At 65.7% G+C, this 48,505-nt stretch carries 45 protein-coding genes and 1 rRNA gene (1 of these 46 cut by a window edge); 24 read left to right on the forward strand and 22 right to left on the reverse strand.

The genetic code is table 11. The annotated features are described in order from the left end of the window. Together BOO71_RS08210 and BOO71_RS08215 are read right to left on the reverse strand one after the other, a co-directional pair. Nucleotides 1–172, reverse strand: partial view of a polysaccharide deacetylase family protein gene (locus BOO71_RS08210; RefSeq protein WP_083653223.1) — the 5' end (the start) only. It extends 584 nt beyond the left edge of the window; only the first 172 of its 756 coding nucleotides appear in the window; its start codon is at nt 170–172; its stop codon lies beyond the left edge, outside the window. 5 nt (nt 173–177) lie between these two features. Then, complete coding sequence (locus BOO71_RS08215; protein WP_075831460.1) at nt 178–1,419, reverse strand: MFS transporter; 1,242 nt, start codon at nt 1,417–1,419, stop codon at nt 178–180. A 74-nt stretch (nt 1,420–1,493) separates the two neighbouring features. Here BOO71_RS08215 and BOO71_RS08220 point away from each other — a divergent pair, with 74 nt between their 5' ends. Beyond that, nucleotides 1,494–2,183 carry a glycosyltransferase gene (locus BOO71_RS08220; RefSeq protein WP_075831502.1) on the forward strand — a complete coding sequence of 230 codons (690 nt, stop codon included), beginning with the start codon at nt 1,494–1,496 and terminating at the stop codon, nt 2,181–2,183. Here BOO71_RS08220 and BOO71_RS08225 read toward each other — a convergent pair. After that, nucleotides 2,128–3,330 carry a glycosyltransferase gene (locus BOO71_RS08225; RefSeq protein ID WP_075831461.1) on the reverse strand — a complete coding sequence of 401 codons (1,203 nt, stop codon included), beginning with the start codon at nt 3,328–3,330 and terminating at the stop codon, nt 2,128–2,130. The two genes, BOO71_RS08220 and BOO71_RS08225, sit on opposite strands and share 56 nt — an antisense overlap. A gap of 227 nt (nt 3,331–3,557) precedes the next feature. Between BOO71_RS08225 and BOO71_RS08230 the strand changes: the two genes are divergently transcribed. From BOO71_RS08230 to BOO71_RS08245, 4 genes are all read left to right on the forward strand, one after another. Continuing rightward, complete coding sequence (locus tag BOO71_RS08230; protein WP_075831462.1) at nt 3,558–4,577, forward strand: YkoP family protein; 1,020 nt, start codon at nt 3,558–3,560, stop codon at nt 4,575–4,577. Nucleotides 4,578–4,634: 57 nt separating this feature from the next. Next, nucleotides 4,635–4,886, forward strand: coding sequence for a hypothetical protein (locus BOO71_RS08235; protein WP_075831463.1), 252 nt, complete (start codon nt 4,635–4,637; stop codon nt 4,884–4,886). After that, nucleotides 4,883–5,218 (forward strand): type II toxin-antitoxin system PemK/MazF family toxin, encoded by a 336-nt coding sequence (locus BOO71_RS08240; protein ID WP_075831464.1) that lies wholly within the window; start codon nt 4,883–4,885, stop codon nt 5,216–5,218. Before BOO71_RS08235 ends, BOO71_RS08240 begins: the two co-directional genes overlap by 4 nt. 82 nt (nt 5,219–5,300) lie before the next feature. Beyond that, nucleotides 5,301–6,113, forward strand: coding sequence for a nitroreductase family protein (locus BOO71_RS08245; RefSeq protein ID WP_075831465.1), 813 nt, complete (start codon nt 5,301–5,303; stop codon nt 6,111–6,113). Nucleotides 6,114–6,262: 149 nt separating this feature from the next. Here BOO71_RS08245 and BOO71_RS08250 read toward each other — a convergent pair whose 3' ends face one another. Beyond that, the gene (locus tag BOO71_RS08250; protein ID WP_217694866.1) at nt 6,263–6,910 is read right to left on the reverse strand and encodes a GNAT family N-acetyltransferase; all 648 of its coding nucleotides are present in this window, start codon (nt 6,908–6,910) and stop codon (nt 6,263–6,265) included. Between the two features lie 263 nt (nt 6,911–7,173). After that, nucleotides 7,174–10,065, reverse strand: coding sequence for a GAF domain-containing protein (locus BOO71_RS08255; protein ID WP_075831467.1), 2,892 nt, complete (start codon nt 10,063–10,065; stop codon nt 7,174–7,176). A gap of 273 nt (nt 10,066–10,338) precedes the next feature. Here BOO71_RS08255 and BOO71_RS08260 point away from each other — a divergent pair, with 273 nt between their 5' ends. From BOO71_RS08260 to BOO71_RS08275, 4 genes are all read left to right on the forward strand, one after another. After that, nucleotides 10,339–11,358, forward strand: a complete 1,020-nt coding sequence (locus BOO71_RS08260) for an aspartate-semialdehyde dehydrogenase (RefSeq protein ID WP_075831468.1) — start codon at nt 10,339–10,341, stop codon at nt 11,356–11,358. Between the two features lie 263 nt (nt 11,359–11,621). Further along, a complete protein-coding gene (locus tag BOO71_RS08265; RefSeq protein WP_075831469.1) occupies nt 11,622–12,563 on the forward strand; it encodes a dienelactone hydrolase family protein in 942 nt (313 codons plus the stop codon). A gap of 164 nt (nt 12,564–12,727) precedes the next feature. Continuing rightward, nucleotides 12,728–13,618 (forward strand): C39 family peptidase, encoded by an 891-nt coding sequence (locus tag BOO71_RS08270; protein WP_083653227.1) that lies wholly within the window; start codon nt 12,728–12,730, stop codon nt 13,616–13,618. Nucleotides 13,619–13,833: 215 nt separating this feature from the next. Beyond that, entirely contained in the window at nt 13,834–15,591 is a 1,758-nt protein-coding gene (locus tag BOO71_RS08275; RefSeq protein WP_075831471.1) for a proline--tRNA ligase, read from the forward strand. A gap of 10 nt (nt 15,592–15,601) precedes the next feature. Here the strand turns inward: BOO71_RS08275 and BOO71_RS08280 are convergent, their stop codons facing one another. Next, nucleotides 15,602–16,723 carry a GGDEF domain-containing protein gene (locus tag BOO71_RS08280; protein ID WP_075831472.1) on the reverse strand — a complete coding sequence of 374 codons (1,122 nt, stop codon included), beginning with the start codon at nt 16,721–16,723 and terminating at the stop codon, nt 15,602–15,604. A gap of 122 nt (nt 16,724–16,845) precedes the next feature. Between BOO71_RS08280 and BOO71_RS08285 the strand changes: the two genes are divergently transcribed. Continuing rightward, nucleotides 16,846–17,481 (forward strand): rhomboid family intramembrane serine protease, encoded by a 636-nt coding sequence (locus BOO71_RS08285; protein WP_083653229.1) that lies wholly within the window; start codon nt 16,846–16,848, stop codon nt 17,479–17,481. A 10-nt stretch (nt 17,482–17,491) separates the two neighbouring features. On the opposite strand, the gene BOO71_RS08290 is transcribed toward BOO71_RS08285, so the two are convergent. Then, nucleotides 17,492–18,109 (reverse strand): VOC family protein, encoded by a 618-nt coding sequence (locus BOO71_RS08290; RefSeq protein ID WP_075831473.1) that lies wholly within the window; start codon nt 18,107–18,109, stop codon nt 17,492–17,494. Nucleotides 18,110–18,567: 458 nt separating this feature from the next. On the opposite strand from BOO71_RS08290, the gene BOO71_RS08295 reads away from it, so the two are divergent. The 11 genes from BOO71_RS08295 (at nt 18,568) to BOO71_RS08345 (ending at nt 30,268) form a co-directional block, all read left to right on the forward strand. Beyond that, nucleotides 18,568–20,256, forward strand: coding sequence for a long-chain fatty acid--CoA ligase (locus tag BOO71_RS08295; RefSeq protein WP_075831474.1), 1,689 nt, complete (start codon nt 18,568–18,570; stop codon nt 20,254–20,256). Nucleotides 20,257–20,350: 94 nt separating this feature from the next. Next, on the forward strand, nt 20,351–21,109 hold the full coding sequence (locus tag BOO71_RS08300; protein ID WP_075831475.1) for a nucleotidyltransferase domain-containing protein: 759 nt from the start codon (nt 20,351–20,353) through the stop codon (nt 21,107–21,109). A 9-nt stretch (nt 21,110–21,118) separates the two neighbouring features. After that, nucleotides 21,119–21,343, forward strand: coding sequence for a DUF433 domain-containing protein (locus BOO71_RS08305; RefSeq protein ID WP_075831476.1), 225 nt, complete (start codon nt 21,119–21,121; stop codon nt 21,341–21,343). Beyond that, nucleotides 21,340–21,711 carry a DUF5615 family PIN-like protein gene (locus BOO71_RS08310; RefSeq protein WP_083653231.1) on the forward strand — a complete coding sequence of 124 codons (372 nt, stop codon included), beginning with the start codon at nt 21,340–21,342 and terminating at the stop codon, nt 21,709–21,711. The genes BOO71_RS08305 and BOO71_RS08310 overlap by 4 nt, the downstream gene beginning before the upstream one ends. Before the next feature lie 10 nt (nt 21,712–21,721). Next, on the forward strand, nt 21,722–22,729 hold the full coding sequence (locus BOO71_RS08315) for an alpha/beta hydrolase (protein ID WP_075831477.1): 1,008 nt from the start codon (nt 21,722–21,724) through the stop codon (nt 22,727–22,729). A 79-nt stretch (nt 22,730–22,808) separates the two neighbouring features. Next, a complete protein-coding gene (locus BOO71_RS08320; protein ID WP_075831478.1) occupies nt 22,809–23,105 on the forward strand; it encodes a type II toxin-antitoxin system Phd/YefM family antitoxin in 297 nt (98 codons plus the stop codon). A gap of 8 nt (nt 23,106–23,113) precedes the next feature. Continuing rightward, a complete protein-coding gene (locus BOO71_RS08325) occupies nt 23,114–23,482 on the forward strand; it encodes a PIN domain-containing protein (RefSeq protein WP_175607398.1) in 369 nt (122 codons plus the stop codon). A gap of 151 nt (nt 23,483–23,633) precedes the next feature. Next, a complete protein-coding gene (locus BOO71_RS08330) occupies nt 23,634–24,626 on the forward strand; it encodes a peptidase C39 family protein (protein WP_139322834.1) in 993 nt (330 codons plus the stop codon). Between the two features lie 110 nt (nt 24,627–24,736). Then, nucleotides 24,737–25,573 (forward strand): hypothetical protein, encoded by an 837-nt coding sequence (locus BOO71_RS08335; protein ID WP_075831480.1) that lies wholly within the window; start codon nt 24,737–24,739, stop codon nt 25,571–25,573. Between the two features lie 55 nt (nt 25,574–25,628). After that, on the forward strand, nt 25,629–27,329 hold the full coding sequence (locus BOO71_RS08340; RefSeq protein WP_075831481.1) for an adenine deaminase: 1,701 nt from the start codon (nt 25,629–25,631) through the stop codon (nt 27,327–27,329). An 815-nt stretch (nt 27,330–28,144) separates the two neighbouring features. Next, nucleotides 28,145–30,268, forward strand: coding sequence for an NPCBM/NEW2 domain-containing protein (locus BOO71_RS08345; RefSeq protein WP_075831482.1), 2,124 nt, complete (start codon nt 28,145–28,147; stop codon nt 30,266–30,268). A 403-nt stretch (nt 30,269–30,671) separates the two neighbouring features. Here the strand turns inward: BOO71_RS08345 and BOO71_RS08350 are convergent, their stop codons facing one another. The 5 genes from BOO71_RS08350 to BOO71_RS08370 all read right to left on the reverse strand — a co-directional run bounded on the left by BOO71_RS08350 (nt 30,672) and on the right by BOO71_RS08370 (nt 38,548). Continuing rightward, nucleotides 30,672–31,931 (reverse strand): glycosyltransferase family 4 protein, encoded by a 1,260-nt coding sequence (locus tag BOO71_RS08350; protein ID WP_075831483.1) that lies wholly within the window; start codon nt 31,929–31,931, stop codon nt 30,672–30,674. Then, a complete protein-coding gene (locus BOO71_RS08355) occupies nt 31,931–32,914 on the reverse strand; it encodes a UDP-glucuronic acid decarboxylase family protein (protein ID WP_254843086.1) in 984 nt (327 codons plus the stop codon). The genes BOO71_RS08350 and BOO71_RS08355 overlap by 1 nt, the downstream gene beginning before the upstream one ends. Continuing rightward, the gene (locus BOO71_RS08360) at nt 32,911–34,380 is read right to left on the reverse strand and encodes a UDP-glucose dehydrogenase family protein (protein WP_254843087.1); all 1,470 of its coding nucleotides are present in this window, start codon (nt 34,378–34,380) and stop codon (nt 32,911–32,913) included. Before BOO71_RS08360 ends, BOO71_RS08355 begins: the two co-directional genes overlap by 4 nt. 550 nt (nt 34,381–34,930) lie before the next feature. Then, nucleotides 34,931–35,890 carry a hypothetical protein gene (locus BOO71_RS08365; RefSeq protein ID WP_075831484.1) on the reverse strand — a complete coding sequence of 320 codons (960 nt, stop codon included), beginning with the start codon at nt 35,888–35,890 and terminating at the stop codon, nt 34,931–34,933. A 264-nt stretch (nt 35,891–36,154) separates the two neighbouring features. Next, nucleotides 36,155–38,548: an NPCBM/NEW2 domain-containing protein gene (locus BOO71_RS08370; RefSeq protein WP_175607399.1), complete on the reverse strand. Its 2,394-nt coding sequence runs from the start codon at nt 38,546–38,548 to the stop codon at nt 36,155–36,157. Between the two features lie 837 nt (nt 38,549–39,385). Here BOO71_RS08370 and BOO71_RS08375 point away from each other — a divergent pair. Next, entirely contained in the window at nt 39,386–40,657 is a 1,272-nt protein-coding gene (locus BOO71_RS08375) for a glycosyltransferase (protein WP_175607400.1), read from the forward strand. Then, nucleotides 40,654–42,141 (forward strand): lipopolysaccharide biosynthesis protein, encoded by a 1,488-nt coding sequence (locus BOO71_RS08380; RefSeq protein WP_075831487.1) that lies wholly within the window; start codon nt 40,654–40,656, stop codon nt 42,139–42,141. The genes BOO71_RS08375 and BOO71_RS08380 overlap by 4 nt, the downstream gene beginning before the upstream one ends. A 9-nt stretch (nt 42,142–42,150) precedes the next feature. On the opposite strand, the gene BOO71_RS08385 is transcribed toward BOO71_RS08380, so the two are convergent. The 3 genes from BOO71_RS08385 to BOO71_RS08395 are packed head-to-tail and all read right to left on the reverse strand — an operon-like array spanning nt 42,151 to nt 43,991. Then, on the reverse strand, nt 42,151–42,753 hold the full coding sequence (locus BOO71_RS08385; RefSeq protein WP_075831506.1) for an IMPACT family protein: 603 nt from the start codon (nt 42,751–42,753) through the stop codon (nt 42,151–42,153). Between the two features lie 5 nt (nt 42,754–42,758). Further along, the gene (locus BOO71_RS08390; protein WP_083653239.1) at nt 42,759–43,361 is read right to left on the reverse strand and encodes an NUDIX domain-containing protein; all 603 of its coding nucleotides are present in this window, start codon (nt 43,359–43,361) and stop codon (nt 42,759–42,761) included. A 9-nt stretch (nt 43,362–43,370) separates the two neighbouring features. Then, nucleotides 43,371–43,991 (reverse strand): DUF4403 family protein, encoded by a 621-nt coding sequence (locus BOO71_RS08395; RefSeq protein ID WP_075831488.1) that lies wholly within the window; start codon nt 43,989–43,991, stop codon nt 43,371–43,373. A gap of 73 nt (nt 43,992–44,064) precedes the next feature. Between BOO71_RS08395 and BOO71_RS08400 the strand changes: the two genes are divergently transcribed. Then, nucleotides 44,065–44,379, forward strand: coding sequence for a hypothetical protein (locus tag BOO71_RS08400; RefSeq protein ID WP_075831489.1), 315 nt, complete (start codon nt 44,065–44,067; stop codon nt 44,377–44,379). Nucleotides 44,380–44,549: 170 nt separating this feature from the next. On the opposite strand, the gene BOO71_RS08405 is transcribed toward BOO71_RS08400, so the two are convergent. The 7 genes from BOO71_RS08405 to BOO71_RS08435 all read right to left on the reverse strand — a co-directional run. Then, a complete protein-coding gene (locus tag BOO71_RS08405) occupies nt 44,550–45,041 on the reverse strand; it encodes a hypothetical protein (protein ID WP_075831490.1) in 492 nt (163 codons plus the stop codon). 55 nt (nt 45,042–45,096) lie between these two features. Further along, a complete protein-coding gene (gene folK / locus BOO71_RS08410; RefSeq protein ID WP_254843088.1) occupies nt 45,097–45,624 on the reverse strand; it encodes a 2-amino-4-hydroxy-6-hydroxymethyldihydropteridine diphosphokinase in 528 nt (175 codons plus the stop codon). Between the two features lie 11 nt (nt 45,625–45,635). After that, nucleotides 45,636–45,998 carry a dihydroneopterin aldolase gene (folB, locus tag BOO71_RS08415; RefSeq protein WP_075831491.1) on the reverse strand — a complete coding sequence of 121 codons (363 nt, stop codon included), beginning with the start codon at nt 45,996–45,998 and terminating at the stop codon, nt 45,636–45,638. A 22-nt stretch (nt 45,999–46,020) separates the two neighbouring features. Next, entirely contained in the window at nt 46,021–46,818 is a 798-nt protein-coding gene (gene folP, locus BOO71_RS08420) for a dihydropteroate synthase (RefSeq protein WP_368482870.1), read from the reverse strand. Nucleotides 46,819–46,886: 68 nt separating this feature from the next. Then, a complete protein-coding gene (locus tag BOO71_RS08425; protein ID WP_075831509.1) occupies nt 46,887–47,666 on the reverse strand; it encodes an ImmA/IrrE family metallo-endopeptidase in 780 nt (259 codons plus the stop codon). A gap of 92 nt (nt 47,667–47,758) precedes the next feature. Then, a complete protein-coding gene (locus BOO71_RS08430; protein ID WP_075831493.1) occupies nt 47,759–48,025 on the reverse strand; it encodes an acyl-CoA-binding protein in 267 nt (88 codons plus the stop codon). Between the two features lie 141 nt (nt 48,026–48,166). Continuing rightward, a 16S ribosomal RNA gene (locus BOO71_RS08435) occupies nt 48,167–48,505 on the reverse strand; the annotation flags it as partial.

Consider the following 48,505-nt stretch of genomic DNA (forward strand, 5'->3'; position numbering starts at 1 on the left):
CGTCATCAAAGGTCAGGGCCACCCGGCCCGAATGGCTTGGACCACGCCCCAGCGCGCCCCAGCCTGCCGCGCGGCCCAGGACATCGGCCAAGATTGCGGCGGCAAGAAGGCCGAGTGCGGGGAGGATCAGGAGGCGGACAGAAGATTTTCGGGGAGCGGAGGCGTCATTCACACGGTCTACGCCCCACCCTCCAGCCCCGTTTCCTGCCGCGTGGTCAGCATGCGGCGGAAGATCACGTAGCCCAGCGCGGTCAGCAGGGCCAGGGCCGCGCCCGTGATAAACGGTCCCGTCGGCCCCAGGGTGCGGTAGGCGAAGGCCCCCACCAGCGGCCCCAGCGAGGTGCCCACGTTTTCCACGGTCATCAGCGCGCCCCAGGCAGCGGGGCGCTCGGCTTCCGGCAGACGACCCGTGACCAGCGCGGCCCAGCCGGGCATGATAAAGGCGTAGCCCACGCCCACCACGGCGGCCAGCACATACAGCGCCCACAGCGGCGGCGTGGTAGCGATCCCGCCCAGACCCAGCGCCAGCAGCGCGAAGCCCAGGGTCACGGCCAGCCGGGCGCGGCCTCCATCGGCCACCTTGCCGGTCAGGGGCAGGCTGCCGAAGGCCACCGCGCCCCCGGTGCCCAGCAGCGCCACCATGCCCCAGTAGGTCAGGCCCAGATCGCGGTACAGCGTGAACAGCAGCGGCCCCAGCAGGGTCATGGTCAGGGTCTGCATAAAGGCCGCCGGGAACAGCGGGGCCAGCGCACCCACCGCCGTTTTCAGGCGGGCGCGGCGGTCCGGCTGGCTCTCAGCGGTAACGGCGCGGCGCAGGCGGTCCGGCACGAACAGGGCCGCCAGCAGGGCCACTGCCAGCACCACCAGGACGATGGTGAACACCAGCGCGCGGGGGCGTTCGGCCAGCGCCCCCAGCAGCAGAAAGCCCGCGCCGATCAGCGGCATCACGCCCAGGCTGATCAGGGTGACCGCGCGGCCCTTGTGGCTGTCCTTGGTGGCATCGGCGGTCAGGTTCATGGCCCCCGGCCACATGGCGCTGAAGCCCACGCCATGCAGCGCCGCCGCCAGCAGCAACACCCAGGCGGTGTGCGTTCCGGCCATCAGGCCCACCGCCAGCAGCGACAGGGCCGCGCCCGAGAGCATCACCGTCCGCACGCCAAAGCGGCTGATCAGCGCACCCGACGGCCCGCGCATCACGGTATCGCTGATGAAGTGGATGGTAAAGGCCGTGGCCGCCACCGCCACCGCGTCCGCCTTGGGCAGCCCCAGCAGCGTGCCGGTGGCCTGCGGTAAGTAGGCCGCGTACATGCCGCTGCGCACGAATTCCGAACAGACCAGCACCAGCGCGGCCATCAGCACGCCAGGCAGCGTGCCGGGCTTGACGGGCAGTCGTTCGCGCAGGGCGGAGGCGGCGCTCATGGCCCTCCCCCCCGCCCCCGCCATCTCGGCTTCCCCCCGGCGGAAAAATGGGCCGCGCCTGCTAGCCTGTGCCCGTGCCCGAGTTCTCCGTGATCATTCCAGCCCGCAACGAGGCGGCGTATCTGCCCCTGACCCTGCGGGCGCTGGAGGCGCAGCACAAGCCCCCCGCCGAGGTGATCGTGGTGGACAACGGCAGCACCGACGGCACGCCGGAGGTGGCGCGGGCCTGGGGCGCGCGGGTGCTGCACTGTGCCCAGCCCGGCGTAGCCCGCGCCCGCCAGTGTGGCCTGGAGGCCGCCCACAGCGACTGGATCGCCACCACTGACGCCGATTCGCTGCCCAGCCCGCAGTGGCTGGAATTGCTGGACGCCAGCGCGCCAGGCCGGGTGGGCCTCTATGGCCCGATGGGTTTTTGCGGGGTGGCTCCGCACTGGAGCTGGGCCTCGCAGGGGGCTTACAGCGCCTTTCTGCACGCCTGCCGGGTGGTGGGCAAACCCAATCTGGCCGGGGCCAACATGGCCTTCTCGCGGCAGGCCGCGCTGCTGGCCGGCGGCTACCCCGAAGTAGAAGCCTACGAGGACGTGATGCTGGGGCAGGCCATCGCGGCGCTGGGCACGGTGGCCTACGTGCCGGGCGCGCTGGTGCAGACCAGTGCCCGCCGCATGGACCGGGGCGCGCTGCCCTTCGCGTGGCAGCACCTGCGCAACATCACGGGTCATACGCGAGGATACTTTGACCAGAGGGAAGCGCAGCAGAAGCGCTGAGGCCGGGGTCTACGGGAAACGGCACCTCGCGCGGCATGCCCAGCGCGGCGGCGTACACGTCCAGCACCTGCGCCGCCACGCCCGCCGGGGTGGTCCCCGAGGCGAATTCGCGCGCCCCGGCGGAGAGGCGGCTCCACAGCGCCGGGTCCCCCAGAATGGCCCGGGAGTGGCGGATCATGGCGTTCACGTCCGCCGGGGCCACCAGATAGCCACTGCGCTCGTGGGCCACGCTGCTCAGGGTGCCGCGTGCGCCCACCGCCACCACCGGCACGCCCATCAGCTCGGCCTCCTGCAAGACCAGACCCTGCGTTTCGGTGTCGCTGGCAAACAGGAACAGCTCGGCCAGACGGTAATACGCGCCGATCTCGGTCCAGGGCTTGACGCCCAGGAAGCTCACACGGTCCTCGATGCCCAGACGGCGGGCGTGCGCTTCCAGATGCACGCGCTCCGGCCCCTCGCCCAGCAGCACCAGATGGGTGTCGGGCAACTGCGCCACGGTGTCCAGCACATGATCGAAGCGTTTCTCGCGGGCCAGCCGTCCCACACTCAGCAGGCGGCGTTTCCCGGCAGGCCAGGGGTTTTCAATGGGCGGCGCGGCGTGCAGCACCCGCGCGTCGATGCTGGTGGGAATCACCACCGGATTGCGAACATGCATGGCGTGCAGCACGTCCAGCACCCCGGCGGTGGGGGTGATCACGGCGTCGGCCCGCCCGTACAGCAGGCTCATGATGCGGGTCACGGCCCCGGTGTGCCGCTGCAACGCCGTGACGCCCGGCACGTAATGGGTGTACGCCTCGATGTGCGTGTGGTACGTCGCCACATGCGGCACGTTCCATTTGCGGGCCAGCCGCGCCCCCGCCAGCCCCAGTGTCAGCGGCGTGTGGGTATGCACGATGTCGTATTTCTGCGCGAAGTCCTTGCGGGTGGGCCACGCCAGCCTGTAGGTGGGCAAAAACATGTAGCTGAGGCTGGGCACGCGGCGCACATCGGTGCGGGTGTCCACGTTGTCCGGGAAATCAGGGGCCACCACTTCCACGTGATGGCCCAGCGCCCTTAATTCGTCGCTCAGCAGACCCACACTGGTCACGATGCCGTTCTGATCGGGCAGAAAGGTGTCGGTAAACAGGCCGATACGCAGCGGTTTCATGCGTGCCCACCAGCGGAGTTCCGTTCCGGGAGGGGCCGTCCTGCTGGGGAAGGGGGAGTCTGAGGCATCGCTAGACAGGAGAATACGACGCCGGACATGAGAGAGTCGTCCGCCTTTGGTCGCCTGCTGCGTGGTCTCATGGTTCGTGATCTCACGCTGCGGCCCTCCTGAGCGGGGGCAGGCCGGGCCACTTCGCCAGGGACGGCAAAAGCCGCTACAGTCCCTCCATGAGTGCCGCGCCCTCCCTCTTCCTTGCCGCCCAGCTCCGCGCCGGGGTCTACGGCGCGTGGGCAGGGGGCCACCCCGGCGCACCCGAAGTCGGCGTGACCGTGCCCGTTCAGACCGGGGCCGAACTTGAAAGCGTTCTGGCACAGGAAATGAGCGCAAAGGTCACTTTTCTCGTTCCCACATCCCTTGCCCGGAGCGCACCGGACGTTCTTTGCGCCGCCACGCAGGCCAGACACGAGATCGCCGGGACCGGGCAGCCTGAGCAGATCAGCATGCTGGAAGCCGCCTGCGCCCAGTCCATCCAGAGCTGGAACACGGACGGGTTGAGCCGCGCCAGCCTGCGCCTGCTGGCCGCACAGAGCATTCATCCGCTGCCCTTCCCGCTGGACACGCCGCAGCCGGGGCAAACGGTACGTGTGTTGCCGGGAGAACTGGAACAGAGGCTACCGGAGATGCGGGCGCTGGGGTACCGTCCCGTCCCCGTGCGCGACATTCCGGGCTTGCGGCAGGCCGGGCCGCGTGACCTGCTGCTGCACCTGTACACCCACACTGTAGAGGCCAATTTTGCCCGTGAACATGGCGTGATCGATCTGGCGCAGCGGGCCGACGCCGTGATGCGGGTGGCCGCATTGGACCACGCGCCCGCGCCGCTGCCGTTGCCGCACAGCACGCCCACCGCCGAGCTGCACCTGCACTCGCCGCGCATCGTGGGGCTGGCCGGGCGAAGTGCCCTGACCGCCTACCGCGCCTACCTCCGCAGCCTGCGGGACGTGGCCGCCGCCATGCAGACCCTGCCCGAATTGCAGGACGCGCGGGCCGTATTCGCCGTGACCCTGTTCCACACACAACTGGAGCAGGGCGGCTTCGAGCTGTTGCCCCTGCCGCCCGCCCGCGCCCGCATCTACGGCCTGGGCTTTCGCGTGCTGCGGATCGTTTACGGCACGGCCCGTCCTCCCAGCGAACCGCAACCGAAGATGGCCTGGATGACGCGTGAGGCGTTTCTGGCGAAGTATGGATGAAGTTGAGACACTCAGTGGTCATTTTTTAGCCCATAGATCGTGTGTTAAATTCTGAACATGACTCAGGCACATCGTAAACACGTCGTTTTTCCACCCGACACCCTGCGATTTCTGGAGGACTATCAGCGCAAGCACCAGCTTCCCTCCTTCAGCGCCACCATTGAAGCTGCCGCACTGGCCTTGCAGCACCAGGAGTTGCGTCAGGCATACGCGCAGTACGCCCAGGACTTTGCTCAGGACGCTCAGGCCCAGGCAGAGGCTGAAGAGTGGCTGGATTTCCCGATGGAAGCCCCGCAGGATCAGGAGTGAGGCGCGGCGACCTGTATCTGGTCAACTTTGAACCCAGTACACCCGGAGAACCTGCCCGCACCCGGCCCGCCGTGATTCTGACCAACAACATTGCCAACGAGACGCTGCCGCATCTGGTGGTGGCCCCCGTCACCAGCAATGTCAGCCGAGAATATCCCTTTGATGTTCCGCTCCCTGCTGGAAGTTGCGGGCTGACCGAGAGCAGCCGCGTGCAACTGAACTACATCCGGGGTCTGAACCGCAGCCGGATCGGGCGCTACCTGGGAAGCCTGACCACCGCGCAGATAAGCGAACTGGACGGCAAATTAAGGGTCCATCTGGGGCTGAGCTGAGGCAGTTGCTGGCCGTCACTCCACCCGTTCTCAGATACAGGCAGGCGACGTGTAGTCAGGCAAGCTCACTACAATTCCCACTATGAAAACCGTGGCCGAGACGCTGACCGCACACCGTTCCATCCGGCAGTTCAAACCCGATGAAATTCCTCAGAATGTCATTGACGAGGTGCTGCAAGAGGCCATCATGGGCACATCCTCGTCGGGCAACCTCAACAGTTTCTCGGTGATCTTGACCCGTGACCCGGTGCGAAAACGGCGGCTGTACGAATTGCACAGCGAACAGGACTTTGTTCTTCAGGCCCCGCTGGTCATCACCTTCTGCGCCGACTGGCACCGCACGCGGCAGTGGCTAAAGCTACGCGGGGCACGGGACAACTTCAACAACTTCCTGGGCTATCAGGTGGCCGCCAACGAGGCGATGCTGATCTCGCAGAGCGTGACGCTGGGCTTTGAGGCGCGGGGTTACGGCCTCTGCTACATGGGGACCACATTGCAGGCCATGCAGGAGATTGCCGACTACCTGAACCTCCCCGAAACCTGCCTGCCCATCACCACCATCGCTGTGGGGGTTCCCGACGAGCAGCCAGAACGGCGTGAGCGCCTGCCGATGCGGGCCTATATCCACGACGAAACGTACCAGGAGGCCAGCACGTCCAAACTGGAGGAGCTGTATCAGGCGCGCGAGATCAGCGGCTGGCAGCGGTACATGTCCATGCCGCATCTGAAGGCCATGTGCGAGGAGGGCAGCATTACCTCGCTGGCGCAGATGTACACCAGTCCCTACAAATATGACCCGGACGCCTACGCAGCCACGTCACTGCGGGTGCTGGAGGCGCTCAGGGGGCGGGGATTTCTGCCCGGTGGGTTGGAGGTTGGGCAGGATGAGCAATGAAGGTCAGGCGTTGCGCTCGCGCTGACCTGACTACCACTCAAAACTTCTGACCTGAAACAAAAAGTCTGCTCCCATAGGTTTTTTCTACGATGAAGCCCCTTTCCCAAAATCGACCTCCGTTTGAGAAGTGGTTAGCGTCATAGCTGTACTCACTTGATGTGTAAAACGTCTTTAACGCCGTTCATGCCGATCAACTCAATATCGCTCCGACGACTCAACTCCCAGTCATCACGCTTGAGACGCCAGCGATTCAACACGGCTGGCTCGCCCCGCCGCGTGGCCCAGTTGCTCCCGTTCGGTTGGTAGCCCATGCTCTCGGACACACGGTTAGATGGCAGATTGTCAAAAAAAGCCTCACTGGCCGCTTCAGCCGCCCCAAATCCTTCAAAAGCAAGGTGCAGGATAGCGGCACGCATCTCACGTCCCAGACCTTGTTGCCGGGCGCTCGGAGCCAGCCATGAAAAGCTGGTGACTGTCTGGCAAGTGTCGAAATCCACGCCGATCAAGTCCTGCATTCCCACGGCCTGCTCGCCCAGCATGACCACAAAGTACAGACGCCAGAAATCGGGGCGAACGTTGCCCCGCCCCCGCCAGATGGACTGAAGCCACTTCCTCTCGCGTATTGGATTGTCTTCATACAAAGACATGGGATCATCGAATGGGTAAGGTGGTTGCGCGCCCACACCGTCACGAACAATGGGAAGAAGCTGGGCCAGCAGTTCGTCCGTTGCTCCGTGAAGCGCCAGCTTGGGCGTGATGATTTTAAGGCTCAGTGGCGGATAGAGATCGGTGGACACTACCGTAAGAGAACACGGTTGACCCAGAGAATCCATATGCAAAACGGCTGATCAGGAATCGGCCCAGAGTTCGCGCAGAAACTTGCGCTAAGAAATTTCTCCTGCTGCAATTCCCCTTCCAGGCGCGAGTCTGCTCTCTTCTTTCCGTTCGTTAGTCGTCTGGCCGTTCCTCGTTTTGAAGGGTAGCCAGCGCGCTGACCTATGATCCTGCAAAAGCATCAATACAAGTAACTAAATTGAACATCTCTCGGGCCTGCTTAGCCCTATCCCGGCAAACTGAACCTCAACACCGTTCCCTGCCCCGGCCCACTGTCCACGTTCAATTCTCCCCCGGCCAGGGCAACGCGCTCGCGCAGGCCCGTGAGGCCCAAATGCCCGGCCTGGGCGCGGGCCTCGGCCTGCTGGGGCGTGAAGCCCTGGCCGTCGTCGCTGATGACCACGTTCACGCCATCCTCCTCAAAAATGACGCGGATGGCGGCGCTGCCCGCCCCGGCGTGCTTGTCCACGTTGTTCAGCGCCTCCTGCGCCAGCCGGAAGATAGTAAGCTCGGTGGCCGCGTTCAGGCGGCGGTCATGGCCGCCGACTTCCAGACGGGTGGGCGTCTGGGCCTGCCCCGCCAGCCATTCCAGCGCGGGCAACAGCCCCAGATCGTCCAGCACGCTGGGGCGCAGGTTGCGGGCAAAGCGGCGCACGCTGTCCAGCGCGGCGTTCAGATCGGCCAGAATATCGTCGGCGCGTTCGCGCTGCTCGCCGCTCAACTCGCGTGCCAGCCGGGCCACGCGGCGGCCAGAGGCGGTCAGCACCTGCGCGGTATCGTCGTGCAGCTCGCGGCTGATGCGTTTGCGCTCCTCCTCCTGCGCCTGGGTGAACAGGGAGAGGTAGGTTCTCAATTCGCTCTGGCGGGAGGTGGCGGCCTCCAGCGCCTGCCCGCGCCGGGTGATCTCGTCGGCCAGGGTCTGGAGTTCGGACAGGTCACGGGCGACGAGCAGCACGCCGGAATGGGTTTCACCGGGGCCAGCCTCCACCGCACTCAGGCGGACTTCCAGGCGGTACGGGCCAATCTGAATCTCGGCGCGGCCCCCCGAAAGGCGGGTGCGGGCAGCGTCCCAGGCGGCACGCAGGGCGTTACGGGTGGCCGGGGTAGGCAAGGAGAGCAACCTCTCTCCCACCAGCGGCCCGGTCAGCGGTTCCAGCAACCGGGAGGCGGCGGGGTTGGCGTAGGTCACGGTCCCGCCCGCATCCGCGCTGAGGATCAGGTCATGTGCGCCCTCGGCCAGTTGGCGGTAACGGGCTTCCTCACGCTCCAGGGCAGACAGCAGCCGCACACGGATCAGCGTCTGGGCCATCTGATCGGCCACGCTGCGGGCCAGTTGCAGAACGTGATCGCCGGGAGCTTCCGGGCCGGGATCGTCGGCGTACAGAAAGCCCAGCGGGTGGGCCTCGTCGCCCAGCGGAACGATCAGCCCGCTACCCGCCACGGGCAGACACGCGCGGCGGGGCAGGGGGCGGGGGCCACGTCCCAGTTGGGCTTTCAACGAGGCCAGTTCTTCCGGTGTGGGCGGATACAGGTTGAACGTGGCGCAACGCAGCACCTCGCCCGCATCGTCGGTCAGGGCGATCAGACCGCGTCCGGCGTTCAGGGCCAGGGTGGTCAGGCGCACGGCCCCGGCCAGCGCGGCGTCGTCCTGACTCTCGCCCAGCACGCGGCCCACGTTCAGCAGCACGGCGGCCTCGCGTTCGCGGCGCAGTTCTTCCTCGTACAGGCGGGCATTTTCCACGGCCAGGGATGCCTGCGCGGCGAAGACCCCAGCCAGCGCCAGATCGTCGTCGTCCAGTGGCAATGGGGCCTCCCAGTACAGCGTCAGGGTGCCAAAAACCCCGGCGCGGGTGATCAGCGGCAGGCCCAGCACGCCCTTGTACGGGTAGCGGTTCTGGGCCAGCAACTGGCGGGTATAGCGGCTGCCACCGCCGGAATTGGCGTTCGCCAGATCGTGCGCGGCCACCGGTTCGCGTCGCTGGGCCGCCCGTCCGGTCACGCCCGCACCCATCTTGGCGCGCACCCGCAACACGTATTCGCTGGGCAGGCCCACGGCGCTGCGGATGCTCAGGGTGCGCCCGTCCGGCTGTGCCTCGTAGATGGCGGCGGCGTCGGCGCGGAACAGGGACATGGCCCGCTCCATCACGCGTGCGAGGGTGTCTCCCAAGTGCAAACTGCCCGCCAGCGCCGCCCCGGCCTCGCGCAGCGCCTCGGCGGCCTCGCGTTTGCGGGTTTCTATGCCGTAGAGGCGGGCGTTGTCAATCGCCAGAGATGCCTGCTCGGCCAGCGCCAGCACCAGGCGCGCGTCATCGTCGGTGGCGGTTGCGCCGGGTCTGCGGCTGTCCACGTACAGCACGCCCAGCGGCTGCCCACGCGCACTCAGGGGAGCGATCACCGCCGCTTCGGGGTTCAATTCCAGGAGGCCCTGGGCCATCGGTGAATCGGCGTCCCTGGCGCGTTCAAAGCGGATCGCCTCGCCCCGGCGGATCAGCGTTTCCAGGCTGACCGGGCCGACACCAATGCCCCCGGTGAACGTCTCGTCAAAGCCGTGCGAGAACACGTCGCCCGTTCTGGCCCCACCCTCGCCAAATTCGTTGAACAGGGCCACGAAGGCGCGAGAAAAACCCAGCGCCTGGGCCGCGCTCTGGGCCGTGCGGGTCAGCACCTCGGCCAGATCCAGACTGCCCGCCAGACGGCGCACCAGGGCTTCCACCGTTTCGGCCACGCGCCCACGTCCGCGCCGGGCCTCGCGCGCTTGCACGCCTTCCAGCGCCAGCGTCAGCAGCGGCACCAGCGCCGAGAGTTCCGCCACGCCTTCCGAACTGGCTCCCACAAATTCCAGCACACCCCCACCCTGGGAGAAACTGCCAAAGGGCAGGCAGACCAGCATGCCTTCTTCTAGCAGGCTGCCATCATCCATCGCCCGCCGGGCCAGCGCACCGTCGCTGAGGCCCAGGCCGCGTCCCTCCTGCGCCAGGGGTTCCAGGCGTCCGGCCCCCTCGGCCACCCAGACCTGAACGCCGTGCGCCGCCGTGACCTGACAGGCGCACTCCGCCAGCGCCTCTGCAAAAGCGCGGGCAGTCTGGGCAGCGGCGAGGGAGGGGGGCAGGGGGGTCATGGGTGGGAGAGTGAGCTAAATGGGCCTGTAACGGAGAGACTTCGGCAACTTCATTCTCGCATCTACTCACCGCACAGAGGAGAACAGCGCTGCCGCCTCTACCCGGACCCCTACTCCGGCCTAGCCAGCCCGCTTGACCCGTCCGCCCTCAGCCTCTACCTTGCGTCTATGAGCCGCGCCGTTTTCACCACGATGACTCCGTAGCGGCGGCCTGACTTCACTCAGCCGCCCGCAGACCGCGTGGCGGATTTTTTATTTCCAGGGAGAATGTTTATGCGCGTAGCCATTGTGGGAGCCACCGGAGCCGTCGGACACGAGTTGATGAGCGTGCTGGAAAAGAGCAGCCTGAAGTTTGACGAACTGCTGCTGTTCGCCTCACCGCGTTCGGCAGGCAGCAAACTGACCTTCAAGGGCCAGGAACTGACCGTGCAGGCCACCCCGGAAGGCGCAATTGACGCCGACGTGATCCTGGCCTCGGCAGGCGGCGCGATCAGCAAGGAAAAGGCCCCAGCGTGGGTGGCCGGGGGCGCAGTGGTGATCGACAATTCCAGCGCCTTCCGCTATGACCCGCAGGTGCCGCTGGTGGTGCCGGAAGTGAACGGCGAGGCCGCGCTGCACCACAAAGGCATCATCGCCAACCCGAACTGCACCACCGCCGTCGCCGTGCTGGCCGTGGCTCCCATCCACCGCGAGTACGGCGTCAAGCGCATGATTGTCTCTACCTATCAGGCCACCAGCGGAGCGGGCCAGAAGGGCATGGACGAACTGCTGGAGCAGACCCGCGTGTCGCTGGACGGCCAGACTGCCTCAAACGACGTTTTCGCGCACCCGATTCCCTTCAACGTGATTCCGCACATCGACGCCTTTCAGGACAACGGCTACACCAAGGAAGAGATGAAGGTGGCCTGGGAAACCCGCAAGATCATCGGGGACGAGTCTTTGAAGATCAGTTGCACGGCGGTGCGGATTCCCACCCTGCGGACGCACAGCGAGGCGATCACGCTGGAACTGGAGCGGCCCGCCACCCCGGACGCCGTGCGCGAACTGCTGTCCCGCTCTGCCGGGGTGGAAGTGCGCGACAACCCAGGGGAAGGGCTGTACCCGATGCCTCTAACCGCCAGCGGCAAATACGACGTGGAAGTGGGCCGCATCCGCGCCAGTCTGGTGTTCGACGGCGGCATCGACCTGTTCGTGGCCGGGGATCAACTGCTCAAGGGCGCAGCCCTGAACGCCGTGCAGATCGCGGAGTATTTGCAGGAACATGGTGCATTGAAAGAAAAGCAGCGAGTTTAAGACAACCCCGCATTCCAAACCCCTTTCCACAGCGGAGAGGGGCTTTTCGTTGCATGACAGATGAGCGCCACGGTGCGCCCCAATCACCTGAACCCTGAAATCTGAGCGCCGCACACAGATCGAGGCTGGTCCGACATGTTAACTTCAGGTCAGATCGTTTAACATCACGGCTTTTCGCCCCCCGTCTGTCTGGTATGGACTGAGGGCGTTCTTTTACCCCCGCCCAGGGCTGCGGCCCGCCCCCTTTCAGGAGGTTGACCCCTATGGCACAAGACCGTCAGGACCTGTTCCGTTACGTTGTCGAGGAATTTGCAGAGGACTACCACGAGGGCGAGTTGCAGCGCCGCGAGTTCCTGCGCCGCATGACCCTGCTGGGCGGCGGCGTGGTGGGCGCGCGGGTGCTGCTGACCTCGCTGGGCATCGCGGAAATCACTTCCGCCGAGCTGGCGAGCGCCCAGACTGCGCCGCCCCAGCCTGACCCGGCCAAGGGTGCGGGCATGGTGGACCCGCGTGACCCGGCCATCTCGGTCAAACCCGTGACCTATGAAGCCAACGGCTTTACCAACCTAGCGTATCTGGCCCGCCCGGCGGGCAATGCTCCCGCACCCGGCGTCATCGTCATCCACGAGAACAAGGGGTTGCAGCCGCACATTCAGGACGTCGCGCGCCGACTGGCGAAGGCCGGATATATCGCGATGGCCCCGGATCTGGTGTCTAAAATTGGCGGCACCCAGCAGTACATCGACACCGCGCAGATTTCCAGCTATCTGGCACAGACCTCTGGCGACGAGCATGTGGCGAATCTGCAAGCGGCGCTGGCCGTTCTCAAGACGCAGCCGGGCGTGCAGAAGATTGGCGCGGTGGGCTTCTGCTTTGGCGGCGGCCTGACCTGGCGGCTGGCCACCGAAGCGCCGGAACTGGTGGCTGCCGTGCCCTTTTACGGTCCTGCCCCCGACGCCGCGAAGGTGCCGGACATCAAGGCCGCCGTACTGGGCATCTACGGCGGCACCGACACCCGCATCAACGCTGGGATTCCCGCCCTGGAAACGGCACTCAAGGCGGCAGGCACCACCCACGCCACCAAGATTTATGACGGCGCGGGCCACGCCTTCAACAACGACACGGGCGGCAGTTATGTCAAGGCCGCAGCCGACGACGCCTGGGCACAGACGCTGGCGTGGTTCGACAAGTACCTGAAAGCGTAAACCAACCTGTCTGGAGCTTGGGCCGGAAGCGTGGGCTTCCGGCCCATAGCTGTGTGGGAGACGCGGCATACGTTCAGTCGATTCGCAAGCATCGCTCAATATTGAATAAAGTCCGCTCATCTGATGAAACACCCGTCTGGTACGGTCTTCCACCACACTGGAGTATGTCGATGACCTTTCGCCTGCTGCTCCTGGCGGGCCTGATCCTGAACGCCAGCGCCGCCGCCGCCCCAGCCAACGCCAGTCTCAAAAACATCAGGCACGAGTACCAGGGGCCGGACAACTGTGCGCCCGTCACCGCCCTGACCGTGCTGGGTTATTACGGCACGCGCGTCACGCAGACGGCGGCGGCAACAGCCATGAAGGATTATCCCGGCGATCCGCAGGTCAGCAGTCTGGAACTGGCGGCCTACCTGGGGAGATTCGGCCTGCGAAGTGTCATCCGCTACGCGGGCACTCCCGAAGTGCTGCGTGAACTGGTGTCGCGTGGGTTCCCTGTGGTGGTGCAGCAACGCCTGAAACCCGGCAGCAATGTGGCGCACTTCCGCACAGTGTACGGGTACAGCGGCGGCTCGTTTCTCCTGAGCGATCCTCTGCGCGGCCCGTCCCTGCGCCTGAGCAGCGCGGAGATGACCGAGCTGTGGCGCTTTTACAACGGCGAGTATCTGGTGGCCTACCCCCCTGCCAGAGAGGCCGAGGTGCGGGCGGCGATGGGCGACGACTTCAACGCCACAGCCAACTGGCAAAATGCCCGGCGAACGGGCGAGCAGGCGGTGAAGGCGCGGCCCGGCGATCCCTACGCGTGGTGGGGGCTGGCGAAAGCCACCCTGCGCCTGGGCGACGCCGAGAAGGCGGCCTACCAGTTTGATCAGGCCGTGAATCTGGGCGTGCCGACCATCTATTACCTGTACCGCCAGGAAGCCTTCGAGGCGTGGACGCAGGCGGGCTGGTACACCAAAACGCTGCAAATCACCGGACGCGCGCTGGACGCCTTTCCCAGAAGCAAGGAGTTGCAGAAATTCAGTGCGCTGGCGGCACAGGCGCTGGGCGACTAAACCCACTTGACCCGCCCCTTCCCCGGCCTGTACCCTTTGGCCCATGAGCGAGCAGACGATCCCCCACATGCAGCGGTCCAGTGACCTGCTGCGTGTTGGTGCGGGCCTGCCCGTGCGCCCGCCGCCCTCTGGGGTGTAAAGACGTCATTTTTGCCGAGTGCGCGCATCTGTCGCGCCTGATCCGTCGTTTTTACAATTCAGAAGGGAGAACACAAATGCGCCTATCGCAAGGCTCCTTCGTCACGCGGCGGGAAACGCCGTCCGTGGCGGACACGCGCGGCACGGAAATGCTGCTGCGCGCCGGATTTATCCGTCAACTGGGCAGCGGCCTGTACGCCATGCTGCCGCCCATGACCCGCGTGCTGCACAGGCTGGAAGCACTTATTCGCCATGAGCTGGAAGTCGCGGCGCAGGAGGTCAGCTTTCCGCTGCTGCAACCCGCCGCGCTGTGGCGGCAGTCCGGGCGCTGGGACGCCTACACCCGCGCCGAGCAGATCATGTTCGCCGTAACAGACCGTGCAGGACGTGAACTGGCGCTGGCCCCCACCCACGAGGAAGCCGCCGTGGCCGTGGCCCGCGAGCTGGTGGGCAGTTACCGCGATCTTCCCCTGAGCATCTACCAGATCGGGCGCAAGTTCCGCGACGAGCTGCGGCCCCGCGCCGGATTGCTGCGGACGCGCGAATTTGTCATGAAGGATGCCTACAGCTTCCACGCCACGTCCGAGGATCTGGCCCGGACCTTCGAGGTCATGGGCGACGCCTACGCCCGCATCCTGACCCGGCTGGGCGCGGACTGGCGCGCGGCGCAGGCCGACAGCGGAATGATCGGTGGGACCGGGAGCCGCGAATACCTGATGCTGTCCGATGTGGGGGAAGACGAGGTGCTGTATACCGCCGACGGCCTGTACGCGGCCAATGCCGAACAGGCCGTCTCGCACGCCCACCCGGCCCCGGCCAGTCCGTTCACGACTTTCGAGCGCCGCCAGACGCCCGGCACGCCCACGGTGGCGAGCGCCTGCGCCGTGCTGGACTGCGAACCCGCACACATGATTAAAAACGTGCTGTATGAGGCCGAGTATCTGAACGGCGATCAGACCTCCACCCGGCCCATCCTGGTCAGCCTGCGCGGCGATCACAGCGTCAACGCGGTCAAGCTGTGGAACACCGTGTCCGCGCGGGTGGAGGGAACGCTGACCGCGCTGGAGGTGGCCGATACAGAGAAGTGGGCCACCAGTCTGCCGCTCGGCTACATCGCCCCTGATTTGCCGGACAGCGCAGACGGCCCATTCCTGCGCCTGTGCGACGAGGCAGCGGCGGGGTTGCGGAACTTCACCACGGGCGCGAACGAGACCGACTGGCATATGGTGGGCGCGAACTGGGACCAGCACTTCCCACTCCCCGAAGTCGCCGATCTGCGGCAGGCCCAGGCGGGCGAGGTGTCCACCCACGATCCGGCCCAGCCACTGCTGTCGGCGCGAGGCATCGAGGTAGGCCACATCTTTCAGCTCGGCACACGCTACACGGGGGCGCTGGGGATGACCTACGCGACGGCGGATGGCAGCTCGCAGACGCCCACGATGGGCTGCTACGGCCTGGGCGTGACCCGGCTGGCGGCGGCGCTGGCCGAGCAATGTGCAGACGAACGTGGTCTGGTCTGGCCCGCTGTCATCGCCCCGCACGAGGTCATCCTGACCGTGGTGGACATGAAAGACGCCGCCCAGGTCGAGGCCGCCGAAACCCTTTACGCCGAACTCCGGGCCGCTGGCATAGACGCCCTGCTCGATGACCGTCCCCTCCGGGCAGGCGTCAAATTCGCCGACGCGGACCTGACTGGCATTCCCTGGCGCGTAACGCTGGGGCGCGGAGTGGCCGGGGGCCGGGCGGAAGTCAGGGAGCGGCGTGGGGGCGAGGTTCAGGAGATCAATCTGGCAGAGATGGTCCAGTACGTCCGGGACCGTCTGGGCCAGCCCTAGCCACCCCGCATCAGCAGAGGGCGGACTCCTCCAGTTCCGCCTCACCCCGCACGACGGCCCGGTCCCGGCCCGAGGACTTGGCGGCGTACAGGGCGGCATCGGCGCGCGCCAGCAACCCGCTGAAGTCCTCGCCCACCCGGACACTGCTGGAGCCGATGCTGGCCGTCACCCCAAGGTGCTGCGGCCAGTTCCAGGCGCGGAATTCGGCCAGCAGTCGTTCGGCGCGGACCCCGGCACGCTCGGGTGGCGTGCCCGGCATCACCACGATAAATTCCTCGCCTCCCCAGCGGCCCACCGTGGGCGGCGGCGAACCTTTTTCAGTGGCGCAGTTTCGCAGCACCTGCGCCGCCGCCACCAGCACCTCGTCGCCGACGCCGTGGCCGTGGCGGTCATTGATGCGCTTGAAGTGGTCCAGATCGATCAGAAACAGCGAACCGGCCTGCCCCTGCGCCGCGTCCCGGAGCAGGGCCTCGACAGCCGGGTAGACGGCGTGGCGGTTGGGCAGGCCAGTCAGGGCGTCCGTGAAAGCCATCCGGCGCAGCAGTTCCTGGCTCTGGGTCTGGCTGGCGTACTGGGTGCGGAACCACGACAGACCCCACACCAGCAGAAACACCAGCAGGGCATTGAGCTGCACCCGCACCAGCCCGGAAGCGGAGGATGCGGCATAGGTGGTGGGCAGCAGCCACGGCAGCAGCAGGCAGAAGGACAGATAGGTCAGGTTGAAGGGAGTGGCGCGGCGCGGCGGCAGGGCCAGAAAGGCCAGCACGCAGACACTGATCACGGCCCAGTACGGCCCGCTGTTGGGATAGGCCCCCGGCAGCGCGGCGGCACCCAGACTGACCAGCACGATGTGGGCCATGCTCGCGGCGGCCAGCACCACGACGGAGGCCACCTCGGCGACGATCAGCGCCCGGCCTGACAGCAGCCACCACAGGTTCAGGGCACTCAGCCCCAGCAGCGACGGGGCGACGTATTGCAGGTACGGCTCGGGCAGATTCAGCGTTCGTTGCATGACGACGCCGAACAGCAGCAGCGCCATGCCGCAGACCACCGCGCCGATGTACAGCCGCCGCCGGACCGTCTCGCCGTAGGGGTCACGGCTCGGCAGGTGAAGGGCGGCTTGCGGGTCCATGCTGCCCCAGGATAGTCAATTCGCTCTTGCCGCCACCTGACAGCCCAGGGATTGGGCCAGCAAAATCTGTTTGCCGATTCCGCTCCACCGCACCTCATGCGCCCGTCCCGCAGACTGGGGGGATGAGACCGTCCCCGCCCCCGGTTCGCCCCAGGAAGTCCCCGCTTGCGCCGGGGCGTCCGCAGATCGGCCCCGCGCTGTGGACCACTGCCGCACTGATCGCGCTGATCTGGGTGCAGGAAATCGTCGATCTGTTCGGCTTCGGCGGGCGGCTGGACTATTACGGCATCGAGCCGCGCGTGCCCGGCACCTTCTGGCATGTGCTGACCGCGCCGTTCCTGCACTACGGCTTTCCACACCTGATCGCCAACACCGTGCCACTGGCGGTCCTGGCCTTCATGAGCGCGGTGCGCGGCGTGGGGCGCTTTCTGGCGGTCACGCTGGTGGTGGCGGTGGTGGGCGGCGGGCTGGTGTGGCTGCTGGGGCGCGGCGGCAGCGTGCATCTGGGGGCCAGCGAACTGATCTTCGGCTATCTGGCCTATCTGCTGGGCGTGGGCTGGTGGGAGCGCACCCCCGCCGCGATTGGCGTGGCGGTGGTGGCCGCCGTGCTGTACGGCAGCATCATCTGGGGCGTGCTGCCGGGCAATCCGGCGGTGTCCTGGGAGTCGCACCTGTTCGGTTTTCTGGCGGGTTTGCTGGCGGCGGCGCTGCTGCATGGGCGCAGGCCAGGGAAGGCGGCTGGGCAAAAACGAGGATAAGTTTCTCGCCTCACCACTCGCCCAGAGTTACCAGTCCATTCGGCGTTTCCAGCACCGCGCGCAGTTCGGCCTGCGGGGCTTCGTAGACCTCCACCTCGCCCACGAAATCAAGGGCATCCAGAACGGCGCGCAGGGTGTCGGGCTTGGGCGTGCCCAGTCGCAACTTTCCCAGCCGCACGCCCACATCGGTCAACCGTGTGGGGGGCGGGGGCGTGTGCCACACGATGCGGGAGGGAGCAACGCCGTGCATCGGTAGCCCGCCGTCTTCAGGCACAGTCAGCGCCCAGCGGTTCTCGCCGCGCCTGAGTTCCAGCACCTCCGGCCCAGGCGTCAGCGTTTCCACCGCCGCCACCCAGTGGATCAGCGCGGGGCCGTCCTTCAGGCGCTCTTTCAGCTCCGGCGTGTCCAGCCCGAACCAGCGCGGGCGAGTGGGGGCGGGGGCGTCCGGGTCGATGGCGATCACTTCCAGATACAGGTCTGGCCCCAGCGAGAGCAGCGCGTTATGGGTGCCGAAATTCTCGTGTTTTCCGCCGTCCTGCATGGGCAGGTCCAGACGGCCTTCGAGCCACGCGCGGCCCTCCGGCAAGGTGCGGGCGGCGATGACCAGATGATCCAGGGTGGCGGGCATGGGCGCAGCATACGCAAATCGTGATTTTCAGTCTTGAATGGTGGCCCCACCCACGCGCACGCTGGGGCATGAATCTGCTGCGCTGGCTTTCAGGGGTGTTTCGCCGGGACACGCAAAGCCCCACTCCGCCGCGTGACGATCAGGATGACGGCGTGGGTGTGCTGGTCCCCGCCGGGCCACGTCCGCTGCGGGGTGGGGCGCATGCGAAGCCGCCTGTGCCGGAGAGGGAGCGGCATGACAGGCCGCGCCGATAAGCCCTCCAGGCAGCAAGCCCGCCGTCTGTGGCGGGTTTTTTCGTCTCTCTACGCCTGCCTGCCAGAAGAACGCACGCGAAAATACGTCTCCCGCGCCCGGCAATCTCTATACTCGGCCCAAACATCAAAGATTCCAGACCGGGTGGCCGCCAGACGCCGCCGCCGTTTTTCTTCTTTTTTCCAACTCTCCACGGAGGCACGACTATGCAAGGCAACATGATGGACGTTCAACTGACGGTTCCCACCATTCTGGAGCGGATTCGCGGGCAGTACAAAACCCGTGAGGTGGTCAGTCTGCTGGCGGCGGGCCGCGACGAGGCGGGCAATCCGGTTGCCAAGAAGCACCGCATCAGTTACGGCGAGGTGGCGGACCGCTCCCTGCGCCTAGCGAACGGTCTGCTGGGCCTGGGCTTGCAGAAGGGAGACCGGGTGGCGACGCTGGCCGTCAACTCCTTCCGGCATCTGGAGGCGTATCTGGGCGTGCCCAGCGCGGGTCTGGTGCTGCACACCGTCAACATCCGGCTGCACCCCGAACAGGTGGCCTGGATCCTGAACGATGCCGAGGACCGCGTACTGATGATCGAGAACGTCTTCGCGGCCATGATCCCGGCCCTGAAAGATGCCTGCCCCAAACTGGAACACGTCATCGTGATGGGGCCGCTGCCGCAGGCGATGCCCGGCGTGCAGGACTACGACACCTTCGTGACGGAGGCAGAGCCGTTGCCCCGTTACCCGCGCCTGGACGAGAACGACGCGGCGGCCATGTGCTACACCTCCGGCACCACGGGGAACCCCAAGGGCGTGGTCTACACGCACCGCTCCACCGTGCTGCACTCGCTGGTCAGCGCCCCCAAGGACGCCCTGAACGTGGGCGAGGCCGACAGCGTGCTGCCCATCGTGCCGATGTTCCACGTCAACGCCTGGGGCCTGCCCTACACCTGCGCCATGTACGGCGCGAAACAGGTCTTCGCCGGGGTCTTCAGCGACGGTAAGAGCATCGCCACGCTGCTTCAGGATGAGGGAGTGACCGTCACGGCGGGCGTGCCCACCATCTGGATGGGCCTGCTAGGCGAGCTGGACCGCGCGAAAGAGGCTGGAGAGCCGTACAAACTGGCGGGGCTGGAACGCCTGATCGTGGGCGGCAGCGCCGCGCCGGAATCCATGATCCGCGCCTTCCAGACGCGCCATGACCTGACCATGCTGCAAGCCTGGGGCATGACCGAAACGCACCCGCTGGGCACGGCCAGCAGCCTGCCCTTCGATGTGGACGCCAACAGCGACGAGGGCTTCAAGCTGCGTGCCAAGCAGGGCCGCACCGTGCCGCTGATCACGCTGGATATCGTGGACGCGGGGCGCAAACGTCTGCCCCACGACGGCAAGACGATGGGCAACCTGATCGCGCGCGGCCCGTGGGTGGCCAACAGCTACTACAAGGGCGCGGGCCAGGACAACTTCTTTGAGCTGGACGGCGAGCTGTGGTTTGACACCGGGGACATCTCCACGCTGGACGAGCGCGGCTACATGCACATCCAGGACCGCAGCAAGGACCTGATCAAGTCGGGCGGCGAGTGGATCAGCAGCGTGGACCTGGAAAACGCCATCATGGCGCACCCCGCCGTGGCGCAGTGCGCCGTCATTGCGATGGACGATCCCAAGTGGGACGAGCGCCCGCTGGCGGTGGTGGTCCCGCGCCCCGGTCAGAGCGTGACCCATCAGCAGTTGATTGAATTGCTGGAACCTCATTTCGCCAAGTTCTGGCTGCCCGACGCCACCGTGCTGACCGACAGCATTCCCATCGGCGCAACTGGCAAGTTCCTGAAGCGCGAACTGCGCGAGGAATACCGGGGCTACTCGGCAGGCAACTCGCCGGAGCGGACCGAGCAGCCCGGATAACCCACTCAACATTTCAGCGCCGCCTTCCAGCCTAGGGGCGGCGCTGAGCTTTTTGGCCCATGTCGGGAAGAGGGCAGCATGTCAAGCTCTGGTCATGTCTTTTGAAACGGTGCTAAGCGGGGTCCTGCCCGAACTCCAGCAGGAGCAAGGCATACAGGCCATCTTCCTGACTGGCAGCGTGGCGCGCGGCACGGCGGACGGGTTCAGCGATCTGGACATCAGCGTGCTGGTGGCCTCCGACAGCTTCGTTCGTAACACCGTGAGCTACCGCGATGGCGTGCTGCTCAGCATTGAACGCTCCACCGCCGCGCAGCGGGCCAGGGCTTTCGCGGAACCGGAAACGGCGTTGTGGAACCTCGTCTCGCTGCAAACGGGTCAGCCGCTGCACGATCCGCACGGCATTTTTGCTGATCTACAAGCGCGGGCGCGGGCCGTGCAATGGGCCGATCTGGCCGCCAGAGCCGACGCGCGGGCTGCCGAACTGCTGGCCGACAACGCCGAGGAACTGCACAAGGTCATGGGCGGCCTGCACAGCGGCGACGACGCGAAGGTGGCCTATGCCTGCCTGCTCCTGACGTTCTCGCTGGGCAAAGTGGCGCTGCTGGTGGCCGGAACGCCGCTGCCCAGCGAAAACGTCTTTCTCAGCCGGGCGCGGGATGCCTGGGCCGATGCGGAGTGGACCAGGGCCTACGGCGTGCTGGCGGGGCTGGAAGAGGGCAACGTTCAAGTGAAAGGTTTTGCAGCTCTGAGTGCTTACTGCCGCGCGGTGGCGCTGATTCGCTGGACGGAGGGGCCGGAGCGGGAGCTGGCGCGTGGGGCAGCGGCGCGGGCGGCGGCTTTTCAGGCGCGGTAGACTGAGGCCATGTCCCAGCGCATCATGATTGACCCAATGGTCTGCAATGGCCGCCCAGTGGTGCGCGGCACCCGGATCACGGCGCAGACCATCGTGGAATTTCTGGCGGCGGGCGACAGTATTGAGGACGTGCTGGAGGAATACCCAGTCCTGACCCGCGAGGACGTGCTGGCGTGCCTGACGTACTCCTCGCAGGTGATGGGCCACCGCTTTGCCGTGGACCGCATGGCTTGAACCCGCACGGGTATCTGCTTGACGAGAACCTCTCGCCGCGTCTGCGCCTGGGATTCGCCGAAGAATGGAGAGTCGTCCATGCACGCGAACTGGGCGATCAACCCACCGATCTGGCCCTCTGGGAATACGCCCGCGCCGAACGTCTTGTTCTGGTGACCAAAGATGCTGATTTTACCGACATGGCCCTGCTGCAAGGGCACCCGCCGCCCTGGGTGGTGCGCCTCCACTGCGGCAACCTGCGGGCGCGGGACATGCGGCTTTTTCTGGAAGCGCACTGGCAGACCGTGGAGGCCAGATTGCCAGAGTGCGGCGTAATCAACGTTTACCCAGACCGTGTGGAAGGACTGATCCTGGCGGCTGGACCGTAGAATCCCCCCTATGGCCGTCTCCGTCTCCGGGCAACTCGTGACCTTCAGCCCCCCACCCGGCGCAGTGGCCCTGGTGGGGGATTTTACCGACTGGCGCAAGCAGGAGCCTTTGCCCGTGCTAGCGGGGCAGCCCATCACCCTGAGCCTGCCGCGCGGCGCGTGGGTGGAATACGCCTGGCTGGACGCGGCGGGCGTGGCGTTTGCGGACCCCGACAATGCCCAGAAATCCCTGAATCCGTGGTGGCCCTACCCGCGCGCGGCGGTGGTGGGCGAGTACGCGCGCCATCCGCTGTGGCTGGCCCCGGAAGCCACGCGGAAGGGGACCGCCCAGCGCCTGACCTGGGAGGGCACCGTCTTTCCCGGCACCCGCCGCGCCATCGTCTACACCCCGCACGGCTACACGGCTGGTACGCCGATTCCGGTGTATTACGTGCAGGACGGCGTGGCCTTCTACCGCACCGGCAAACTGGGCGAGGTGATGGACCGCGCGGTGGAGGCGGGGCTGGCAGCGGGCGCAGCGCTGGTGTTCGTGGAGCCAGGGGACCGCAACGAAGAGTATTACCTCAATGACCGTTACCTGGACTTTCTGACGCAGGAGGTTTTTCCGCGTGTGGAGGGCGAACTGGTCACGGTTCAGGCGCGTGGTCTGTGGGGCGCGAGCCTGGGCGGGCTGATCTCGCTGTATCTGGGGGGGCAGCACCCGGAACTGTTCAGCCGCGTCGTGAGCCACAGCGGAGCCTTCATCGCCAGACCTGGGGCAAAGGACCCAGCAGGCGTGATTGACACCACCGGGGCTGGGGAATGGCTGCTGGAGGAGTTGCGCCAGACTCCGCCCACGCACCTGAAAACCAGTCTGGATACCGGGGTGCTGGAATGGCTGACCGGGCCAAATCGCCGCATGGCGGGCCTGTTCGCGGATCTGGCCCTGCCGCACCAGTACCGCGAATACCCCAGCGGCCATAACTGGGTGACGTGGCGCGAGGCGCTGCCAGAGGCGTTTTTATACATGCAGGGCTAGGAAGCGTCTGAAGGCCAGAAGTCAATCGCCACTGCTTCTTTGTGTACACATCGCGTACACTCTGAAGAGGAGGCCCCACATGACTGACTCTCCCAAAATTGCCAAATTTCCCGGCAGCCTGACCCGTATGGGCGTGCGGCAGTACCGACAGGACATCCCGCGTGTGATCCGTGCAGGGCAGGCCATCGTGATTGAGCGGCATGGGCAGCCGGTGGGCATTTACATTCCCATCAAGCAGCGTGACCGTGAAAAGGAAGCGCGGTTGATGGCGGAGCTGGCCGACTCGCTCAAGGAACTGCGAGAAGAGACTGGGCTGTCGGAGGAAGAGTTGGCTCAATTGATTGAAGAAGAGCTGCGGACGCCGCTGGACCCGTGAGACTGGCCGTGGATACCAACACCCTGGTAGGTGAGTTGTTGAGAACCAGGGGACGCGACTACATGCTGCAAGCACCGCACACCTATTTTCTCAGTGAGCGGGTTCTCAGTGAGACCCATTATGAATTGCCGCGCCGGGCCACTCGAATGATTGCCGGGGGTGCCGTTGGGCCAAGAATACAGGCCAATCTGGCCCTGGCCCTGCGAATCGTGGCTGAGCAAACCACCGTCATCTCCACTGCCCTCCTGCGCCCCTACGAGCAGGAAGCCCGGCTACGGATTCCCCGCGATCCTGACGACTGGGAACTGGTGGCCGTGGCCTTGCTGACCGGGGCAGACATCTGGACCAATGATGCAGTCTGGGTTGTGGGCTGGTGACCTGGGCCACCGACGTGTTGCACGTCCTGCATCCGCCGCCGTCCTCACCACCGCCCAAACCAGACGCGGCATAGTCGCCCCATTCATGCGGAATTGTTTTAACGGTTTTCTTCTGGCTCTTGCACTCAGCGGCGGCGCGGGGGCGCTTACCATGACCTATCCGGGCAGCACCACCACCATCCACGAGCGGGCCGCCGACTGGGCAGGCGCGGAAGTTCAGGGCGCGCAGATTCACGCGGAGGCCGTCTCGCTGGCTCCCGGCGTCACGAATGGCACGCTGATCTCTGCCCCACAAAACGTTGCGGCCTTTGATGAACTGGTGCCGTCGTGGAACGCCCTCACGCCGGGCGCGGGCAGCGTGAGTGTGGAGGTCCGGGCGCAGACGGGAACGGTCTGGTCCCGCTGGTACTCGTTTGGAACGTGGAGCAGCGCGGAAGGCCGCAGCAGCCAGAACGGCCAGAAGGACAGCGCCGGGCAGATCATGACCGACACCCTGCGCCTGACCAGAAAGGCCACGGCCTACCAGTACCGCGTGACCCTGCGCGGCGAGGGAACCACATTGCGCCTGTTGGCCTTCAACACCTCGGACAGCGCCCGCCGGAGCGCGGGGCTGGGGACGGTCAGTGACAGGGCGGCGTGGGGCAAGATCAACACCGTGCCGCAGCGTTCCCAGATGATCTACTCGGACGGCGGCGAGGTCTGGTGCAGCCCCACCAGCGTCTCCATGATCCTGGCCGCGCGTGGCGTGGATGTCACCGTGCCGCAGGCCGCCAAAGCCACCTATGACCGCGCCTACGACGGCACCGGCAACTGGTCCTTCAATGCCGCCTACGCCGGGGCGCTGGGCCTGCGGGCCTATGTGACCCGCCTGCCCAGTCTGGCCGCCGCCGAGAAATTCACGGGCGCGGGTGTGCCGATTGCTGTCAGCCTGGGCTGGAAGAAAGGCGAATTGCCCGGCGCGGCGATTGCCACCAGCAGTGGGCACCTGATGGTCTTGATTGGTTTTGATAAGGCAGGCAATCCGGTGCTGAACGATCCTGCCGCACCGAACAACGAAACCGTACGCCGCACCTACCCCCGCGCCGCCTTTGAAAAGCTATGGCTCTCGCACAGCGGGGGGCTAAGCTACGTAATTGGGGAGTAACGCCTACGGCGTGGTCTGAGAGTCAAGGGTGTAAGCGTCTAAGGCTGGGGCGAACTCTGAGCTTGACCCTTAGACGCTTAGACCTTTAGACCCCTACACTCAACCCACGCATGGACTTTCCCACCACCTGCCCCACCTGTGGCCGCGAGAACCGCGCCGAGTACGCCGACAGCAGCGTGCATGACCTGAGCTGCGCGCACTGCGGGGCCGCCTACTGCGTGCTGGTGCGAAAGCAGAAGTTCGAGGTGCTGTTCGACCTGGGCACCCGCGCCCTGATGGACGGTTACGCCCGCGAGGCGGTGGCCAGTTTCGCAGCGGCGCTGGAACGCTTTTTCGAGTTCTACGTGCGTTCGTATGCCCTGGAACGTGCCTCGGATACGGCATCGGATTTTGGCGCAGCGACGGCGGCCCTGACGGCCACCTGGCGGCACGTCGCCAGCCAGTCCGAGCGGCAACTGGGCATGTTCGCGCTGGCCTACCTGCTACGGGAGGGCAAGGAGCCGGACTTCCTGACCCCCGCCGCTCTGGGCGCGGACTTCCGCAACCGCGTGATTCACCGGGGCGAGTTGCCCGCCCGCGCCGATGTGGAGGCGTACGCCGCACAGGTCTTCGCACTGATCGACCGCCTGCTGACCGAGCTGGGAGACGGCGCGAAACAGGCCGAACTGGCGCAGGAACAGGCGTTCGCCTTGCACATTGCTGGGCTGCCAGACGGGGTGACCGCCGTGTTCGAGGAACATCCCGGCATGTTCCGCGCCCGCCGTTTCGGAACACTTGCACCCATGCCCAAGCCCGGCAAGACGGCCACGCAACCCGCCCCGAAAAGTGGCATGAACAGCAGTGGGATGAACAGCGCCCGCGCCTATCAGCAGGCGCAGCAGCAGGCCCTGTTTCAGCGGGCGCTGGAGGAACGCGGGAAGTTGCTCAAGGGGTTCAAGGGCGGGTAGCGCCAGAAGGCGGCGGCGGTTGGACGCCTGAACCCCTGCGCCCCTAGACTGCCCCATGCAGTTTGAAAGTGATCGGCAGGGGGACCGGAGGCGACTGGTCCGGGTGGCGCGGGGCGAGGAGGCGGGCGATCTGCTGATTCGCGGCGCACAGGTGGTCCAGCCCGCCACGCGCGAGATTTTTGAGGCCGATGTGCTGGTAGCGGACGGGCGGGTGGCCGCGCTGGGCGGCGCTGGCATGAATTTCAAGGCCGCGCGGGTGGTCGAGGCGCGCGGCGCGTTCCTGGCCCCAGGCTTCATCGACGGCCACATCCATATCGAGTCCAGCCTGTTGACTCCGGCAGGTTTTGCGCGGGCCGTGTTGCCGCGTGGTACGACGGGCGTGGTGGCCGAGCCGCACGAGGTGGTCAACGTGCTGGGCGTGCGTGGTCTGGAATGGATGCTGGAGGCCGGGCGCACATCGGGCCTGCGCGTGTGGGCCTCTGCGCCGTCGTGCGTGCCTGCCAGCGAATTCGAGGACGGCGGCGCACATGTCACAGCGGCGGAAACGGCCCGGATGCTGCGCGTCCCCGGTGTGCTGGGGCTGGCCGAGATGATGAATTACCCCGGCGTGCTGGGCGGCGACGCGGGCGTGTGGGACATTCTGGAGGCCGGACGAGCGGCGGGCGGGCGCATGGACGGTCACGCCGCCGGGGTGCGGGGCCGTGACCTGATGGCCTACGCGGCGGCTGGAATGCACTCGGACCATGAGGCCGCCACGCCCCAGGAAGCCCGTGAACGCCTGCGCGCGGGCCTGTGGCTGATGGTCCGCGAGGGTTCGGCGGCCCGCAATCTGGACGCCCTGCTGCCGGTGCTGCTGGAGCGCCCGCGCCGCGCCATGCTGGTCAGCGACGACGTGAGCGTGGACGAGTTGCTGGAACTGGGCCATCTGGACCGCCTGCTGCGAACCTGCGTGGCGGGCGGCCTGCACCCGGCGGACGCGGTGGCACTCGTGACCTGCAACCCGGCGGAATACTGGGGCCTATACGACTGCGGCCTGGTCGCCCCCGGTTATCACGCCGACATGGTGCTGCTGCGCGATTTAAAGAATTTTGAAGTGCTGGAAACGTTCATCGGCGGCACAGAAGCCCGGCCCGGCGAGGTCACCCCGCCCCTGGACGGCGGCGGCGTGGACCTGGGAGCCGACTGGGATACGGCCACGTTTGACGTTCCCGCCCACTGGCCAGTGATGCAGGTCAGCCCGGATCAGATCACGACACACAGAGGCGCACCCGGCAGCGCCAATTCAGAGAGTGGAGGGGCGCGCATGGTGGTGGCGGACCGCTACGGGCGCGGCCACCGGGCTGCCTGCTGGACCTCCGGCACGGGCATGGGCAGCCGGGGAACGCTGGGCATCAGCATCCTGCACGACGCCCACAACGCCGCATTTTTGGGCGGTAACGACGACGACGTGCGGGCGGCAGGCCACGCCCTGCGCGAGATGGGCGGCGGCGTGGTGGTGGTCTCGGGCGGCGCGGTTCAGGCCAGTCTGCCCCTGCCCTACGCGGGCCTGATGACCGATCTGCCCCCGCAGCAGGCCGCCGCCCGACTGGGCGAGGTCACCGCTGCTGCCCGCGCCCTAGGTTGCGTGCTGCCGTACCCGGTCACCACCCTCAGCTTCCTGGGCCTGAGCGTGATCCCATCCCTGAAACTGACCCCACGCGGCCTGCTGGACGTGGAGGCCTGGAAGTTGCTGGCACCCACACCCGATCCTTTCTAGAACACGTATCCCGGAAGAGGGCACCCTGGCTTGCAAATCTCCGCTGGAGAGTGCAGCCAGGGGTTCCAGTTCTGTCACTGATGATCCCCCGGTCTTCGCCCAGTATGCCAACGCTTTCGGCGCATCTGGCAACTTCATCAGGTGACGGAGGTGCATGCCGTCGGGTGGTGCAGCGGAACCGCACAGAGCAGTACAGAGCAACCCTCCAAGTGCGGGTTCCGTCTCAAGCCATCTGCTCCCCAATTCCAGTGGTGGAGCGTCTTCGCGCGCCTCACTTTAATCTCATATCTCATTAAAAACACATAAAAAGGGAAATAGATTCTAAATCCTTGACGCCAATTCCAATTTTTTATACGGCATCTAGAATATTGAAAATATAATATATATTATTAAAATGACTTTAAATTTTTAAAATTGATTTTACCGCTTGTTTTTCTACTTTATCTATTTGAAATGGGCTAATTTATTCTTACATTTTCCTTACCCAGAGAAAAATAAAGAAATTTATGCGAAGGGCGGCAGCTTTGCGCCAATCTTCAAATTTTTCTTACAGACCTCATACCAGATGGCCTTTAAAGGGAATGACCCTCCCCCTATACACCCGTTAAAAAGACGTTAAATCTGAATTTCTGTTAAAAATTGAGCAAAACGAGGCTTTTTGCTATGGATATTTCATAGATGAAGGTCTGGCCAAATCTGTAGCGTGATGGCAGCCGAGAAGAACACCCCATCCCCCGGCGACCCACACGCCATTTTTATAGATCCTCCGAATCTGCCCCTTCCGTCGACGACGCGCCTTTCCCAGGAGAACCCACATGTCCCCCATCCACTCCACTGCTCCGCTGTCCCCGCTCGCCAGAACCGCCCGTCCCCTGCGCTGGCTGGTGTGGTGTGCGCCCCTGATCCTGGCAGCCTGCTCGGGTCCCAGCGTGCCCCAGGAGCCGGTGGCCACGGTCACCACGCCGCCCGTCCAGGAAAGCGTGGCGCAGGACAGCGTGTATGACGGCACGGACCGCTCCTGGACCGACACGGAAGCGGGCACCCGGCTGACCCAGGAGTCGCTGGGGACGGGCAACAACATGCTGAGCAACTCGCCCTGGACGGCGGCCAGCAACGGTTGGGGACCCATCGAGCGCAACATCAGCAACGGTGAGTCCGGGGCCAAAGACGGGCGCATGATGAGCGTGAACGGCAAGAAGTACGACAGCGGTTTCGGGACGCACTCCAATTCCTCGATGACCTTCAATATCGGCGGGGTGTGCAACCGCTTCATCAGCGACGTGGGCATCGATGATGAGGTCGGCGACCAGGGCAGCGCGGTCTTCCAGGTGTACGCCGACGGCGTCAAACTGTTCGACAGCGGGAAGATGACTGGCAAAGACGCCTCCAAGACCGTCAACATCGACATCGCGGGTCGCAAGGAACTCAAGCTGATGGTCACCGACGCGGGCGACAACAACTACTACGATCACGCCGACTGGGGCGGGGCCATTCTGGTGAACTGCAATATGGCTGCGCCTGCCCCTGCACCTGCCCCTGCAACTTGGACCAGGATCGCCGGCGAGGGTGAGTCTTTCTCTGTCAGCGGAACGCAGAGTGTCAGATACGGCGCTGGCACCGCGTGGATCGTAAAAGACGTCACCTCCAGTGGCCAATGCACCAACGGGTTCTTCGGCAACGATCCGGCCTATGGCACGACGAAATCTTGCGAGATCAATGCACCAGCACCTGCACCCGCTCCAGTCCCTGCGCCCATTCCCGCTCCAATCCCTGCGCCCATTCCCGTACCTGTTCCTGCGCCCATTCCCGTACCTGTCCCTGCTCCGGTGCCTGCCCCCATTCCCGTGCCCGTCGTCAATGGGCCGCTGGTGATCACCAAGGGCGGTACCTACAGCGGCGAGTACCTCAGCAACGATCCTTCGGTTCCGGCCATCCAGATCAAGACCTCCGAGCCGGTCATCCTGGAAAACTGCACGCTGCGTGGACGGGGCAACCTGATCGACGCCTCATGGACCTCGGCCAACCTGACGGTCCGCAACTGCAAGGGCTACGGCCTGAACCCCAATGACCGTACCCGTTACCCGGGCCGTTTCCTCCAGGCCGAGGGCGTCGTCTCGCTGCTGATCGAGAACAACTTCATGGAAAAGACCAGCGGCATCTATATCAACAAATGGCAGGGCAACAAGGGCCTGCCCGTGACCATCGTCATCCGCAACAACCTGGTCCGCAATATCGAGGGCCGCTACAGCGACGGCAACGGCGGCTTCCAGGACAAGTTCTACCGGGTCCAGTTCGTGCAGTTCAACGGCATGCGTGACATCAGCGGGGCCGAGATCGCCTGGAACCGCGTGGAGAACACGGCCCGCCAGAGCCATGTCGAGGACGTGATCAACATCTACGATTCCAATGGCACGGCCAGCAGCCCGATCCGCATTCACGACAACCTGATCAACGGTGCGTTCTCGGGCCGCCCCGACGACTCTTACAGCGGCGGCGGCATCATGATGGGCGACGGCTGCAACTCCGGGTACACCGAGGCCACAGGCAACACCGTTCTGGAAACCAGCAACTACGGCATCGCCGTGGCGGGCGGCCACCACCAGAAGATCAGCGGCAACACCATGCTAGCGCTGGGCAAACTGAGCGACGGCACCCTGCTGGACGCAGACAGCGACTCCGGTTTCTACCTGCGCAACTACTGCCAGGCCCCCAACGACGCCAGCACCGTGATCGCCGAAGGCAACACCGTGGGCTGGGGCACCCCGACCGCCAGCAACCCCGACGCCCGCTGGGACTGGTCCGTGACTGCCGGTGTGGAACGCAACAACACCAGCATCCAGGCCGCCAACCGCGCCGTCAACCCGCAGCTCCTGGCGCAGGCCGTCACCGCCTGGGAAAGCCGCGCCAAGGCCGCCGGAATGATTGCTGGCCCGCGCTGATCCTTACCGCCCGACCCAGGTCCCTCTCCGTTCGGAGGGGGGCTTTTTTCTGGTGCCTGCCTGCTGGTCTGCTACGGATTCGGTTTGTCACGCGCCCAGACCAGAACAACGCGCGTTCAGGACACCGTCGCGAATAGAGGCCCATGAAGAAGACTCTCTGCGGCGCAGCTCTGCAAGTCCCACTCGGAGTTCCAGATATGCGCGACACCTTATCAACCGGAGTCCGTCGCATAGCAAGCGAAGAGAGGAACGCCTCGTGGCTGTTCAGCAGACGCTTCAGCCTGGCTCCACGGAACATGGCCCTCTGCTGATGAAATCCTCTCCGAATGGTGCCAGGAATCAAAAAACCCCCTGCACGAGCAGAGGGTGGAAAGATGTTCTTTGCCTGGAGTTGAGGCGAGTCTTAGCCTTCCGCCTGGCCCAGATAGCTTTGCAGCACGGCGTCCACGAACGCCTGGGGGGAGTGGTCCTTCTGAAACCGGGCAGTTTCAGGGGCAAAAGCGGACACGTCGAAGTCCTGCACGCAGCGGGCCAGCGCCACCGGGTCTTCCGGTGCAAACAGTGCGCCCAGACTGTACGTTTCCACCATCTCGGCCAGCACGCCCACGTCGGCAGCCAGCACGGGCAGACCCAGCGACGCGGCGATGATCAGCGGCCCGCTCTGGCCCGCGAAATAGCGCCGGTACGGCAGCAGGCAGGCGTCGGCGGCCAGAAAATAGCCCTCCACAGCCTCGTCGGCGATGTATTCGAGGTGCAGGTGCAGCCGGTCCGCGAGGCCCAGCCGCTCTCCCCGCTCACGGAACGCCTCGGCATCGAAGGCGTACGCGGAACCCGCCACCAGCAGATGAACATGGGGGGGAAGCAGGGCCAGGGCCTCCAGCGCAAGATCACTGCCCTTATCGTGCCGGGTCCCGCCGAAGGCCAGCAGCACTGTGGCCTGGGGCGGAATATTCATCTGCTGGCGCACCGCCTGCCCGACCTGCTCACGTTCCTCTAGCTGAAATTGCAGCGGATGGGCGGGATGCGGCACGGCGTCCAGCTCTCCGGCCTGGACGCCCCTGATCAGCGCCCTGGAGTGCATCATCACGCGCAGGCCCAGAGCGCCCAGCGTCCGCAGCAGCAGGCGGTGGACCGGCTGGCTGAAACGGCGTGCCTCGAACTCTTCCAGGAAATAGGCCCAGTGCAGCGTCCCCCGCACCGCCATTGCGCGGTTTTTTCGGCCTGCCAGCGCCGCCACCAGCGGGGGTAAAAAGCTGTCCAGCCACAGCAGGTGCGCCGTATCTGCGCCCAGACCGCCAGCCATCCGCAGCGCCGCGCGCAGAAACCGCAGGTTCACACGGTCCCTTGCCACGCGGTTCAGGCGGTAATACGCCGGGCCGCTGTCCGGGCCGCTGTCCGGCCCACTGCCCGGAAATAGCGGCAGAACGTGGCCTGTGGCCTGTGGCACGGCCCGGCAGACCTCCTCCACGAAGGGTGCAGGTCCGATGATATGAACCTGGATGCCCTGATCCGTCAGGCCCTGGGCCAGCGTGACCGCGTAACCGCCGTGATGCCCTCCCCACAGGGGATCGATCAGTGCCACCACGCGCACGGCCCGGCGGAGTGCCGCTTCCCCACCCGCTGGTTTCTCAGGTTCCGCTGGTTTCTCAGATTCCGCTGGCATCACGCCTGCAACACCTGCTGGCGGAAGCTCTCCACCGTGCGCGTCAGGCCCGCGCGCAGGTCTACCCCCGGTGCCCAGCCCAGCAACTCGCGGGCGCGGGAAATATCGGGCTTGCGCTGGCGGGGATCGTCGGCGGGCAGCGGTTCGTGGATGATCTCCAGGCCCGGCTCGATCAACTCGCGGATCACCTGCGCGAACTCCAGAATGGTGTACTCGTCGGGGTTGCCCAGATTGACCGGGCCGTGGACCGCCTCACTCTCGGGCAAGCCCATCAGGGCCACGATGCCGCCCACCAGATCGGTCACGTACTGGAAGCTGCGGGTCTGCTGGCCGTCACCGTAGACCGTCAGCGGTCCCCCGGCCAGCGCCTGCATCACCAGATTGGTGACCACGCGCCCGTCGTCGGGGCGCATACGCGGGCCGTAAGTGTTGAAGATACGGATGACGCGGGTGTCCACGCCGTGGTGCCGATGGTACGCGAAGGTGATGGCCTCGGCGTAGCGCTTGGCCTCGTCGTAGCAGCTCCGCAGGCCGTTGGGGTTGACGTGGCCCCAGTAGCTCTCGGGCTGTGGATGCACCTGCGGATCGCCGTAGACCTCGGAGGTGGAGGCCAGCAGAAAGGTGGCCCCATGTGCGTGGGCCAGTTCCAGCGCGTTCTGGGTGCCCTGCGCGCCCACCATCAGGGTTTTGATGGGAAACTGCTGGTAGTGCGGCGGGCTGGCCGGGCTGGCAAAGTGCAGCACGAAGTCCAGCGTCTGGCCATCGAACGCGGCGGCCTTGTACGGAATGCCCTCGCTGACATCCGCCTGGATGAATTTGAAGTTCGGGTGATTCGCAAACAGCGCCGTGTTGGCGGGCTGCCCGGAGATGTAATTGTCCACGCCGATGACCGTGTGGCCGTCGGCAAGAAACCGCTCGGTCAGGTGACTGCCCACGAATCCGGCGCTGCCCGTGAGCAGGATGTTCTTGGGAGCCACGGTCACTTTTTCGCCTGAGGCGCGACCTGCTCGGAGCTGACCTGGCTAGGGCTGACCTGGCTGGAGCTGATCTGATGCTGGCTGACCTGGCTCTGGCCGCGCCGTCCGATCTGCTCCAGCGTGGCGGTGGGGATGGCGCAGCGCAGGGCATTGCGGGTGTCGATCACCAGCGGCTGGCGCATGGTCCGCACGGCCCCGTTCCAGTCCAGCTCGGTGTAGTCCTTCCACTCGGTCATCAGCAGCACGGCGTCCGCGCCGATCAGGGCGGCTGCGGCAGAACTGGCCTCGGTGTAATTCAGGTGGCCCCACTCGCGGCGGGCGCGTGGCATCGCCACCGGGTCATGCGCCACCACCGTCGCGCCCAGCTCGTTCAGGCGGGCAATGGCGTCGTGCGCCGGGGCGTCACGCAGATCGTCTGTGTTGGGCTTAAAGGCCATGCCCAATACCGCCACGCGCTTGCCCTGAAGCCGATGCAGGTGCTTTTGCAGCTTGGCAATCACCAGTTGCCGCTGGCTCTGGTTGACCGCCACAGCGGCGCGCAGAATGGGCATGTCGTAGCCGTATTCCTCACCAGTGCTGATCAGGGCGGAGGTGTCCTTGCCGAAGCACGAGCCGCCCCAACCTGCCCCAGCCGACAGAAACTGCCGCCCGATGCGCGCGTCGCTGCCGATGCCGCGCGCCACTTCCTCGATATCGGCGTCCACGCGCTCGCACAGCCCGGCGATCTCGTTGGCGAAACTGATCTTGAGGGCCAGAAAGGAGTTGGCAGCGTACTTGATCATCTCGGCGCTGCTCAGGCTGGTGGCCACCACTTCCGGGCGGGTGTAGCCCTGGGGCCGGGGCACATGCGCCGGGGCCTGAAAGTCCTGCTCGATCAGCGGGGCGTACAGTTCCAGCAGGCGCGCCACGCCGGCACCGTCATTGCCGCCCAGCACCAGCCGGTCCGGGTACAGGCTGTCGAATAGCGCCGTGCCCTCGCGCAGAAACTCGGGGTTGCTGACCACGTTGTACTGGTGCTGCTTGTAATCCGGGGCATTTTCCTCGATGATCCGCGCCACCCAGTCCCCTGTGCCCACCGGCACCGTACTCTTGTTGACCACCACCTGCATCTTGCCGTTCAGGTGCCGCGCCACGTCCTGCGCCGCCGCCGCCAGATAGCGCAGGTCCGGCTGTCCGCCCGGCAGCGGCGGCGTGCCGACGCAGATAAAGATCACGTCCGCATCTGGAATGGCCGCCGAATAGTCGGTGGTCCAGTGCAAGCGGTCCCCGCACTCGGCCATCAGCTCGCCCAGCCCCGGCTCGTAGATCGGCAGTTCGCCGCGCACAAGCATATCCACCTTGTCCTGATCGATGTCCAGTCCCATCACCTGATGGCCAAAATAGGCGAGCAGGGCGGTAGTGCCCAGGCCGACATAGCCCGTGCCCACGACGGCGACTTTCATGGGGGTGCGCAAGGTAGGGGTATATGGCATGTTCAGAAATCTCCTCGGAGGGTGGGGGGAAAGCACGGAGGGCGCGGGGAAACGGCGGCAGTGAGAACAATTGGATCGACACAGGAGCGGTCTTCAGATGATGGAACAGACCAGATGGGGAATGCATCTCCCAGAGTCTGGAGGCGGAAGCCACCCGTGGCGCGGGCCTTAGGTCCTGAGCATAAGGCCAGATCCATGTGACCGATTCCCACATGTTGAACTTAATCGATTGGGCGCTAACGAGAAGTAAATTGTCCCGACCAGTCCGGCAATGCTGGCAACCCGTTTCAAAGGACCAGTCTCTCCGGTGGCCTATTGGGAGAAAGCAGCGCCCCACAGCCTTTCTCTGCTCTGAACCTACCCCCTCAATGCTTGCTTTTCCCTGTTCTGACATCTTCATGAAGAGAGAGGCCACACGGAGAAAGTATGGGAACCTGCTCCCCGAAGCGTTTTCGTCTAGACAGCAGCTCTAGTCTTCACGAGACTGCCCGCCAGAAAAGAGCCGCCAAAAGCACTGGCCTTCGGCGACACTCAGGGAAACGCTCTGGCGCTAGCGGTGTGGCACGGTAGAGGTCACGTTGCGGCTCTCGCTGGCCTCGTGCCGGTACAGGGAGGGGGTACCTTCGGGCGTGCTGTCCCAGTCCAGCACCTCGGACTCCGTGGGCTGGCGGCGGCTGCCCAGCAGCACTGCGCCGCCGCCCGCGAACAACAGCGTCAGCAGGGCGGCCAGCGCTCCTGTACGCAGGGGCCGGGGGGTCAGGGGCCTGGCGGGATCGACGGCCTCGGCGATCACGTCCAGGGTGCCGGCCACGCTCTGGCGCGAGGAGGTAATGACAGCCAGATCACGCACGATGGACGCGCGGGCCTGCCTGTTGACGTCGTCGGTGCTGAGGCCGCCGGTCTGCGCGGTACGGTCCAGCACGTCCAGTTGCAGCTTCAGGGCGGCGCGGGCCTGCTCCGAACGCTTCTGGGCGCGCTGGATGTCCCACAGTTGCAGCGCGGCAACCGTGGAGTCGGCCAGCACGCGGGCCAGTTCGGGGGTGTTGGCCTGAGCGCTCAGGATATAGACGACGCCGCTGTTTGAATTGCTGGGGCTGTTCTTGTCGGGAACGATCTGCAACTTCTTGAAATTGCCGGTACTCAGCTCGGTTTCAAGGTCATTCCTTATCTTGGCCACCGCCACGGGCGCGATGCTGGCGGCCCGCAACCGGTTGATGACCAGCTTGACCACTGCCGGGCTGTGCAGGGCCTGCTCCAGCCCACCACGCGGCAGGGGCGAGGGCCGCAGCAGACTGTCGTTCAGCGCGCTGCTGCCGTCCTGCTCGGTGAACATGCTGCTGGTGGCCTCGTAGACCTTGGGTTGCAGACCGGACAGCAGAAACGCGCCCACCCCCGCCAGCACCGTGACGCCCAGAATGGGCACGGCGGCGCGGCGCAGCAGACGGACCACCTGTGGAAATTCGAGATCGGGGCGGGTGACAGCAGGGCGGGGTGAGGGGCTTTGCATCATGGGTTTTCCTTTTGAAAGAGCGGGGCTTTAAGAATCAGGGCCGATGGCAACTAGAAGCGTGTGGTGATCAGGGCAGGACACAGGCGCAGACTCGGAAAGCGTGGCAGCAGCGATAGCGTCAAGGCTGTGTGGGAAACGCGCCTGCTCCGTGGCTCCCACCGCGTTCCTCCAGAAGCAGGCAGATCGCTGGGGCTGTTCCACTGCTCTGTCCATTGCGCCGCCTCCTGTCTCAGAACACCCGCCCTGCTCCCGGTCACATGGTCCTCAGCGCACGATCTCGATGCCTGCAATGGAAGGGTAGTCCACCGAGGCGCTCAGGGTCAGGTTCAGCGCGCCGCCCGTGACCTGCACGTTCACGGTCTTGACCAGCGCGGTGTTGCCGTTCCCGGCCTGCTGCACGATATCCAGATTGGGCAGCACGTTCTGACCCTCGGCCACCACGTCGAAGACCCGTTTGCCAGCGGTGGTGTGCGCCAGATCGGCGAAATGCAGCCGGAGCGTCTGCGGGCCGTTTTCCAGCGGAATATCAAAGTTGATGGCGCGCGGCGTCAGGCTGCCCACGTTGCCCCGGTAAGTGCGGTACAGCGTGTCGTTGGTGGTGCCCAGAATGTCGAGGGCCGTATTGGGACCGCCGTCCGGCTCGTTCTTGGCCGTGTTCGGCGTGAACAGCGCGTAATTGTTGCGGTCCCGGTCCGAGAACCACACGTTGCCCTGCGGATCGGTGAACTGCCCCCCGGCAGGCGTGAGACCCACATCGATCAGGATGGAGGCGGGCTTGAGGTTGCCGATCAGGTAGACGTTGTCGTTGTAGTCGTAGTTGATCCCCGAGTAGTCCATGATCAGCAGGTAGGTGCCGGGCATGATCTGGCCCGCCCGGTCCCTGGCTTTAAAGAAACGCACATGCTGACCGCAGGGGTCCACGCACCCGTTGCCACGGTCCGCGTTCTGATCGTTCAGTGTGGCGTCGCTGTTCTCGCTGTCCACCCTGAACCCAAAGGTGGTGGCTGGCGAGAAGGTGGCCACCGCCGGATCGTTCGTGCCGTTCTTGCGGGGCAACACCGACTGACCGTCGATGCCCGCCTGGGTTAGGATGGCGGGACCGTCAGTGTCGCCCTTGGTAAACCATTTCAGGGTGGCCGCGTCGCCCTGGGTGTGGTAGGCGGCCAGTTGCTGAACGGTCACGGGCGCGGCGGCATCGATGCGCTGCCAGTACGGCGCGATCACCTCGTCGCCCTGCGGGGCCACCCGGCCCTCCTGATTGACATCGCCGCCTGGCGCGAACTTCGTCTGGAACCCGAAGCCGCCTTCCACGATCTCTTCCAGCGACGGCTCCTGGCCGCTCTCGGACTGGCCCTGCCACACGCCCGCGAGCTGAATGACCTGTTTGGGGGCTGCCGCGTCGCTGGATTCCACGGTCAGGGTGCCGCTGTGGACCTTGCCGACTGGCGAAGTGCCCTGCGCCTTGAAAACCACCTGCACGTCCTGGGTCTTGCCCGGGGCGAGGTCCAGCGGCAGGGTCAGTTTGGGGTCCACCTCCCAGGCCCCCGTGATGGGCAGACCCGTGACCTGCAAGGCACCGCTGCCCGTATTGGTGATCCGCAGCGTGGCGCGGTCATGTACGCCGTTGCTGGGTGGGCTGACCAGCGAGCCGATGCGGCTGAAGACCAGCCGGTCCGCAAAGGGGCCACCGTCCAGACTTTGCAGCTTGGCGCGGCCCAGCGACGTGTTGGGCTGGGGCCGGGTGGCGCTGGCGCTGCTGGGGGCCGAGGCGTTGCCGCTCTTGTCCACCGCCACCACCTGATAGTACGAGGGCACGCCCTGCGGCGCGGCAGCGTCGGTGTAGGCGGAGACCGTCAGCAGAGTGGTGGTCAGCACAGTGAATGTTCCACCGACGCTGGTCGAACGCGACACGCGGTAGCCCGCCAGATCGGCTTCGGAGTTGTCTGCCCAATCCAGAGCAATGCCCCCGCTGCTGGCTGTGGCGGTCAGGCTTTTCGGGGCCACCGGCGGCGTGACGTCGGCCCCCGGAAGCACCTCGCAGCTCACCTGCGCGTCGGCCCAGTCGGCGTGGTCATACGCGATGCCGTCCCCGGCGTCCGTGACCACCAGCTTCAGTTCCTTGACGCCCTTGACGGAGACCGAGAACACCTTGGCCGCACTGACGCCCGTCATCGTTCCGCTTGCAGCCAGCAGTGTGTCGTCGCCGTAGACCTGAAAGACCACGCTGCCCCGCGCTCCCACCTCTGCGTCTATACCCACCGTGGCGCTGAAAGTGGAGCAGTTGCCGTTCAGGGTGTAGGTCAGCGTGCTGCCCGCATGCACGCCGATGCCCTTGGCGAAGGTCTGGGTGCCGATCTTGAGGGCCTGACCGTCGCCGGGCAATTGACTGCCGTTACTTTTATCCAGCTCGATAGGCCCCCAGGCGTTGCTGGCCGAGCTGTAGCTCAGATCGGACAGGTAATTCCGGCCCTGGGTCAGGGGTCTGGGGGAGGCATCTGCCTTGCCCGTCCAGGGATAGGACTGGCCACCCGCGTAGGGGTCCGTGGGTTTGGGAGGATCGGACGGCTTGCAGCCGATCAGCAGTCCTGTTCCCAGCAGCGCCAGCGCCATTCCTCTGGCCCATCTGGCCGGCCTCTTGTCCTGTCTTCCCTTCCTCATGGTCTCCCCTTTCCTTCCCTGTCCTGTCTGCACTTCAGTCCTGCCCTTGCCTTCGGTTCCGTCTCGCCTTTCTGCCCACCCACCATGCCCCATGCGCGGCAGGCCGGGTGCCTCAGAACTCCTCTTTAAAGGTTCATGTCATCGATATTTGCTGGACCACACTGACGTGACCCATCCGAAAGCCAGAATGCGGTCTGGGGCGTAAATGTTTCGTTGCGCGCCTGTTCCACCCGATCCGTCTGCACCGCATGGCCCGGAAGGCGGTAGACCGCCCCAGCCCCATTACGGGAGAACACCTGTCCTCCAGGCAGACCGTCGGCCCCCTTTGCGCCCGCAACCATTCTGCCCCTGTCCTGGGATTCAAGACTTCCGCGTTCCTTTCCAGACTGCTCTGCTTCCCCCAGCCCAGCCGAGGAGGGCTTGCTGCACAGCCTGTTTGATACGGACTCCGATGGGCAGGCCATCCACACAGAACCTCCGCCCCAGGCTGGATGATGCAGACATCCCACTCATAAAAATGATGATGCCGCTAAACACGGCGTTTTTGGCTCCTCCCTCCTTGCGGGGGACTGGTACAGCTCGCACCGCGAGAGGCTGGGAGGGGGGAACCGCAAACGCCGTCCCAGCGCAGCCAGAGAAAAAAGACATCTTGCGAAAATCAGCGCAAAGCCAAACATGAGAAACTTGTCCGCATCACCCAGCCGCCCCAGGCTCTGCGGACCTGGGGTTTACTTTCGGGTAACGCGCACGCGCCTATGCTGGCCCGCAGATGATGGTCCCTCCCCTCCGCCGCCCTGCTCGACCTACCCGCCTCCACCGGCCCATCACCCGATGAAGGTGCTGCACCTGAGTACCAGTGACGGCGGCGGCGGCGCGGCGCGGGGCGCGTTCTGGCTGCATCAGGCGCTGAACGCGCACCTGGATTCGGCCATGCTGGTGCAGAACAAGGTCACGGATGATCCGAAGGTGACGCAAGCCCGCCCAGCACTGGCCTCGAAGCTGGCGCGGCGGGCCGAGCGCGTGGTGCGCGAGCGCCTGGGGCCGCTGGAATATTTCTCGCCCGCCGCCCTGAACCTGCCGCTGCACCATCAGATCAACGCCCTGCGGCCCGACGTGGTCAACCTGCACTGGATCAACGACGGCTTCCTGAGTCCCGAGAGCCTGGCGGGGATTCACGCGCCAGTGGTGTGGACCCTGCGAGACCTGTGGCCCATGACCGGCGGCTGCCACTACGCCCAGGACTGCACGCGCTTTGAAGCCGAGTGCGGCCATTGCCCGGCGCTGGGGTCCACGCGCCCGGACGACTATTCGCGCACGCTGCACCGCCGCAAGTCGCGGTCCTGGAACCGCCGCCCGCTCACGCTGGTGGCCCTGAGCCACTGGCTGGCCGACGAGGCGCGGCGCAGTTCGCTGTTCGCCGGACGCCGCACGGTGGTCATTCCCAACGCCCTGGACACGGCGGTTTTCCGGCCCCTGGGGCGGCAGGCGGCCCGCGCAGCCCCTGGCCTGCTGGCGGGGCTGGGCGCGGCGGCAGACCGCCGACTGATCCTGTTTGGGGCCATGAATCCACTGAGCGACACCCGCAAGGGCTTTGCAGAACTGCGCCGCGCCGCCGAGATCCTGGCCCGGCGGCCCGATGCCCACACCCTTGAACTGGTGGTCTTCGGGCCGCTGTACGGTCAGACCCCGCCGCCCATGCCCCTGAAGACCCATTTTCTGGGTTCCGTGGACGATGACCACGCCCTGGCCACCCTGTACGCGGGCGCGGACCTGACCGTGATGCCCTCTCTGGAGGAAGCCTTCGGCAAGGTGGCGATGGAATCGATGGCCTGCGGGACCCCGGTGGTCTGCTTTGATGGCAGCGGACCCGCCGACATCGTGGACCACCGCGTCAACGGCTACCTGGCCCGGCACGGTGACGCGGCTGATCTGGCTGCCGGGATCGCCTTCCTGCTGGACCATCCCGAACCCCGCGCGCTGGAGGCTGCCGCACTGGCGAAGGTCACGGCGCACTACACCTTCGAGCGGCAGGCCCGGATGTATTCGGACCTGTATGCCCAGGTGCTGGAAGAGGCGCGGGAGCGCGGCAAAACGGACGTCCGCACGTGACCAACCTCAAAAGCAGAACCGTCAACGCCATGAAATGGAGCTACCTGACCATGTTCATCGTCGCGTTGATGGGCCTGGTCTTCTCGGCCATTCTGTCGCGCCTGCTGACACCCAAGGAATTCGGCGTGGTGGCCATCGCCTACGTCTTGCAGCGCTTCGGCCAGTTCATCGGCGATCTGGGCGTGGGTCAGGCACTGGTGCAAAAGCCCGAGCTGAGCGGCGAGGACGTCCAGGCCGGGTTCACGTCCTCCATCGGGCTGGGGCTGCTGGCCACCGTGGCGGCCTGGCTGCTTGCTCCGCTGGCCGGGGCGTATTACAGCATGCCGGACCTGCCCATGGTCTTCCGGGGCTATGCCGCCGCCTACATGCTGACCGCCATGGTGGTCATCTCGACCAGCCTGCTGCGCCGCCAGCTCAATTTCCGGCCCCTGCTGATCGGTGAGGTGGTGTCGCTGGTGATCGGTCACGGGCTGTTCGGGCTGGGAGCCGCCTACCTGGGCTTCGGCGCGTTCAGTCTGGCGATCAGCGCAGTGGCTCAGGCCCTGATCCAGATGATCATCCTGTACGCCTACACCCGCCACAGCCTGCGCCTGACCTTTCGCCCGGAGTCCTACCGCGCGCTGTATGCCTTTGCCACCCGCGTGACCGTCATCAATTTTCTGGAATTCGTGAGTTCCAGCCTGGACACCCTGATGCTGGGACGGCTGTATCCCCAGGCAGAACTGGGCATCTACAAACGGGCCTACAACACGGTAGGCGTTCCGGCCCTGGCCTTCGCGACCAGCCTGACCCGGGTGCTGGCCCCGTCGTTCAGTTCGATCCAGAGCGAATCCGAGCGTCTGCGGCGTGCCCACCATTCGGCCCTGGTGGCCCTGCTGATCGTCATGTCCTGCGTGGCAGGCGGCATTTTCGTGGCGGCTCCCGAAGTCGTGGCGGTGCTGCTGGGATCACAGTTCGTGGGGGCCGTGATCCTGGTCAAGATTTTTGGCCTGCTGGTGCCGTTCATGGTCTCCAGCAATCTGGCCGGGGTGCTGGCCGAGGCCACCGCGCAGCTCCGGGTCAAGACCAATATTCAGGCCGTGTATCTGGTGGCCCTGGCGCTGAGCTTCTGGACGGCTTACAGCCTGGGCGGCAGCGTGGAGGTCATTGCACTGGTCATGCTGGCCGCCATCATCGTGCGAAACCTGGCCTTTGAACTGATGGTCCGTTCCATCGTGGGCGGTGGGCGCGACATCCTGAAATCCTATGGTGTCGGCGTGTTGTGCGGCCTGGGCACGGCGGCCCTCTTTTGCGCCGTGATCGTGCCCCTGCGCGGTCTGGGGCTGTCGTTGCCCCTGCTGTTTATCGCTGAACTGCTGCTGGGCGGGCTGGCGCTGGGCGTGGCCATCTTCCTGGGGCCACCTAACGAGCTGAAATCCCTGGCCCTGCGCGCGGTGCCCGCCGTCACCAGCCGCCTGCGCCGCGCGACCGGAAAGGGAAGCTGAAGCCGGAGTTCATTCCACCTGTGCCTCACCGCGCGTCGCGTCCGCCAGGGCTGCCGTGAACGCCTGCACGTCTTCCGGGAAGAGGCCCAGCGACATCTCTATTCCCGACACGGTGTACTCCTCCTCGCCGCGCGCGGTGTCGAAGGTGTCCAGCAGGTGGTACAGGGCACTCAGGTGCGGGAACGGCACGCGCACCCGCAGCGGCTGACGCGGGCGGACCTCCAGGCGGGGCGCAGTCCGCAGACATTCCGCCGCCGCTCCGCCGTAGGCGCGCACCAGACCGCCCGTTCCCAGTTTGACGCCGCCGTAATAGCGCACCACCACGGCCATGACATGGTCCAGCCCCTGACCCCCGATGGCCCGCAGCATCGGAGCGCCCGCCGTGCCCCCTGGTTCACCGTCATCGTTGAAACGGTATTCGGCCCCAATCTGATAGGCCCAGCAGTGGTGCGTGGCGTCGGGGTAGCGCGCTTTGACCGTTTCCAGGTACGCCAGGGCTTCGGGCGGCGTGTCGGCGCGCGCGGCGAAGGCCAGAAATTCGCTGTTCTCCACCACGGCGCTGTGGCGGTGTTCCCCGGCCAGGGTGGTGAAGGGGGAGGGGAGGTCAGGCAAATCCACTACAGCAGCCCGCGCTCCACCAGATGCCGCCGCGCGTGGAACAGCGTCAGGCCGCTGGGGCCGTCCTGAATTTCCCCGGCCTCCAGCATGCGGTATGCCTCTGGGAGCGGCAGCACCACGCGCTCGATGGTCTCGGTGTCCTCGTGGTGGGTGGCCCCCAGGGTCACGTTCAGGGCCAGCGCAGCGTAAAAGACCACGCCGCTGATGCTGGGCTGCGGGTAAAAGCCTGGAAGCGGCACCCAGTCGTGGCTCACGCCGCCCACCTCTTCCAGCAGTTCGCGGGCAGCGGCGGGCAACAGGTCCTCGCCGCGCTCCACGCCGCCCGCGACGACCTCCATGATGGTGGCGCGCAGCGGGTAGCGGTACTGGCGGATCAGCACCGCCTCCCCTGCCACCGTCACCGGCAGCACGAACACGGCGCGCGGCCCACGCGGACGGTACTGGTACAGCGTTTCCACGCCCGCCTTGACCCGCACCCGGTCTTCCAGCACCACCCGGTAGCCGTCCACCAGTTGGCGGCTTTCCAGCGTGTCCCAGGGCTGGGCGGCGTCTTCGGTCAGCGTGGCCCAGTTGGGATGAACGGACAGGGGAAAGTCAGGCATGGGTCCAGGCTAGCGCGGCTTTACCGTGACTGGCTGAGCGGGCGGCAACACCCCGTCCGCCTTCAGGGTCACGCGCAGGTCTCCACCTGCCACGGCGGTCAGTAGCAGCGCGTCAGGAGTGACCTCAAGGCCAGTCACCGCCAGTCGCGTAACCGTCCCGGCCACCTCTATGCCGTCCACCGGCGTCAACGGGAGGCGGTCTTGTGCCTGAGCGCGCAGTTCCGCCATTCGGGGGCCGAGGTCCACGCGCGCCAGCCGCGCCAGATACGCCGTCACACGGGCATCGGCCAGCAGGCTCAGCAGCCGTCCGCTCAGGCCGTCCTTGCGGGTGTTCAGGGCCACGTCCTCCAGCGTCAGCACTTGCCCGGCCCGGTCCAGCACCGGGGTTCCCGACAGATCGAAGGTGGCCTTCAGGCCCAGCAGCCCATTGCTCTGGACTGAAACTGCGGCGCTGAGACGCGGCCCAGCGGCGCGGAGCAGGATATTCGTCACGCGCAACGTGGGCGCAGTCGGCAGTGGCAACGTGAACACCTGCTCTGCCGCCCAGGCGGTGCCCAGCCGCGACAGTTCCGAATACGGCAGGCGAAGGGGCAGGGTCAGCGAGGCGGCGGGGTGCAGGTCTGGGGTCATCGGCCCCCCAGAGATAGCGCAAACGGTACCTGCCACGCGCTCACGACAGACGCTGCACGCTAGACTCTGCGCCATGCGAAACGCGTATCTCACGGCGGCCCGGTCCCTGCAACTGGGCCGCGAGTGGGCCGTCGAGGGCGATCAGCCCCGCGCGCTGGAAGCCTACGCCGACGCCCTGGGCCTGCTGCGGACCCTGCCCCCCGAGCGCACCCGCGACGTGCTACTGGCACACACCCACCTGGCCTTCTACCAGACCCTGGAGCTGATGGGCAACTCCGGCGGCCAGTCTCACCTGCATCTGGGCGTCAGTTACGCCCGCAGCACCCGCGATCCGCTGGCCCGCGCCATCGCTGAGGAATGCCTGAGCGGGCTTGATGTGGTGATGTGACGGGTTGTGGGGCGTAGGTTGTGGGGTGTAGGGAGAGACAGGAGGCGAGAAACTGGCCATGTTTCTCGCCCTCCATGTCGGTGGGGATCGACTGCTTTTTAGCGCATTCCGTGAGTCACGCAATCACATGCCCGCTTTTTCCACGACCTACAACCCACAGCCCACAACCTTCACTGCCCTGGCAACTGCAACTGCGCCTGCGTTTCCTGGCCCTTGGGGTGAACGCACTGCATGGGCAACTGGCCCAGCGCACGGGTCTTGCTGCCACTGTGGACCGAGATGGTGGCGGGCGCGGTCAGGGTCCAGCCGCCGCCCTCGATGTTCTCGGTGGCGCGGATGATCTGGGCGGGTTCGGCCTCCAGCTCGGCGCGCAACTCATCGCCCTTGGCCAGCGGGGCGCTCTGTTCCACCAGTGTCTTCAGGGGAATGGCCTGACCCTGCGCGCCCACGGTCAGCTTCTCAGTGTCCGTCAGAAGTTCACGGCATTCCTCGATAAACTTGTATTTGCTGACGCCGTTGGCCTCGCGGTCACTGTAAATCGGGTTGCCGCGGACGGCCACGGCGGTCACGAAGCCCAGCAGCGCCACGGTCAGCACGATGGCCACCCACAGCAGCGCGCGGCCCACGCCGCCATGACGTTTGTTGGAGGTCAATTCGCTCATATCGCTTCGTAGCATAGCGCCGCAGCGGCCCGCAGACGGTAGGCAGCGGTCAGATTCATGAAAAACTGAGCCAGTCCGTCGCCTCTGCCTGAAGGCCCGACCCGTCCATCCGCGCCAGTGCCTGCCCCACCGTCTCACCCGTCTGCGGGTGCGCCAGCCCCACATTCAGGTCCGCCAGGGGAGCGAGAACGAAGGCCCGCTCCCAGGCGCGCGGGTGCGGCAGGGTCAGGGGCGGACCCGCCTCAATCCAGTTGCCGTACACGATCAGATCGAGGTCCAGCACCCGCGCCTCCCAGCGCTCGCGGCGTTCGCGTCCGGCGCGGGCCTCGGCGTCATGCAGGGCCGCCAGCAGTTCCAGCGGTAAGAGGCGGGTCCGCAAACACAGCGCCGCATTCAGATAGTCCGGCTGACCCGATGGGCCGCCGACGGGAGCCGTCTGGTACAGCTTTGAGACGCCACAAACCTCGCCCAGCGAACTGACCTCGGCCACGGCCCAGCGCAGTGTTTCCAGCGGACGGCCCAGATTCGCGCCCAGAGCGATGTAGGCGTCCACGTATGAGTCGCCTGGGGCCGAGTCGCTCAAGGCCAAGTTCCTCAAGGCGCAGGCTGCTCCAACGTCAGCTCGGCAAAAACGTCGCGGAACACGCCGGGCAGCGGGGCAAACGGCTTATGCACGCGCACGGTCACGCGGGCCAGTCTGGGCTGATCGTTCAGGATGCGGCGGGCAATCCGGTCCGTCAGCACCTCAATCAACTGATGGCGCTTTCCCGTGACTTCCTCCTGGATAGCGGTGTAGACGGCGGCGTAATTGACGGCGGCACTCAGCTCGTCGGGCAGTCCGGCGAAATCGTAATACAGCTCGGCGTCCACCACGAAACGCGCGCCCAGCACGCCCTCGGTGTCGTAAACGCCGTGCCGGGCGTGAAATTCCAGCCCTTCCAGTATCACGCGGCTCATTCTCGGTTCCTCGTCAACGCCGTCATCCCGGCAAGTCTAGCGCTGCCTGTACCCGCAGCGCCTGAACGTGCGCCGCCGCCGCATGCGCCCGCACCAGCGCCGCGCCCGTGCTGGCCGCGTGCAGATGCAGGGCCAGCGTGCCGGGGTCACGGTCTTCCGCACGTGGAACGTCGGCCAGATAATCGATCAGGCGTTTGCGGCTGGCCCCCAACAGCACGCCGTCCGGCCCAGCCGTCAATTGCGGCAGCGCCCGCAGCAGCGTCAGATTATGCTCCCGCGTCTTGCCGAAACCGACCCCAGGATCGAGCAGCACATCCGGCACACCCGCCGCCCGCGCCACCGCCGCCTGTTCGCGTAAAAAGGCGAAAACCTCGGCCACCACGTCGTCGTAGCTGGGGTTTTGCTGCATGGTGCGCGGCTCGCCCTGCATGTGCATCAGGGCTGCCGGTGCGCCCGCCTCAGCACAGACCCGCCTCATCTCGGGATCGCGCAGACCGCCGACGTCGTTCACCAGATGCGCCCCGGCCCGTAGCGCGGCCTGTGCCACCTCCGGCTTGAGGGTATCCACGCTGAGCAAGACGCCCTCTCCAGCCAGCGCCCGGATGACGGGGAGGATGCGGTCCAGTTCGGTTTCGGCGGGCACAGGTTCTGCGCCGGGGCGGGTACTCTCGCCGCCGATATCCAGCACCAGCACACCCGCGTCCCGCATCCGGCGGGCAGAGGCCAGGGCCTCCGCCAGCTCAAAGTGCCGTCCACCATCGCTGAAACTGTCCGGCGTGACGTTCAGAATGCCCATCACCGCCGTACCTGTCCATGACACACGCCAGCCAGCCGAACCTTTCTCGCCCCCTGGCACAGGAAAGCCGAAGTTCAGGCCGTGCAGGCGGTTCAGATCTCGTCCTTGCCGGCTTTGAAAGGCAGTGTGAAACTGACCAGCACACGGTTCCGTTCTGGAAACACATCCACGTAAGCAGGCATCTTGCGGCCAGACCGGAAGGGAATGTAGCTGTCCTGCGTGATGGGAATGCCGGTGTCCAGCGCCACCGCCACCGGATGATCGTCAGGAATGGGAGTGCCCGGGCGCAGGCTGTATTTGACCCCAGCGGCGGCACTGCTGGCACGAACGGTCAGGGCCTTGCCGGACAGATGCTCCTCTTCACTGTCTCCAGGCTCGGCGTCGATGCGCGTCACAGCGCACACCGCGTAGATCACCAGGGCATCGCTGCGCTCGGCCAGCGTATAGATGGCGCTGGAGGCACTCACATCGGCACGGCGGGTCAGCTCCGCCAGGGCGCGTCCGCTGGGGCCAAAGCGGGTCAGCAGTTCCGCTGTCAGTGCCTCGGGCATCAGGATCGCCGCCGCCGCCACGTTGCACAGCGTCTCGATCACTTCCTCCAAGCGGTCCCCCTCGAAACTGTCGTGCAGATCGCTCAGCAGGTCGTCATCCCCCAGCAGCAGCGCATGACCGATCTCGTGGGCCAGGGTAAACCGCTGCCGTTCTGGACGCACCCGGCTGTTGATCAGGATGACGCGGTGTTCGGGGTCATACGCGCCGTCGCGGTCTCCCATCGCCATGAAGGTCAGGGTCACGCCGTCCAGCCCGGACATCAGGCTATGCGTATCCAGGCCCGGCAGCGCCTGGGCATAAGCAGCGGCCAGCTCGCGCATTCTCGTCTTGGCCGGGGCCAGCACGGAGGGAGAGCCAGCCGCATGGGGGCCAGAGTCGGGAACGGGGGAATCCGTCACCCGCCCAGCTTACTTCAGCTCCCGGCCTGAAGTGACCTGACCAGTTCGGTGTATTCGCGCTGGGCGTCTTCCGTGGACTTGCCGCGCAGGGCATCCCAGGCGTCGTATTTGGCCGCACCCACGAAATCGAAACCGCCTGGACGCTCTGTGCCAGCGTCACCCCCGCTGCCCTGCTTGTACAGCCCGTAGAGCCTGAGCATCACATCGTTGCCAAGCTTTTTAGGAAGCGCCTGTGCATCCTGCTGTGCCCGCACGAAAGCGGCCTGAATATCAGAGGTCATATTCACAGTCTATCTGTTTCCGGGCAATTCCGCGTATCAGACGACAAAAAGCTGTCCCCCAACATAAGTTGGGGGACAGCTTGGGGAGATGAGCGACACTTCTGCACAGGGCAGAAGGAACACACGTAGTGAGGAGCTTGTAAAGGAGGTGATCCAACCGCACCTTCCGGTACAGTTACCTTGTTACGACTTCACCCCAGTCATGAACCACAGCCTAGACGCCTGCCTTTCAGCTCCCGGCGGTTTGAGCTGCAATTTACTCCCGTGGTGTGACGGGCGGTGTGTACAAGGCCCGGGAACGTATTCACCGCGGTATGCTGACCCGCGATTACTAGCGATTCCAACTTCACGGAGTCGAGTTGCAGACTCCGATCTGAACTGGGGATGGCTTTTGGCGATTCGCTCACTCTCGCGAGTTGGCTGCGCGTTGTACCATCCATTGTAGCACGTGTGTAGCCCAGGTCGTAAGGACCATGCTGA

Origin of the sequence: Deinococcus marmoris, assembly GCF_001949125.1 — a bacterium.
In the GTDB taxonomy this organism is placed as follows: domain Bacteria; phylum Deinococcota; class Deinococci; order Deinococcales; family Deinococcaceae; genus Deinococcus; species Deinococcus marmoris_A.

Excerpts from the sequence above, each read along its gene's own strand:
- BOO71_RS08215 (WP_075831460.1), bottom strand. The coding sequence starts at position 1,419 with ATGAGCGCCGCCTCCGCCCTGCGCGAACGACTGCCCGTCAAGCCCGGC.
- BOO71_RS08225 (WP_075831461.1), bottom strand. The coding sequence starts at position 3,330 with ATGAAACCGCTGCGTATCGGCCTGTTTACCGACACCTTTCTGCCCGAT.
- BOO71_RS08230 (WP_075831462.1), top strand. The coding sequence starts at position 3,558 with ATGAGTGCCGCGCCCTCCCTCTTCCTTGCCGCCCAGCTCCGCGCCGGG.
- BOO71_RS08235 (WP_075831463.1), top strand. The coding sequence starts at position 4,635 with ATGACTCAGGCACATCGTAAACACGTCGTTTTTCCACCCGACACCCTG.
- BOO71_RS08245 (WP_075831465.1), top strand. The coding sequence starts at position 5,301 with ATGAAAACCGTGGCCGAGACGCTGACCGCACACCGTTCCATCCGGCAG.
- BOO71_RS08255 (WP_075831467.1), bottom strand. The coding sequence starts at position 10,065 with ATGACCCCCCTGCCCCCCTCCCTCGCCGCTGCCCAGACTGCCCGCGCT.
- BOO71_RS08260 (WP_075831468.1), top strand. The coding sequence starts at position 10,339 with ATGCGCGTAGCCATTGTGGGAGCCACCGGAGCCGTCGGACACGAGTTG.
- BOO71_RS08265 (WP_075831469.1), top strand. The coding sequence starts at position 11,622 with ATGGCACAAGACCGTCAGGACCTGTTCCGTTACGTTGTCGAGGAATTT.
- BOO71_RS08270 (WP_083653227.1), top strand. The coding sequence starts at position 12,728 with ATGTCGATGACCTTTCGCCTGCTGCTCCTGGCGGGCCTGATCCTGAAC.
- BOO71_RS08275 (WP_075831471.1), top strand. The coding sequence starts at position 13,834 with ATGCGCCTATCGCAAGGCTCCTTCGTCACGCGGCGGGAAACGCCGTCC.
- BOO71_RS08280 (WP_075831472.1), bottom strand. The coding sequence starts at position 16,723 with ATGGACCCGCAAGCCGCCCTTCACCTGCCGAGCCGTGACCCCTACGGC.
- BOO71_RS08285 (WP_083653229.1), top strand. The coding sequence starts at position 16,846 with ATGAGACCGTCCCCGCCCCCGGTTCGCCCCAGGAAGTCCCCGCTTGCG.
- BOO71_RS08290 (WP_075831473.1), bottom strand. The coding sequence starts at position 18,109 with ATGCCCGCCACCCTGGATCATCTGGTCATCGCCGCCCGCACCTTGCCG.
- BOO71_RS08295 (WP_075831474.1), top strand. The coding sequence starts at position 18,568 with ATGCAAGGCAACATGATGGACGTTCAACTGACGGTTCCCACCATTCTG.
- BOO71_RS08300 (WP_075831475.1), top strand. The coding sequence starts at position 20,351 with ATGTCTTTTGAAACGGTGCTAAGCGGGGTCCTGCCCGAACTCCAGCAG.
- BOO71_RS08305 (WP_075831476.1), top strand. The coding sequence starts at position 21,119 with ATGTCCCAGCGCATCATGATTGACCCAATGGTCTGCAATGGCCGCCCA.
- BOO71_RS08315 (WP_075831477.1), top strand. The coding sequence starts at position 21,722 with ATGGCCGTCTCCGTCTCCGGGCAACTCGTGACCTTCAGCCCCCCACCC.
- BOO71_RS08320 (WP_075831478.1), top strand. The coding sequence starts at position 22,809 with ATGACTGACTCTCCCAAAATTGCCAAATTTCCCGGCAGCCTGACCCGT.
- BOO71_RS08330 (WP_139322834.1), top strand. The coding sequence starts at position 23,634 with ATGACCTATCCGGGCAGCACCACCACCATCCACGAGCGGGCCGCCGAC.
- BOO71_RS08335 (WP_075831480.1), top strand. The coding sequence starts at position 24,737 with ATGGACTTTCCCACCACCTGCCCCACCTGTGGCCGCGAGAACCGCGCC.
- BOO71_RS08340 (WP_075831481.1), top strand. The coding sequence starts at position 25,629 with ATGCAGTTTGAAAGTGATCGGCAGGGGGACCGGAGGCGACTGGTCCGG.
- BOO71_RS08345 (WP_075831482.1), top strand. The coding sequence starts at position 28,145 with ATGTCCCCCATCCACTCCACTGCTCCGCTGTCCCCGCTCGCCAGAACC.
- BOO71_RS08350 (WP_075831483.1), bottom strand. The coding sequence starts at position 31,931 with ATGCCAGCGGAATCTGAGAAACCAGCGGAACCTGAGAAACCAGCGGGT.
- BOO71_RS08360 (WP_254843087.1), bottom strand. The coding sequence starts at position 34,380 with ATGCCATATACCCCTACCTTGCGCACCCCCATGAAAGTCGCCGTCGTG.
- BOO71_RS08365 (WP_075831484.1), bottom strand. The coding sequence starts at position 35,890 with ATGATGCAAAGCCCCTCACCCCGCCCTGCTGTCACCCGCCCCGATCTC.
- BOO71_RS08370 (WP_175607399.1), bottom strand. The coding sequence starts at position 38,548 with ATGAGGAAGGGAAGACAGGACAAGAGGCCGGCCAGATGGGCCAGAGGA.
- BOO71_RS08390 (WP_083653239.1), bottom strand. The coding sequence starts at position 43,361 with ATGCCTGACTTTCCCCTGTCCGTTCATCCCAACTGGGCCACGCTGACC.
- BOO71_RS08395 (WP_075831488.1), bottom strand. The coding sequence starts at position 43,991 with ATGACCCCAGACCTGCACCCCGCCGCCTCGCTGACCCTGCCCCTTCGC.
- BOO71_RS08400 (WP_075831489.1), top strand. The coding sequence starts at position 44,065 with ATGCGAAACGCGTATCTCACGGCGGCCCGGTCCCTGCAACTGGGCCGC.
- BOO71_RS08405 (WP_075831490.1), bottom strand. The coding sequence starts at position 45,041 with ATGAGCGAATTGACCTCCAACAAACGTCATGGCGGCGTGGGCCGCGCG.
- folB (WP_075831491.1), bottom strand. The coding sequence starts at position 45,998 with ATGAGCCGCGTGATACTGGAAGGGCTGGAATTTCACGCCCGGCACGGC.
- BOO71_RS08425 (WP_075831509.1), bottom strand. The coding sequence starts at position 47,666 with ATGCGCGAGCTGGCCGCTGCTTATGCCCAGGCGCTGCCGGGCCTGGAT.
- BOO71_RS08430 (WP_075831493.1), bottom strand. The coding sequence starts at position 48,025 with ATGACCTCTGATATTCAGGCCGCTTTCGTGCGGGCACAGCAGGATGCA.